Below are 57671 nucleotides of genomic sequence, written 5' to 3' on the forward strand. Positions count from 1 at the left end.
TGACTAGAAAAAGAACCTGAACAAAAGTTGGATACACAACTTTTATTCAGGCTCTTTTTCAACGGTGCCTGGGATTCCATTGCATTGCCTTATGGCGGTACGGCATTACAGACTTAAGTTCATATCCTGCACAGCCGCTTGGCTTTCTGTCAATAAAGCTCGCAGCTCATACAGGTGCTTGGAGGACATGGCAGCATCCTGCTGTAAAATAAGCTTCAGCTCGGGATCTGTCACCAAAGCCTGCATCGTCTTGGATTTGGTTAATCCAACCGTTTTAAAGGCGACAATTTCATGAACCTCCAGCATTTCATGCAGGGCGTTTGACTTGTTCACTATCGATTCCCCCGTTTGGCCTCTTGGCTTCCTGATCGGTATGACATGAGAGGTCATGCCACCTCCGTTTTATTTTGCCGGCCTTGGAGCAAATCATACCTGCAATGAAGCAGTTTCCTTACAACTCTGCCAGGACCCGGTGCTACTGCCGTTCGGATGAGTCGCTGCCAAGCTCAAATATTAATTGCTTAAACGTGTCGTAAGCGGGTTTGGGGGTATAATCATCCCGCATAATTCCGAATTGATAGAAGAGATCATCCTTCGAGCTGTCGGCGTCGCGGAGCCCAAAAAGCTCATAATGCGTAATATGAAGCTCCAGGCGAAGCTTGTAAATGGTCCGTATAACCGTCTCCAGCACGGCCGCTTGATGCTCGTAAGTTCTTTCCAGCTGGACAAATGGATTTTTTCCGGTAGGCCAGCCGTTTTCCGTAACCCGTATAGGGATAGATGCAGGGATACCAAGAGCCTTCAAGTTGGTTTCCCTTAAATGACGAAGCGTCCGTTCAACGCTAGCCGGTATTTCCGCAATATCGAGCGGCTCCTCGAATACATCCACATAAAAATTATGGCCGACAAAATCGACCGAATCCACGAACGGCTTCCCTCCGAGCTTCGCAAGGCTTTCCCAAAAATCCGGGAGCGTCATGGGGCCGTCGGGCACGGATCCGAATCCTATCTTTACGTGGGGGCAGACGCGCACTGCTTCTTTCTTGGCGGCGACAACCCCTTCCACCAGCGCCTGCAGCGCATACGGCTTGGAGCCTTCCATAAACGACAGGTTGGCTTCGTTCGTGATTTGAAGCGAAGCCAGGCTAGCGCCATACCGGTGAATTACTTTGCGGACAAAAGCAAGCCAAAGATGCATATCGATGTCCGGCTCTTGCAGGCATCCGATGACCAGGTCACCCAATAACCCGGAATGAAGATACCGGTCCGCCACTTCTATAGTTCTCGATTCGGCTTCAGGTCCCGTGTAAATTAAGTAATTTCTTGGAAGCAGCATTTTGCTTTTCCCGCGCAGCTCCTGAAGGGCCGATTGAATGGCACCATCGTCATCCTGGGGGCCGACAGCCAATCCGACAGGTGTGCCGGCCACACTCATCGGATAAATTCCGAACGTCAATCCTTCACCGTTCATGCTTTCCACGCTCCTTTACCCTATTCAACAGATAGTAAATTATTTTTTACTAAAATGAAGAGAATTCCCAGATACCATGATATAATAATCATATTTCAATCTATTACTACACGTAATAGTAAATAATCATTTACATAATGTCAACCTCACAAAATAAATAATAAAGGATTGTGTACGAAATGAATGCCACGCCCGAACAAATTTCTCAAGACTTCGTCCGGCTCCTGCCTTTGGTCTATAACAAGCTCGCGTCAAGCCCCAAGAAAGCCTCGAGTCTGACTCATCTGCAAATTCATATATTGGAAGAAATGATGCACGCCAGGGAAGGAATTTCCGTTACACAGCTGGCTCAGCGGATCCGCATTTCCAAGCAGCAATTGACTCCTCTCATTCATAAGCTGGAAGAACATGAATTCGTGTCAAAATCGCAAAACCTCGAGGATAAGCGTTCGGTCAAGCTCATGCTTACGGAAAAGGGGACAACCGAGGTCATGAAGCACTGGGAGGGATTCCAGCAATTGCTTTCCAGCCGGATCGGCCAACTGGATGAAGATGATTTGTTGGATCTTGATTTCGCGATCAACAAAATCATCCGGATTTTTGCCAAGCTGGACTGACTTCCATAAGCAGCCCTCATCTTGCAGCAAGCGTCTCCGTACGGAGGCTGGCGGCAAACTTTAAAAGGCCATCCATGACGGATGGCCTTAAAGAGAACGTTCACATTGCATGGGAATTAATTGACGGGATTCAGAATAAACACGATGACGCTTTTATCCAAACAAAAATTCCAATCGGCAAAAACGTCTGCTATTTCGGTCTTTAAAATTTGCTGTATTTTATGGCTGCTGCGCAAATATTTCATTTCGAGATTACGCTCGGCCAGTTTTAAGCTTTCTTCAAACCCCAGCCGCATCAGTTCCTTCCCAATGTTTATAAGGATGCCTTCGCGGATGACGAGGAGCGTTCTTTCATTTAGCATACAGGAGTAGATTGCATCCGGCTTCTTTTGAACCTGCTGGCTGATGTGTCCGATTTCTTGATGCAGCTCTTTTTGCCCCGCATACTCTTCTGGTGCGGCTTCTACATACTCCCCTCCTGATTCGATACCGACAAAAATCCCGGAATGGTTATGCATTCCCCAATCATAATAAAACTCTGCTATATTCATACCTGTCAGCAGCAATAAGTAGGCTTTAATTTCAGGAATCAACGACTTCATCACAAGGTCTCTAGTATTTAGAATCGAGAGGATTTGAGCTTGCTGAAGCAGGATTTGTTCTGTCGGCGCCAAAAATTTCCGCAAATAAATGACAATATATGGGCGGCTGATACTAACAAAAATAGATTGTGGTTACTTTCCCAAAAGCCTCTCTCAGCAATCTTCCTATGTAGCTTGCAATTTCATTTTGGGATTGTTTTTTTGTATTATCCAAAAAATCCATCCTCGGTTTAGGTAAAAATGCAGTATTCTATTTACCCTATTTTTTATCTTAATGCCTTATTTCGATTAAATAGAATCATCTCTTCAAACAATTGCTTGTTTAAGGATATCCATCTGTGCGCTTCCCTCGTTTCGTCAATTAGTTGTAACCTGAGAATGGGAGCAAAAAAAGCCTAAATAAAAAGTTGCTGTTAACAACTCTTATCCAGGCTTATGTCCAGCTCTATCTCTGGTTCATTAATACCGTAATATTGAACACACAGCAAATATTTCGATAACGCTCATCCATGCAATCCGAAAGTTAAGGCAAAAGCGTCGTATCTTTCACCCTAACCATTATTTTAATAATTTTTTTATATTAAAACAACATCAAATTTAAATTGTTTTATGCAGCCTCTGAAGCGCAGCTCATTTCTCCTTGTTTTTGACGCAAATCGTCCGGCATGCGCCATGGCTTTTAATGCTCGTATGTAACAAAAAAGCGGCGCAGTTATTCAATGCTGCCGCCGCTTTAATTAGGTTATATGTGATGATGTAGGAACTTACTAAATAATTGCTCTTTGACTTTGCAGTCTTCCCTGCAGCTGACTTATATTAATTCCCCGCGTGACTTCATTCTGCTCGGCTGCCATTGCAGCCGCAACGCCAGCCGCCTGGCCAATCGCCATGCAGTGGGATTGTACTCGTGTCGAAGCCAGCGCCTCATGCGTAGCAGAAATACAACGCCCTGCTACAAGCAAATTGTCCAGATTGACCGGAAGCAAGCTGCGGTATGGAATATCGTAGGCATCGTCAAGCTCTGTCCAGACGTTGGTATGGTCGTGCGGACTATGAATGTCGACCGGGAAGCAGCCTTTAGCAATGCTGTCTTCGAATTTGGCTCCGTGCAGAACGTCATTCTGGGTTAAGACGTAATCGCCGATAATACGGCGCGTTTCCCTTACACCTACCCGGGAAGCGGCGCTGGATAAGGAAGCCCGCTCGAAGCCCGGCAAGTATTTGCGGGCGAAGGCCACGACGGACATGACTTGCTGTCTGAGATCAATTTCTGCGCGAATCAGCTCTTGATTGTTCGTGCCATCAATGCGGTTGACCCGGGTTGCGTTAAACAGCACATCGCCGTCGCGATAATCGGAGAACAACGTCAGTCTCTCACGGCCGACATTCAGCTCCCCCCTTTCCTTCGCTTCGGCCACGGCGCGGTTGAATCCGCTGAGTGCGACCATACGCTTGGCAAAGTGCGCCGGAAGGTTGTCAGGCAGAATCGGATAGGTTACCCAAACCAGCTCGTCCCGATGGCTTAATGTGTAGTCGATGAACTTGTCCAGATCGACATAGCTCATCTTGAACAGGGATGAAACCGGCTGTGCCAATCCATCTGCACTGCGGCCGTATTCGTAGCTCGCACCGGCCGATACCGCAATATCGCCGTCACCCGTCGCGTCGATATACTGCTTTGCGCGGATGATGTCTTTGGATGATTTGTTACGAATCCCGATTTCCGTCACCTTGCCGTCCTTCGTTCGCACCTCATCCACATACGTATTCAGCAGCAGCTTAACCCCGGCCTCCAGCACAAGCTTGTTTAAAACAAATTTCAATATTTCTGCATCGAACGGAGTAATATATCCGCCTGTTCCCTGTGTGGAGCCGGGCTTATCATAGGGGCACTTGACCGTGCCAGTTGAGCCTTCATATGCAACCAATTCATCGACAACATCTTGAAAGACCCCGCTTATGACTTGACGATCCTGAAAATAATTCGTCATCCAGGGTCCGGACCAAGCTGCCGGTACCGGCTCCTCCCAGAAAAGAGCTCGGTTCAACGAGCACCGTACTGACGCCGGAACGTGCTGAAGCAATTGCTGCTGCAATCCCGGCCGGGCCGCCGCCGATGACGGCAACTTCATAATGATAGATGGTTGTGTCCATAGTTACTCACTCCTTTAATTTTTGGCCAGAAGGTCATCTGCCCGTTTTTTCATACTTTGGACTGCATCCGCCGTAGGTTTATCACCAATTAAGGCACGTTCGCCTTCCTCGTCAACAATCTTCTGGATTTCAGCCAAGTTTTTGAACTGCGTATCGTTCACATACTCCACATCCGCGAAAACGACCCTCTTGAATGATTCGACATCAAACAGTTTTTCCGGGTTATCGCCAAGTACAAGCTTGGCTACCTTTTCTTTGTCTACCTTTTTCCAAGCCGGAACCCGTCCGCTGGAAATAAGCGGCTCATTGCCTTCCGTCACGTACCATTGCAAGAACTTCCAAGCCGCTTCTTTATTCTCTGAATTGGCATTAATGGTGGTAAAGTCAAGATAACCCGTGCCGCCTCCAATAAATTTGCTGTTAGCGGTCATCTTGGGTGTTGGTGCAAACGCCGTGACAAAATCATGCGGGAAGTCCTTCGTATTCTTAATGCTGCGAATGCCTGCCGTTCCGTTCCAAACCATTGCGGTTTTACCTGAGAGGAACAGGCTTGTTCCCTGCAGCTTGGACGTTTTGGCTTCCGAATAAGGAGGCTGTACCTTTAAATTCCGCTCCATATCCACCATCGTATCCAGGTACGATTTGAATACAGGGTTATCCAGATTGCTAGCCTTATCATCCTTGTAGAATGCATTGGGTCCCAGCTCTGTTTTTACCGTTTTATCCATCCATTCATAGATTTTGGGCTCCAGATTGCCGACAAAAGACCCCCAGCGTTTATCATTGCCGTCACCTTTGGTCAATTTCACCGCATACTCTTTATATTGATCCCAAGTCCATTCCGTTGGTACCGGAAGCTTGGCCTCATCCAAATAAGATTTATTAAGGGAAACAAAGTCGTTCAAAATGATTGCAGGAATATAATAGGACTTGCCGTTAAATTTCGTAACCGCTTTATCGCCGAAGTTATCATTCATATCAAACTGGTCTTTGGAAATATAAGCGTCCAGCGGCTCTACCATATTCGCATTGATCCGCTTCACCAGCTTATCCATACGGTAGTTAATGAAAATGTCGACCTCGCCGCCTGCCATAAGTGAGGTTTCCAGCTTCGTATTCCCCGCTTCATCATTGACAAAACGCACGTATTCAACCTGAATATCCGGATGAGCTTTATTCCAGTTATCTACTGCTTCTTTGGTCCGCTTTCTTCCGGAACCGCTCCCCAAAATTTAAGCTTCACGACTTTGCCGGGGGTTGTCCCGCTGCCTGCTGCATTGTCTGCTGTCTGATTCGAACCGCAGCCAACCAATCCCATCGTTACAAGACTTGCGGAAAGAACGAGTCCTATCATTTGTTTATTCTTCATTTTGTAAAGCCTGCCTCTCTGTATATGTTTTTAGCCTTTGACCCCAGACGATGCCACTCCCTGAATAAACCAGCGCTGGCCGAATAAGAATACCGCAATCACTGGTAAAATAGAACTCACTGCGGCAGCCATCATTTGCGGATAATTGGTACCGGAATCATCCACGAAGTTAGTAAGTCCTAACGGGACGGTAAATAATTTCTTGCTTGTAATAAAAACGAGCGGATTTACGAATTCATTCCAATTCCACGTAAAACTAAGAATAATTAACGAAACCAGCGCCGGCTTGGACAATGGAATGAAAATGCGCGTCCATATTTGAAAATGATTGGCGCCTTCCATTTTCGCCGCTTCAGAGAAATCCCCCGGAATCGTTAAATACGTTTGGCGCAGCAAGAAAATGCCTATGGCTGTGAAGATCCCCGGTAGAATGAGCGCCCAGTGTGAATTGTAGATACCTAAATAGTTGAACAATATAAATCGAGGAATCAATGTGACTTGATCGGGAACCATCATAGTCGCCAGAAAAATAAGAAACACAAAATTTTTCCCTTTAAATTCAAACCGCGCAAAACCATAAGCTGTGCATGAACTAATGATAACCGCACCAATGACGGAAAATACCGTTACTTTAATGGAGTTAAAGTAATAAAGACCGAAAGGATGGGAGCCCAACCATATTTCCTTATAGTTATTCCATTGCATCTTAGCAGGTATCCAAATCATCGGATTATGAAAAACATCAATTTGTTTTTTCAACGATGTGGACAGCATCCATAGAAATGGCAGCAGCATTGTCGCCGCTACCGCAGCGAGTAAAACGGTAATGAACAGCTTCAGCCCATTGTTCTTGAGCCACGTCATGCCTGTCTCCTCCTTCTAGTAATTAACCCAACGCTTTTGGCCGATCCATTGAACAATGGTGACCAGGAAAATGATCAATGTCAATATCCAAGCCATCGCTGACGCATAACCCATTTTATAGAAGCTGAAGCCGGATTGATAAATATAGAAGGTTAATACCGAAGTAGAAGTTCCGGGTTACTCCCTGCGTCATCATGAAGATAGCGGCAAACACCTGGAATGAATGGATAATGCAGGTGATGAGCACGAAGAAAGTTGTCGGCGACAGCAGCGGAATCGTCACACTGAAAAATTGTCTGACTTTCCCTGCCCCGTCAATGCTCGATGCTTCATACAAATCTTTCGGAATCGCCTGAAGCCCTGCCAAATAAATGACCATATTGTAACCAATCGCAGCCCAAACACTCATAATAATGATGGCGGTCAGTGCCCATTTGGGATCGGAAAGCCACCCTGGCGGATGTTCAATACCTATGTCGCGGAGAACTTGGTTAATCGGCCCTTGGCTGGGGGAGTACAAAAGCGCCCAAACAAGGGAAACGGCCACAACACTCGACACATAAGGCATAAAGATGATCATTCGCAATGGCGTTTTGAAGAATACGCCCTGATTCAGACCTACAGCAGTCAGCAGAGAAAAAATCATAATGAGCGGCACGGTCGTAACTGCGAAGACCAGATTGTTTTTTAGACTGTCAGTAAACCAATGATCTGACCACATCTCTGTGTAATTGTGAAAGCCGGAGAAACGAATCCCTTTTAACCCCTCCATAAAGTTCCAATCCGTAAAGGAAATGACTAAAGAAAATAAAATGGGAATTACCGTCAATAGCCCGAATCCTATTAATGCCGGAAGAATAAACAGCCAACCTGTAAATGCTTCCTTTCTGTATGCGTTCATAACTCGCTCCTTTCCGCTGTTTCTTGTTGTTGTCCACGTCTAATATCGTAATTCATTGACTTTACAAGTTAAACCAACAATTGCGGGGAAAATGGACACAAAAACCCGAAAATAACCGTTTTCAGCTTATAGTAAACATACGGAAGATACGATTCTTTTGGAAGAAGACACGATTCTACAAAATGAAAAAATCACATAGACCCTTGCTTGAGGCCCATGCGATTTCTTTAAGTCATTGATCATGCTATTTCATTTATTTTGATTCATATATTGAATGGGAGTACAGCCCGTATACTTCTTGAACATTTTAGAAAAATACTTCGGATTCTCCATCCCGACTAACTCTCCGACTTCAAACCATTCCAGTCGTCTGCCGCGAAGCAATTCTTTTGCCTTCTCAATTCGTATCTCCTGTATATATTGAGAAAACGTTTTTCCCGCTTCTTTCGTAAAAAGGTTGCTGAAGTAGTTTTCACTCAGATTGACAACCTGCGCAACATCCTGAACCCGGATTTGTTCAGCATAATGCTCTTTGATGTAATCCATTGCCCGCTGCACTTCCGGTCGATTATGAGCAGCTTTTTTGAGATCGACCACCATCTCTCTTGCAAGCAGGTGCAGCTGGTAGCACCAAACGCGAAGCTCGTGATAGGTGCCTCTGCTGCGCAGCTGTTCGAAGACCGATTCTTGATGCATACTGATTGGAACCTGTCCGCCCCAATCCTTGAGTACGAGAATCACCGACGATACCCAGGAGTGGACTGCATCCAGAACTTCCGTTATCTTGACTTCTTCCTTCAGGGTCTCAGGAAAAAGCTCTTGAAACGCTTTGGCTGCCGCATCGTCATCGTACCCTTCCAAGTGAAGTAAATACTGTCTAAAGACCCCCATCTCCATGAAGGCTGCATCGCTAAGTGTGCCGGTGCTAAGCTCCGGCGTATAGGCATACACGCCATTCCCCCGGTAAAATACAAGACTGAGCGCAGACTGCGCCTCTCGATAGGCTTCGGTCCGATCTGCTCCCCGCTTAAACACGCGACTGATTCCACAGCTGAAAATATCCCTGCAGGCATGCCTTAACGCTTCCATCCACTTCAGAGCCGCGCCCGCTGACTCTTCCTCGAACGGAGCCTGGGCTATCATGCGGCAAAGCAGTGTCCAGCCAGAACGATTCTCGTGCATAAACATGCAGATGATGCCGCTGTCATTTAGCGCATATTCATCGAGCATCCCGGCCAGCTCGCTTGATTTTATCCCCAGTCCCGATCGCGCTTTGTAACATTCAAGTTCGGCAACAACATAGTGACCTCCGGTTTCGAATTGCCTGTCATAAGTCTCGTTCTCCGTACCCTTCAGCCAATCCAGCCAATCCTCCTGCATAGTCACGGTTTGTGATTTCACCTTCGTCCGTTCATGGGACACGGCGCCGCTCTTGGGAACGAATCTGTCCTTAATTTTAAGCACAGATTGAAGCAATTCATCGGAATCCATCCGGAATTTATTCATATAATCCACCGCGCCAAGCCTGAGCGCTTCGCGCACCGTCGGGAAATCCTCCAGTACGCTAAGAATAATGAACCTGATATCTGGAAATTCCGCCTTAACCTGATTCATCATTTCGAGACCGTTCATATGAGGCATCCTGATATCTGTCAGAACCAGGTCAGGCTGAACGGCGCGAATCAGCTCTAAACCGCTGCGGCCATCCGCTGCTTCACCGGCGACTTCAATGTCGTTGCTTTCCCAGTCCACACTCGATAGGATGCCTCTGCGCACAAGCACTTCATCATCAATAACGACCATCTTCACTTGCATGTCTCCCCCTCTCACGGTAAGGAAGCGTAATCGTGACCCGGGTCACCTGGTCTATCGGGTCCCGCTCAATTTGCAGACCGTACGAATCGTCATACATCAGCTTGATCCGTTTATTCACATTGGCAAGGCCGATGCTCGGTCCGATCTGATCCTGCGCCAATTGAATCTGGAGCTCTTCAAGCCGTTCATCGGTCAGCCCATTGCCCGTATCCTCGACCATAAGAAGGAGCTCCCCATCCCTTCTGTGCGCCCGGATATGCAGGATACCGCTCTGCTCAATAAAAAGGCCATGCTGATAAACATTTTCCACAAGAGGCTGCAGCGATAATTTGGGAACGAGCGCATCAAGGCTGCTTTCATCAATATCGTAAAGAATCCGGATCGTGTCCCCAAACCGGTATTTTTGAATCGTCAGGAAATACTGGACATTCTCCATTTCGTCGCGCAGAGGAATAACCTCTTGCCCCCGATGTATGCTGGTATTCAGCAAATGCCCCAGCGCCATCAGCATCTCTGTAATTTCTTTATTGCCCGACATGACGGACATCCACTTGATGGTATTCATCGTGTTATAAAGAAAATGCGGAGTAATCTGCGCTTGCAGCGCCTCCAGCCGGGCCTGTTCTTTCTTTTTCTCCAAAAGGATCTCATTTTGTATTTTGCTGCGCAAATCAGTCAGCATACTATTAAAGCTTTGTCCTAAAAAACCGATTTCATCCCGTGTGGTGACGGGGTAAATCACATCCAGGTTGCCGTTTTCAACTTTTTTCATGACCGTTCTCAGCTTAATTAACGGTTTTGTCAGCATAGAAGTCATAACGATGATGAGTCCCGCAAAAAGAGTCAGGCACACAATAAGAATAACAATCGCGATATTCCGGTTTCTAAGAACCGTTTTAAGCATGTCCGAATAGGGAACGGCCTGTACTACACGCCAGCCGGTAATCGGAACGACATAGCTTCCCACGATGTACATGTTTTTTCCGATATGTGTCTGAAATGTATCCCCTCTGCTTTCGAGAAGCGGTTGAATAGCGTGATATATATTCGTTGATTGTACGGGATCTTCGCTTAGAATAGCGCCGTTCCGGTCGACAATAAACCCGAGACTTGACGAAAAGGCAGCATCCGGATTCAAGATATCAAGGTAAGGTGTCACCGGCTCGCTTATGGCTAACATCCCCAAATTATCCTTTAGATTCTCCGCTTTGACAACCATGGATAAGGTCATCAGATCAGAACTCGACGGACTGACAAAGTTGTTCTGCTGCAAGGTGCCGAAACCATAAAACCGTTCTGCTTTACCGTTGCGGCATACCAGGGAGCCTGTCTGATATCGGCTTTGGTCGTGACGTAGCTGTTCCAATTTGTATACAAATTCCCTGAATTGTCAAAAAGAGTTATATAAATGGAGTCGGACGCAATCGAAGTCGTCACTTCCAAATATTTTTTATCCACTAAATGGGAAAACTGCAGCTTTTCTTTCGAGGTTTTAGGCGGAGACTGAAGCATCTCCCGCATGCGCTCGTCCAGAACTATGGATCTGGAAACATTCGACAGCTCCTTTAACCTCCGTTCAATGTTCCGGTTGACCTGCTGCAGCCTGTCTGAGGTCATCTTGGAGATCTGCGAGGTCATTTCATGCTCAAAGCTTTGGTAGACATAAATCCCCACCCCAGTAATCGGTATGAGAATAAACAACGTAAAGGCCACAATAAGCTTCGTCCGCAGACTAACAAAGCCGAAATACGATTCCCATTGCTGTTGTAATGACTTCAACCTGTACCACCTCATTATTTTACAAAACGTGTATTCGCTCCTCACTTTATCATAATTTCCTCCCCAACAGAACTGTCGGGCGGTGAATTCAGCATGCGCAAGACTAGAAATATAAGTTACCAGGCACCCTGATGACCTTAGTTAGCGGGGGGAAATTGCGGTACGCTGTACAAAAAAAGGCCATCCGGACGAACCGGATGACCTTGAATCTCGCCAGCTTATCTCATGGACAGTCTCCTTAATTTTACGGCTGCTGCAGCTCAAAAACGACGACATCGTAATCCTGCAGTACAGCCACCGTGACTTGTGCCACTCCTTGATCTAATGTGAGCTCGAGCGGTTCCCCCGTTGAGAGCAGATAGGCAGCAGCTACGGAGGTCTCCTTGATGCCAACCTTTAGATTATGCAGCGGAACAAGCTCGTTGAACACCCTTCTTCCTCCGGTCAAGTTCACAAGGTGCACCATCCGTTTGTTGCCCTTCCGCCTGAACGAAATATCGCAGGTAACCGGCGCTTCGGTGGTAAGAGGTATATCGCCTTGGGTAGTCCACTGCACCGCATTCACGATCAGCTGCTTCAGATCGGGGAAGCCGGTCTGCCAGAACAGCCGATCGATGCGGCTCGGGAAATAGATCGTTCTGCCGCCCGCGCCGTGCTCGTTCGCAACTGCCATCGGCGCTCCGTTCTCCGGTTCGTCCGTATAGGCGAGACCTTCCGGGAAGACACGGAAAGGCGCGGACAAGGTCAATGGCACCGAAGCTGCACCTAGAAGCAACTCCAGTGCGCAATAATCCCCGCCGGCCGGCAGAACGCCGGTGAGCTCCAGACCTTGCAGGAGCGGATGATCCGGCTCCCGGACGTTCATATACGCCTGGGCGACTTCCTTCGTCAGATGCCCGTTCACCGGCAGCGTAACCCCGTTATAAACCGCCTGGAATACATCCTGCAGTAAAAACTCGCTCCGCTTGTTTCCATCCAAATCGTACAGGGAGGTTTCCCCCGTAGCGATAACCCCGCCGCCTGCCGCCGAATAACGCCGGACCGCATCGGCCGCCTCCTCGCTCATGCAGGCCAATGAGGGCAGAATCACCGTCCGGTACCGGCTCAGCACATCATCCGACAGCGTCTGGGTCGATATAATATCGAAAGGAATGTGCGCCTCCAGCAGCGCCTGCTCTACACCGCGGATACATTCCACATACTGTTCATGGCTGTGCGGGTTGCCCGGCTCGTAAAACAGCAGCGTATCTTGAGAATAGACGATAGCTACGTTCGCTGCCGATGCATCCCCTTCATAAAAGTCGTTATGCTTCTCATGGAAAGCGAACAGCTCCTTCATCGCAGCGAAGCTTCTCGGGTCCTCGTGCACCGCCGGCGGCCCCCCTGACAAATTGACCATCGGCATAGCGCCGTTAGCGGCAATCTGTGCCAGGTATACCTTCTGCTCCACCGGCGTCATCGCGCTTCTTCTCCATGGCCAAGCCAGGAAATAGGATACGACGACCCAGATCGGCTTATCGGTAACGGACGACATGTACCTGGCCTCTTCGCCAGTCCAGCGCAGCCACTGCCATCTGGCTTCGCCCGCCGCATCCAGCTTGAAGCGAGTCTGCGCTTCCACCTGAACAGCATCCTGATAACGCGACATTTGCTCTACGTCCAGCGAAGATCCGACCGTCCATTCCGGATCTCCGAAGCATACGCTGTTACCGAAGACGGGCATGTCGGGATCGACGCTTTTTACAACGTCCATCAAATATTTGACGCAGGCGACGGACTTTTGCATTTTCCAGCGGGTGAATTCGCGCCAGGCCGGCTTCTCCCAATTCATGGCTGTCGGCAAATCCAGGCCTGTCGTTTCTTTGAAATCCGTCCGGCAGTTCCGGCAGTAGCAGATACCCGACGACTTGAAGCCGTAGCTCGCTCCGCCAAACTTAATGCCGTCCACCTCATAGTTTTCAATAATCTCGCGCACGATGCGGACTGCATAGTCCTTCTGATACCCGCCAAGCGGGCAGGTAACATAGAAGCCATCCGTTGACTCATACAATCTGCCGTTACGATCGACCGAGCACCAATGCGGATTTTGCATGGCCGCTTTCTTGGGCAATATGCCCAGATCCATCATGGCGACAGCTTTGATACCGTAACGATGGGCAGCCTTGACAATCGCTCCGGTCAAATCCTGCCCTTGCAAATACGGGCTTTCCCGCTGTACATCCAGCTTCGTAGGATAGGTAGTCACGTAACCGCCTGCAAAAAAGCTGAAATAAGATACATGCATCTCATGAAAATCCTTCGCCATCTGCTCCGCGTCGAAATTCGCGCAGTCAATATCGCGGATGGTTAGATGGATGCCTCTGCCCCTTCGGCTGACCCAAGCTGATTTACTCATATACACTCACCTCTTATTTAGAATATCGTACAGTACCGATGTCAAGTAATCGTTAAACGTCCGTTCCTGTCCCTCCATTTCCGATTGCATATAACCGTCCAGCAGCATGAAGTATAAGTCTCCCGGAAGCTCCAGCGCTGTATTCTGAATCAAAGGAACCGTACGGTTCCGAACCATGCTGAACTGCTCCTCCAGCCATTCCGGGATGGCGGCATGCGTCCCCGGAGGAACCGTCTGTTTATTGAACAGCAGCCGCTTGGCATTACCGGCATGAAAAGCCTGAAGCTGCGCTGGGGACGTCTCCGGAAGCAGCCGGGCAAGCCAGGACAAGCATTGGGCGTAGGTCTCGTTGCGCCATAGAAACACCGGGAATTCGCTCCCCCATAGGATGCGCTCCCATCCACAATGAAGAAGGACGAACTCAACCCATGTCACATAGTCGGCATGCGGATAAGGCTGATTCGTACCGTTGCCCCCTTGTCTGGACAAGATTGCATAAAAGCGCGGATGCCGCATGAGCGCAATGCAGCTGCTGTCGAGCTGCTGCCGCTGCTCCCATCCGAAGCCGTGCTTCAAGAAATGCGGCGCCGCAATAAACGAATCCGGGTAGCGGGACAGCCACTCCAGATAGCTTTCGGCTGAGCGGGCACTGCCGACCGGATTCAAGGCATAGATGCATCGTCCGTTGTCGCCAAGCAATTCCAGCATGCCGGGCGTCTCCAGACCTTCCTCATAAGACAGCCGCATGCCGAGGACGCCGGCCTTCACCTCCATCCGTGCCAGCTCCAGACGCTGGGCGGCATCGGCTCCGAACGGGATGCCGATGCCGCGGACCCGGCCCGGATACCGGCGCATTGCCTCGAACAAGCTGGGCAAATCCGGCACTAACGGGCCGAGGACGACGACTGCCTGCGAAATGCGGTAAGTGTCCAGCGCCCGGAGCAGATGGTCGGGCGAGCCGAAGCGCGGCACCCCGATATGCATATAAGCGTCGGTTACATGCAGCCCCGAATCAGCCGAGCCGGAAGCGTTACTGGAGGTAGTAGGTAAACAATTCACGCAGATTCACCCTCCCCGCCGTATCATCGCAGATTGCAGCATTTTCCCGCACCTCGCCGGCTGTCCGCATACCGATTAACGCGACGTCCACATGCGGATTGGACAGCACGAATTGAATGAGGGCACGCGTATAATCGAACCGGTTATTCGGGTCCACCAGGTTCATCCAGCGCTTGAACAAGCCTGAACTGGTCGTGCGCATGGCCGCTATGCCCATGCCTGCCTTCTCGGCCTCCAGCATGCTGCCGAACGGGCGATTCGGGTCGTAAGGATGCTGCATGCATACGTTATAGCAAATCTGCATCATGTCGAATTGCCCGCTCCGTATAAATTCATATACGGCCGCGTTGTTATCCTCGCTGGTGAAGCCGATAAACCGCACCAGCCCTTCCTCCTTCAGCCGCAGCATCTGCTCCAACATGCCTCCGCGCTGCAGGACGGAACGGACAGCGTCATCCGTATAACTGGTGCCGTGAATCTGCAGGAAATCGAGCCGGTCCGTCTGCAGCCGCTGCAGGCTGTTCTCCACGCTTCGGCGCAATTCGTCCGGCCCGCACAGGCCGGCCTTGCTGGCGAGAAACACCTGGCCCCGGTGCCCTCTCAGTGCATAACCGAGCATTTCCTCGCTTCTCCCGCTCCCATAGCCGGGAGCCGTATCGAAGTAGTTGATACCCGACTCAAGCGCGGCGTCAATCGCATCCAATATGTGCTGACGGTCGTCGGGGGCATCCGGTTCGAACGGCTGCAAATAATTTCTCAGTCCGGCCGGCGCGCCGCCGAAGCCGATACGGCTGACCTCCACTCCCGTATTGCCGAATTGTACGTATTCCATCGAGAAATCACTCCTTTCCTCTAGCACGTCTTGCGCTTATTGCAGCAGACGGCGCACTTGCTCCATCAGTCGGATGGTCTTTACGGTATCCCCCATATGAACGGCAGGCTCTCTGCGCTTAGCAGCGGATTGAACGAATTCGAGCAGCTCCAGGTCATAGCCCAAATAAGTGAAACTCGTGTGCAGGCCATTGTTGACATTCCAGCTCTGGGCGTCGCCCTGCTCCCGGAACGCCGCCCGCATCCCGCCGCCGTTCCACTGGCCGGGACGGTTATGCACGATGCTCTTCAGGTTATCGACAATGACATTCTGCCCGCTGCCGATCAGCTCGACCCGCTCAACGGGAAACGTCATATCCTGCACGGATGCCGACTGAATGTTGCCGATCGCTCCGCTCTCAGCCATCAGCGTGATGTTGTAGCCGAACCGCCGATCGTCCAGCTCGAAGGCTTCTGCATGAGTTACCGCCAGTTCCCCCAGCAAAAACCGGGCCAGATCCATATGGTTGACGATATGGTTGAATATAAACGCATGCTTCGAGCCGTAAGCTCCCGCATGGTATTTGGCCTGATACATATGTATCCCGCCGAATTTGGCACGCTGAGCCACTTCCTTGGCCATAAGATACGCTGTCGCAAACCGCCGGTTAAAGCCAACCATCGCGTAGCGCCCTGTACTCTGCTGAAGCGCTGCCAGCTCCTCCGCCTGCTCTACCGTCCGGCAGGGCGTCTTCTCCACGAATACAGGCAGGTCCGCGAGCATACTGGATTTCGCTACCTCGTAATGAATTTGCGGAGTGGCCGAGCAGATGACGGCATCCAGCGATTCACGCTCTAGCATCCGCTTATAATCAGTATACGCAGCACCTGTACGGTATTTTCTCTCCACAAACGAAATCCGTTCCGGCAAAATGTCGCATACGGCGGCAATCTCCACCGGCAGCGTCATCAGCCGATGCAGCAGATTATCGACCATATGGGCGCCCAACCCCACAAGCCCCAACCGAATCGGGTTGTCAGCCATGGTTTCTCCCCCTTCCTATTTCACTCCAGATGTGGCGATACCTTCGACCAAATATTTTTGAAAAAACACGAAGATGGTAAACAGCGGAATCAAGGACAGCATCGACATAGCAAACAACTGGCCATACTCCGATTTTCCTTCGCCTGACGAGATGAACAGGCTTAATCCAAGCGTAGCCGTAAAATCCTTCACTTGACTGATGTAAATAAGCGGACCGAAAAAATCGTTCCATACATAGATAAATGTAAAAATAGTCGTCGTTACGAGCGCAGGAAGCGCCAGGGGCAGGATCAGCCGCCAGTAGATCTGGAACTTCCCGCAGCCGTCCACTGTCGCCGCATGATCCAGCTCTTTGGGCAGCCCGCGCATGAATTGAACCATTAAAAAGATATAGAACGGTTCCACTGCAAAAAAGCGCGGAACGAGCAGCGGATAGTACGTATTGATCCAATCAAACTGCTTGAATAAAATGTACTGCGGTATAATAACCACATGATGCGGCAGCATGATGGTCATCATCATGACGGCGAACCAAAACTTGCGCAGCGGAAATTCCATACGGGCAAATGGGTATGCCGCCAAGGAGCAACTGATCAGATTTCCGATAATGGATACGGTCACAATAAACAAAGAATTCAAGAAAAATCGGCCGAAGGATGTGCCCGAGAAGCCGATCCAGCCCTCCACATAGTTCTTCAACGTAACTTGCTTAGGCCATAAGCTGAGATCTTGGAAAATGAGCCCCTGCGGCTTGAACGAGCTGCTGAGCATCCATAGCACCGGATAGAGCATCGCCAGCGAGCAGATCAAGATGGCACCGTGATAGGTGAACCGGCTGATTTTGTCTGAGAAGCTGATAACAATCCCTCCTATTCCATGTAGTGCACCCACCGCCGGGAAGTCCAGAAAGCGGCACCCGAGAACGTTGCGATCAGCAGCAGCAAGATCCATGCCATGGCCGAGGCTACACCCATCTGATAGTTTTGAAAGCCTTGCTGATACAGGTACAGCGTATAAAACAAAGTGGAATTGACGGGGCCGCCGCTGCCGCCGCTAATAATGTACGCCGGAGTGAACGCCTGGAACGAGCCGATCAGCTGCATAATCAAGTTGAATAAAATCACCGGCGAAAGCAGCGGCAATGTTACCCTAAAGAAGCTTTGCCGCCTGCCTGCTCCGTCGATCGCCGCCGCCTCGTACATCTCCTTGGGGATCTGCTTCAGACCGGCAAGGAAAATGACCATAGGCGATCCGAACTGCCACACCTTCAGAATAATAATTGTGATCAGCGCCGTCTTCGGATTGGCGATCCAGCTCGTTCCGGTCACGCCGAGCAGGGCGAGCATATCATTGATCAAGCCCTCGCTTCCGAAGATTTGCCGCCACAATAATGCAACGGAAACGCTTCCGCCGATAAGCGACGGAATATAGTAAATGCCGCGGTACACATTCACCGCCTTGCTTAGGCTGTGATTCAGTACGATAGCCAGCAGAAGCGCGAATGCCAGTTCGAAGGGAACGCCACACAGCACATAAGTTAAAGTGACCTTTAGCGACTGATAAAACTGCTTATCCGTGAAGATGTCGCGGTAGTTGTCCAGTCCTCCCCATACCGGCGGATTCAGCATATCGTAGGAAGTGAAGGACAAGTAGAGCGATGCGACGATCGGAAATAAACTGAACACGAATAAGCCGACCAACCAGGGCGCCAGAAAGCCGTACGCCACCCAATAGTCCTTATTTTTCATAGCGTACTCCTTATCCTTATTTCTTCAACGTTTTCTGTGCTTCTATGAAAAAATCATCCACTGCTTGCGCGACCGTCTTTTGCTTGAAAGCAACCGCCTCATTGGCCGTGCTGATCAATTTATTGACCGCATTGCTTCCGGTCGGATAAGCCACAGTCGGCGTTGCATTCTTGCTGACCTGCATTTGAAATTCATTCACTTTCTTCATCGTCGGATCAATAAACGGCTCCAATGCCTTCATCACCTTTGTCGATCCAACCGGTCCATACAGCTCACCGAACTGTTTGGCAGCGTCTGCATCATTGACGAACAGATTAATGATTTCGGCGGTTTCCTTCGCCACCTTCGACTTGACATAAATCGCGGAATAGACGCCTGCCAGCAGATCGAACTCGGTGCCGCCCTTTGTCGTCGGAATTCTAACGATTCCAAGCTCATCCTTCATCACGTCCTGGAACAGCTTCATCCGGTTGGAGGAGCTCATCGTCGCCGCAACCTTCCCCGCAGCCAGAATACCCTCGACTTCATTCTTGCCTGCATACTCTGCCGAGACGTCTGCCGGCGGAATACCGCCTTTCTGGCGGAGCTGATCCCAGATCGTCAGCCAATCGGCCATATCCTGCTTCTCAAAGCCGAGCCCTCCGTCTTCCGTGTACAGATCCTTATTCCGCTGCTTCAGGAAAGACTGCAGCAGATTGCTGATTCCGCCTAAATCTTCGCTTCCCCAGACATCGTTGCCCAGCGCATCGTGGATCGCAATCATTGATTTCGAGAAATCGTCCCAGGTCCAGTTGAAATCCGGCTCGCTCACGCCTGCTTTCTGAAACATCGCTTTGTTATAATAGCTCGCCTTGATGGAGTTCCCTTGCGAGACCGAATACAGCTTGCCGTTCACTTTCCCGCTGTCGACTATCGTCGGGTTGAAGTCCTTGATATCGATCACGCCCTGATCGACAAACGGCTGCAAATCGAGCAGCTGCTCCCGCTTTGCGAAATCATTAATGTTGTCAAGGGAAAACACCATTAAATCCGGTGCATTGCCGCCGGCGATCTGAGTATTCAGCTTGGTCCAATAATCGTTAGAAGATGCAAATTCACGAATAATCTTGACATGAGGCAGCTTCTTCTGAATCTCATCGAATGTGCTGTTGTACACTTTATTTCGGTTCGCGTCGCCATACCAGCTTACCCGGACTTCTTTCACAGCAGGTGCTGCCCCTTCCGCACCCTCCTTGACAGGCGCCGCCTCCGGACTGCCGCCGGAGCAGCCTGAGACTGCCGCGGCCAGCGAGACCGCCAGCGCAGCCGCTATCGTTTTTCTCATATCTACCCAGCCCCCGAAATTATTTTTTCAAAATTTTCTGCGCTTCCGTGAAGAAATCGTCCACCGCTTCCTCAACGCTTTTTTGCTTGAAGGCAATGGCGTCGTTCTCCGTGCCGAGCAGCTTATTGATCGCATTGCTGCCCGCAGGATAAGGAACGGTCGGCAGCGTATTTTTGCTTACAGCCACCTGGTAGTCATTGATCTTCTTCATCATCGGATCGATCGTCGCTTCCAGCTCCTTCATCACTTTGCTGGAGCCGACAGGCCCGTACAGCATCCCGAACGCTTTAGCTGCTTCGGAGTCGTTGGCGAAAGCATCGATAATGCGGGCTGTTTCCTTAGGTACTTTGGACTTCGCATAAACGCCCATGTAGACGCCTGCCAGCAGATCGAACGGCGTTCCGTCCTTTGTCGTAGGGACACTGAACTATCCCCAATTCATCCTTCATCACGTTCTGAAACAGCTTTAGCCGGTTAGAGGCACTCATTGTAACGGCTACTTTGCCGGTGGCGAGTATGCCCTCCACTTCATTCTTCCCCTTGTATTCGGCCGAAATATCCGCCGGCGCTACGCCGCCCTGCTGCCTCATGCTGTCCCATAGCGTAAACCACTCGATCATATCCGACTTCTCGAAGCCAAGGCTGCCGTCTTCCTTGTACAAGTCTTTATTCCGCTGTTTCAGAAACGTCTGGAATATGTTGTTGGTTCCCGCCAAATCCTCGCTTCCCCAGACACCGCTGCCCAGTGCCTTATGAATTGCGATCATCGATTGGGCAAAATCCTCCCAGGTCCAGTTCAAATCCGGTTCGCTTAATCCGGCTTTTTTGAAAATCTCCTTATTATAATAGGTACCGAGAATCGAGTTGCCTTGGGATACGGTATACAGCTTGCCGTCTACCTTGCCGCTGTTCACGATCGCCGGATTAAAGTCATTCAGGTGAATAATGCCCTGATCGACATAGGGCTGCAGATCAGCCAGTTGGCCGCGCTTCGCGAAATCGTACAGATTGTCAAGCGTGAACACCATCATATCGGGGGCATTGCCGCCGGCGACCTGTGTATTCAGCTTCGTCCAGTAATCGTTGCCGGCCGCAAATTCTCGAATCAGCTTAATGTCCGGCAGTTTTTTCTGAATAATATCGAACGTATCGTTATATATCTGATTGCGGTTAGCATCCCCATACCAGCTGACGCGGACCTCGGTCGTCTTCTCGCTCCCCGCCGCCGAACCGTTCTCGACCGAAGGCGTGGACGAGCCGGCAGAGCATCCAACGGAAATTGCCGTTACTATGGAAATAATCGATAAGACACTTAATTTTTTCATAGGTTCCTCCTCTATTATGAAAGCTTAATCCGCCGCACATTGCCGCCTTGCTTAGTCCAGCCTGCTGATAGCATAATCGGCTTTGTCCAGCCAGTCTTGGCGGATCTTGACCCCCCAGCCCGGTCCCTCGGGAATCGCCACGCTGCCGTCTCTCACTTCCAGATCCGCATCCTCGAACAAACCTTCCGCCCAAGGATCGTGCTCAAGCGTGTACTCCATATACGGACCTGCATTCCGCAGCGCGCCGAGCAGATGTAAAGTGAAGACGAGCGTCATGGTTTTGTTTGCATTATGAGGAGTGCAAAGCATGGCGGCTTCATTCGCCATGCGGGCCACCCTTAACGCCCGAGAGATTCCGCCCACGTAAGAGACATTAGGCTGAACGATATCCACCGCCCGCATCCGGATCATGCGCTGCCACTGGGATAGATCCGTGTCCTGCTCACCGCCCGATACCGGGATATCCAGCGCCTGGGCGACCTCCGCCGTCCATTCCAGCTCCGGAAACGGGCAAGGCTCCTCGAAGTGGCTGTACCGATGCTGCTCCAGCAGCCGGCCGACTTCAATCGCCCGCTTGGGCGTAAAGGCGCTGTTCCCGTCGGCGAATAGCGTGGTTTGTCCGTCAAGCGCCTGGCGGATGGTCGGGATCAGCTCCTCGGTGCGGCCGGGCCATTGGTCGACATCATTGCCGAACACCTTGCCCACACGGATCTTGAACGCGCGGAAGCCGTGCTCCGCCTGAAGCCGCTTCATTCGTTCGGCTTCGTCCTGCGGTGTAATGTCCCTGCGCATGCTGGACCCGTATGCGTCGATGGACGTTCTGTACTGGCCGAGCAGTTGGCAGACGCTCTTCCCCTCTGCCTTCCCTTTTAAATCCCACAAGGCGGTATCAAGCCCGCCGATCGCACGCGTTGTGAAGGCGCCGGGGAATTTATACTCTTTCAGAAAGCACCTTTCAACCAGCTCCTCAATAGCAAGCGGATCGCTGCCAAGCGCAATCGGAGCGATTTGCTGATGCAGCGCCAGTGCGGAAATATTGGCGTTCCAGGCGGAAAGTTGTCCATAGCCTTCATGGCCGTCATCGGTCCGGACGCGGACAAAACTAACCTCTTTGGCGGAAAATGTTTCAATGCTCGCAATTTTCATCGTTTGGGCTCCTCTTCTTTATGGATTAAGATACCGGCTAGCCAATAACGCTGTAGAGCATCCGTTCGTTCCTTAACGCCGCCAGCAGGTTGCGTGCGGCAATGTCCGCCATTTGCAGTCTCGTCTCGATCGTAGCGCTGCCAATATGAGGCAACGCTATGACGTTAGGGAGCTGCAGCAGCGGATGCTCCTTGCCGATGGGTTCCGTCTCAAATACATCCAGCCCCGCACCCCATATTTTCCCTGTGGTTAAAGCGTCATACAGCGCTTGTTCATCCACGTTGCCGCCTCTGGACGTGTTGATCAGAATCGCATTAGGCTTCATCTGCGCGAACTGGCGGGGGCCGATCATGCTGTGCGTTTCCGGAGTGGACGGCGCAAGCATCACGACATAATCCGATTCGGACAACAGCTGTTCCAGGGAGCGCCATTGTGCGCCAAGTTCCTGCTCTGCCTCCGGCTTGCGCGTTCGATTGTGGTACAGAATATGCATGCCGAAGCCTTTGGCCCGCCGGGCGACTCCTCTTCCGATTCTACCCATCCCGATAATGCCGATGGCAGCGCCGTAAACGTCCTGGCCGGTAAGCAGCATGGGCCCCCACCCCTTCCACTTTCCCGCCCTAGTATACCGGTCGGCTTCGACCACACGCCGCGCCGTGCCCAGGAGCAGCGCAAAGGTCAAATCCGCGACCGCTTCCGACAGTACCTCCGGCGTGTGGCCGACACGTATTCCCCGCTTTTTCGCTTCGGCGATATCGATGTTGTTGTAGCCGACAGCCATAGTGCTGACGACCTTCAATCGGGGCGCCCTTCCAAGCAGTTCTTTGTCTATCCGATCCGAAACGTTTGTAAAAATCGCATCGGCATCCGCCGCGTGCTGCAGCAGCAGCTGGCGCGGCATAACCGTTTCCTCGTCATCCCACATATATACCTCATGTCCATCCTCCATCAAGCTCACAATGCTTGGGGGAATTTTGCGGGTAATCACAATTTTCATATGCATTCACTCCTGAGCAAGCGCTTTCTCAAAAAGCAGAATAAAGTATCCCGGTCAAGCTTTCGATATACGGTTGCCGCGGGTTATTTCTCATCAGCCTGTCGATGGCGATCGCCTTCTCGGCAATTTCCGGAATATCCTCCCGGCGAATACCGATGGAAGACAGCTTATACGGCAGCCCGATATTGCGCAGTAAATCAAACATTTTGTCATTCAGCTGCCCGAGAACGGCTTCCGGATCGCTCCCGGCTGCCCCGAGCTGAAAGGCTTCGGCGATATGCAGCAGCTTCTCCCTGCTTACCATGGCATTGTACTGCATAACGTAAGGCAGCAGCAGTCCGGTAATTTCCCCATGCGGCGATTTCGTCATGCCTCCTATCGGATACGCAAGCGCATGAGCGGCCGCAGTCCCCGCATTGGAGAATGCCATGCCGGCCATCAAGCTGCCGAGCAGCAGGTTCGATCTCGCTTCCAGATTGCTGCCCTGGTTTACGGCCAGAATCAGATTTTGCGAAATGAGCTGGATTGCCCGCAGCGCAAGCGTATCGCTGATCGGCGCCGAACCGACGAACAGAATCTCGCCCTCTGCTTGAATGTATTTGTAGTCCTTGGCGAGATACGCCTCCACCGCGTGAGCCAGTGCATCGATTCCTGCGCAGGCCGTAACATAAGGCGGAAGTGTCAAGGTCAGCTCCGGATCAAGCAGGGCTGCCGCGGGCCGCAAATATTGGTTGGACAAGCCTACCTTCAAGTTATTCTCCGTATCGTTGACCACCGCTACGGAGGTCACCTCCGAGCCTGTACCTGCCGTAGACGGGATCGCAATCAGGGGCAGAATCGGCCCCGGGATCACTTTTTCCCCGAAATAATCACGCGGGTGTCCTCCGTAGGTTAACAGCAGGGCCACGATTTTGGCCATATCAATGCTGCTGCCGCCGCCAAGTCCCACAATCACGTTAGGCGTTTCCTGGGTACGGGCGAATGCATAACATTCCATTACCGCGGAAATCGGCGGCTCAGGCACGGCCCGGTCATAAACGATAACCTGATACGCGGCGGAATTTAATAAAGCTGTAACTTGTTCAAGCAAGCCTGCTTTGACGATGCCCTGATCTGTCACCAGCAGCACGGTCTTCGCCTTGAATGACTGCAGTATACCGTCCAGCTTGGCAATCGAATGAGGGCCGAACAAGATTCTCGGCGTCGAATAATACTCCCATGTCGTTCGCAAGGTACAGCCCCCCTTTACAAGTTAATGACAATGATCCGTTCCTCGGACATTTCACGCACAGCGTAAGCCGGTCCTTCCTTGCCGAAGCCGCTATCCTTGAAGCCGCCGTACGGCATGATATCCGCACGGAAGGAGGATGCGTCGTTGATGATGACGCCGCCGAACTCCAAGGTTCTGGCTGCTTTCATTGCAAGCTGGAGGTTCGAAGTGAATACCCCTGCCTGCAGGCCGTAGCGGGAATCGTTCGCCAGCTTCAACGCCTGGTCGAAATCGTCATAAGCGATAATGCTGATTACTGGGGCGAATATTTCTTCGCATACCGCCTTCATGCCTTCTGTGGCATTCACCAGAATGGTCGGCTGCAGCAGCGCCCCGCTTCGCGTTCCGCCCACCGCCACTTCGGCTCCTTCATTCACAGCTTCCCGAATCCAGCTCTCCGCACGCTCTGCTGCGCCGACCGAAATCATCGGGCCCACATCCGTTTGCATACTTTCCGGGTCTCCTGCCTGAAGAAGCTTCGTCTCCTCAACAGCGTACCGAACGAAGGCATCATAGATTTCCTTGTGGACATACACCCGCTGCACGGAAATACACGCCTGGCCGTTGTTGCCGAAGCCTCTGGCGACACATAATTTGGCGGCTTGAGCCAGATCTGGCGCATCCACATGCACGATATTCGGCGAATTGTTCCCCAGCTCCAGCACCACCTTGCGAATCCCCGTCTGGTTCTTGATCCTGCGCCCAACCTCCGGGCTTCCGGTAAATGTAAACAAGGCAATTCTCTCATCCTTCAGCAAATAGCCGCCTACCTCCGCCCCCGCCCCGTTCACCACATTGAGGAAGCCGTCCGGAAGACCCGCTTCCTGCAAAATGCCCGCCAGCAGCATCGACGTCATCGGGGCCGTTTCAGCCGGCTTCAGGACGACCGAATTACCTGCGGCAATGGCGGGAGCCACTTTATGCGCCACCAGATTCAGCGGGAAATTAAACGGGGTAATCGCGCAGACGACGCCAACAGGCGAATACATTGTAAAAGCGATTTTATGATCGTTACCCGGCTGCCCCCGCAGCGGAATTTCTTTGCCGGCAAGCCGTTTGGCCTCCTCTGCCGAAGCGATAAAGGTTTGAACCGCTCGGTTCACCTCGGCGAGCGCATCCTTCATCACCTTGCCCGACTCTCGAACAATCATCGTGGCGAGCCGCTCCTTGCTCAACCCGATCAGTCGGGCGGCCTGCAGCAAAATTTCGCAGCGCTCAACTACCGGCAGTGGCTTTGCTTGGAACGTGCTTAGAGCCGTCCCGACGGCCGCGCTCACGTCCGCTTCCGATGCAGATGCGACCTGCGCCAGCGCCTCCCCTGTGTATTTATTCGTTACCGGAAAGGTCTGCCCGCTATGGCGCCACGACCCTCCGATGAAATTGCCGTATACTTCGGCATGGTTTACCTTACTCAATCTGACCAACACCTCCATTTCGTTTTTCTAACTATACAATGCGTGAAACCGATTGAAACTATGGAGATGTATCCTTTCCTAGCACAAATTCGGATATATTGCCATTATGCTGTTGCCGGAATGCTTCCTGCTTTTTACAATAAGAGGGAATCGAACAACCCAAACCACCGAAGCCAAGAAAGGGAGCTGCACACTCATGAAAATCAGACAAATAAGGTTAAAGCCGCTGTTGTTTTTGCTGCTGATCCTCACCTGCAGTTTCTTCCTCCTGAGTGTCTCTATTCTGAACTATCAGATTGTCGCCAAAATCATTACGCGTGAAATTGGCGGCGCCAAGCTGGAGCTGCTGTACAACTACCAGTCCCGGATTATGAGTTTAATCGAGAATATCGAGAGCACCGCGTTAAATGTTTCGAGCCACGACAGACTGCGGGAGGCGTTGGAGAACGATTACTCCAGTACGTACCAATATTTCACGATGCGAAACAATTTGGAGGACTGGCTCAACGGCATCATGTTCAGCAACTCCAAAATTAGCAGTATCTATATCTACAGCGACAAATTCAAGCCCCGGCCCCAGGTCGGCAAGCACCTCAAGCCGCTCGATAGTATCCAATGGAAGGATCAGATGCACCGTCTTGATTCCGTCAATGCTTTCTGGATTCAATCGCATCCGGAAGATAGCGCAAGCAGTCAGAATCCGAAACAGGTACTGACCTATATCACTCAAATTTATGGCTTGAAGGGGGAAACGATAGGCTACGTGGAAGTGAATTTGGATGCCGATCTGCTGACAACGGTCATTGCTTCCGACACGAAGCAGAACCGTACGAACCAGGCATTCTTCTTGCTCGACAGTGAAGGCAGACTCATGACGGACCTGAACCCGGGGCAGACCGAATACCGGATGAACAATGAGAAGCAGGACTATATCGTCCATCTCTCCCAACAGCTGGAGCAGGGCATTTATCATCTGACACTGGATGGCAAGTTATCCTTGTTCATCAACTACCCGAATAAATATTCCAACTGGGGGCTTGTGGAGATCATACCGTTTGACAGCATGTTCCAGACGTTGTTTGAATTCCGCCATCATGTCATTTTGATCGGAATTTCCGGATTGGCCATTATATTTCTGGCCGCCACCTTTCTCTCGGGAAGGTTAATCTCGCCTGTCCGTAAAATCCTCGCCGGCTTCAAGAGTATCGAGGCCGGCATCTACGCCGCCAAGCCGGAAAAGCATATCGTCTTCGAGTTTAATCAGCTGCATGTGGGCTTTAATAAAATGGCGGAGAGGCTGCAGGCCCACATCCAAAACCTGCATAAGCAGCATGCATTAATCCGGGAGGCCGAATTACGCGCCCTGCAGAATCAGATCAACCCGCATTTTCTGTACAACACGCTGGATATTATAAACTGCATGGCTGCGGAAAAAGGCATTACGGAGATCAGTCTCGTCGCCAATCGGCTTGCTAATCTGTTCCGTATCGGCTTGAACAAGGGACACTCCTTTGTAACGTTGAAAGAGGAGCTGGAGCACAGCTTGGCCTATATGGACATTCAGCAGATTCGTTTCCCGGATCAATTCAGCTACGAGGAATCCGTGGACGATGATTTGAAGCAGCATCTTGTCCCTAAGGTTATTCTGCAGCCTTTTATCGAGAATGCGATCAAGCATGGATTTATCGGCAGCTTCTCCAGGAAAGACGCTGCGATTCGCATCTATTCGAAGCGGCTCAATCCATCCGCGTACCAGATTATTGTTGAGGATACCGGGAAGGGACTGCCGGAGACGCTCCCAACCGATAGCCTGCAGCCTAATGCCTTATCCAGCGGCTACGGAGTCGCAAATGTGGATGAGCGAATCCGCCTTTATTTCGGTTCGGGGTACGGCATCAAGATGCGCAACGGCCCTGTCCGGGGAACACAGGTCATCCTCACGCTGCCGATAATTCATAACGAAACGGAAAGGAGCTTGATTTATGAAAGCGCTATTAGTTGATGACGAGATACGGAGTATTAACGCATTGAAGAAAACGATCCCTTGGAATGAAATGGGCTTCGATTCCTTGCTGACAGCCGAAGACGGTGCCGAAGGCTGGCAGCAATACAAGCTCCATCAGCCGGATTTTATTATGACAGATATCAGCATGCCAAATTTGAACGGACTCGAGCTGGTCAAAAAAATTCGGAATGAAAACGCCAATGTTCCGATCATCATCCTAAGCGGCTTCGATGAGTTTGACTATGCTCAGGAAGCCGTACATCTGAAAGTCTCCCATTATTTCCTGAAGCCCATCGTTCATTCCGAAATCGTCCCTGTCATCCGACAAGCACTGAAAGATATCGGTATGGTTCGCGAGCAGCAGATGTACATTCGGGAAACTCAAAAGCAGCTGCAAGAGGCGCTTCCGGTGCTTCGAGAGCAATTTCTGTTCGATATCGTTCATGGAAAAGTCAAGGAAGGCGAAGAGCTCCGGCGAAAACTGGATTTCTTCTCGGTAGATGAGCGCATCGTACACGGCGGATTGATTATGAGCTTGGAGCTCCACCGCTTGAACAATGAGAAGACCTTCTCCGAGAGCGATTGGTATTTATATCAATACGCCGTATCCAACATCGCCCAGGAGGTCATCGATCAATGGGGCGGCGGTTATGTCGTCAGGTATGCGGATAACCGGCTGCCGATGCTTATCATCGGAGAGGATGCGGATGAAGTGCAGGAGCGGGCAGCCGCCATCGCTGCCAACATCGTTGAAACCACCGCAAAATTGCTTGAAATCCCCTGCAATATCGGAATAGGGCGCTATTTCAGCAGCGTGAACCGATACGCGCAGTCGCATAAAGATTCCAAGCATGCTCTGCAAACAAGCGCAATGAACGGCTTTGAGCATATTTCGCGCTACGAAGGATTAGAGATGGTCCAGCACAGACCTTGAAATGTTTATCGTGGAGGAAACCGATGTCATTGTACGAGCCCTGCTGAAGGGCAGCAAGACAGAACTGCTTGACTCATGGAGTGCGATCGAGAAACGGTTAATCCATACTCCGGACCATTTGCTCGCCTATACGGTCATGGTCTGCTCCTGGTTTCTGATCGGCATTATTATGCAGATTGTGGAGGAAACCGAGCAGGCGTCCGAGCTGCAGACGGCGATCCATCTCCAGGACTTTTACAGTATCCAATCCAAGAATATGCTTATTGCCACTATGAAAGAAAAGCTGATAATGATCTGCGGCTATTTGGACGCCAACCAAAGCGAGCATAAATATATCGAGATGATTAAGCAGTATATTGAAACCCATTACCGGAACGAGCTGACCATTCATGAAATCGCCAAACACCTTCATTTATCGCGTACCTACATAAGCAAGCTGTTCAAGCGGGAAACCGGGGACAGCATCATGGGGTATATCATTAAATTCAGGATCCGGATTGCAAAAAAAATAATGGAGAAGCACCCCGATCTCATGATTTATGAAATCAGCTCCCAGGTCGGGTACTCCGACCAAAATTATTTTTGCCGTGTGTTTAAAAGCGCAACCGGCTTAAGACCCTCCGAATATATGGCCAAAGCAAAAAGGACGCAGCATACTTAATGGAGGGCGCCGGTCCAATCAACAAAGAGGGTGTCCCTAGCCATTTCATGGCTTTTGGGACACCCTCCCCCACAGATTTACTGCCTATATTCGTTCTCGTATACCTTGCGCTGTCCGCTGGCCTTCGGAGGCGCCGGTTCAATGACAGGCGCCGCTTCCCCGGCCTCTGTCATTCTCCGCACCAGCCGCTCCTTCAGCTGATCCGCCACCAGCCGGTGCGATTCCATCCCGATCAGGTTGGTTAACTCGTAGGGGTCTGCGTACAGATCGTACAAGAACTGCTCTTCATACCGCTCCGAGCCGGAATCCTTGATCGGGTGTTTGTTCGGCGCATGCACGCTGTACTTCCAGCGCTGCGTCCGGATGGCCCGTCCGACCTGGGCTTCGCTGATTTGTACGAAAACCTCCTCCGGCCAGTCCTCCTTCTTGCCGTTCAGCAAAGGCACAACCGACCTTCCCTGCATATGCTCAGGGATGTCGATGCCTGCGCTGTCAAGCAGCGTCGGCACTAGATCGACCAGGCTGACCAGCTCCCTGACGGTGCCGCCGCCTGTAAAGGACCGCCGTACAAGGCCGTCGGCACCCGGATGGAGCTCTCGTGGCAGGAGCGTTTGTATTCTCCATTGCGGGTCTTGAAGTGAGAGCCGTGATCCGAAGTAAATAATATGACCGTATTCTCCATCAAATCCAGGCTGTGAAGGGCATCCATGATGCGTCCCAGCGCTTCATCCAGCCGCTTGACCATCCCGTAATAGCCCCCTAGATGCTGATGGGCGGTGCCTCCAAGTGCGGCAAGATCGGGAGGGATGTACCGGGCCGCATACGTATCCCTGTAAATGAGCGGAGCCGGGTAATCATCTCTATGATTCTGATGATGCGGCTCCAGATACGACAAGAACAGGAAGAAGGGCTGCTCCTTCTGCCGGTCTATATACCGGATGGCGGCATCCGTCATCGCATCCACGCGGTACCCCGGCAGCTTGACCGTCCGGTTCTCGTTATCGTACAGAACCGTATTGTAAGCGTCTGACGTATGCTCGAGCGAATCGGCGGCCAGCCAATATTTGTAGCCGCCGCGCAGCTTCTCCGGTACCGGTACTGTTCGCGTTGCAGCCAGATGCCATTTCCCGATATAACCGGTTTCATAGCCCTGCTCGTTAAAATAATGCGCAAGCGTCGGCAAATCTTCCCGCAGCGGAATCCCGTTCGTGTAGCAGCCCGTGGAGGTCGCATACATGCCGGTCTGCAGGCAGGACCTGGCCGGACCGCAGACCGGCTGGCATGTAAACGCATGCTCCAGATGCGTCCCGTACTTGGCCATCCGGTCGAAATGGGGGGTCAGCCCCAGCGGATTCCCATGAACGCCTGTAGTATCCCAGCGCTGCTGGTCGGTAAAAAATACGATGACATTCGGTTTCATTGACATCACCCTCCAAATCCAAGCTCGCTCCGCCGGCGGTGGAAATACTCCAGCGCTCCGGCATATCGCAGGTCGTCGATAACATTGCGCAGCTCGCCGGGATCGCTGTCTAAGTCGAAGAGTACCTCCGGCATGCTTTCTCCGTAATACTGATATTTCAAGTGATTCTTCTTGATCATCAGATTCGTCCCGCCGAACTGCGACACCGTTTCATTGTCCCAATCCGTCCCCCCGGCGTTTTTCAACAATGGAACCAGGCTGCGGCTGTCGAGACCTTCCGGCGTTTCGATGCCTGTCAGCTCGCATAGCGTAGCGAACAGATCGCACAGATTCACATTCTCCTCCACCGTCCTGCCTCCGCCAAAGCCCTCAGGATAACGGATAATAAGCGGAACGCGCGCGCTGCCTTCATAAAACTTTTGCTTCTCCCAGATGCCATGCTCTCCGAGCATTTCCCCATGATCCGTGGTGTAAATAATGATCCAGTCATCGAGATTTTGCCCGGCATGCTCCAGCGCACGGATGACTCTGCCGTACTGCTCGTCAATCGTCTCGACCATGCCATAGTACACGGCCGTGGCGCGCCGCAGCTCCCGCTCCGATACATCCACCTCAGGCCGGGCACTGCCGCTGCCCAAGGAAAGGATGACCGGAGGCCTCCTGATTGAGGTATGGCGTAACCCGGTTCAGGTAGTAAGTAAATTTGTCTTCCGAAGTGAAGTACGGGTAATGCGGCTGCAGCAGGCTCACCTTCAACAGCAGCGGGTGCGTCTGCTCCCTGTCGTAATAGGGGCTGCTGAAGTAATTTTCAATGAAATGGAGCGCCCCTTCGACCGCATATTCATCGTGCACGACGCAGGGCCCCCGGCCTACCCCGGCGCGGGCGATTTCCTTGGCGTCCGTCCACTTCACTCCTGCGAGCGGTCTCCGGCTTGCAGCCGCTTCTTTGCCGATATAACGGGGAGATACCTGCATATCCCCGCTGATTCGAGTCGTCCAGCCCTGCATCTGGTCCAGTTCCGGTCAGATGCAGCTTGCCGCTGACGGCCGTCTCGTAACCGAACTCGGCCAGTCTTCGGGGGTACGTCATGTAGCCCGGCGCCAAATCCTCGCCGAACCGTTCGCAGCCGCAGCTTCTCGGGAATTGTCCCGACAGGATCGCCTGCCGGCCCGGAACGCAGATCGGGGACGGCGTATATGCGTTGCGAAAAACGACGCCGGTACGCGCCAGCTCGTCAAGCACCGGCGTGCGAATGACGGTATTCCCCTCGTAACCGGTCACATCGGCCCTGTGTTCATCGCTCATCAGAAATAAAATGTTCGGCTGCTTACGTTGATTCATCCTCTTCACCGTATCCCTTTCCCGTATCCATTTTACTTGGCAGTCTTCTTGTAGGCTTCATTCGTCTCTGTAATTATTTTCTGATAATCGGCGTTCGTTTTCAAGCCCGCAATAAAATCATCCCAAGCCGTTATCGGTTCACGGCCCATAATCACCTTGGTTTTCATATCTTGAATCTTCTTGTCAAATTCCTTGCCGACTTTAATAGCCGTTTCGGAGATCACGCCGACCGCCGGGTTCGGTACGGCATATTTGGTACGCTCATCGATTATTTTACGGTTGCGGTTCATGAAATCGGCGGGAATTCCGCTTTGATAGCCTCTTTGGTATTTATCGAGATTGGCGAACAGCCCTCCGTAAGCGGCGACCTTGTCTTTAATCGCCTGTTCGTTCGTCGTCTTCAAGCCGTCCTTCTCGGTGTAATGAACTTCCTTCAAGCCGTAATTGGCCAATACGGAGCCTTCCTCTGTTGCGCCGTAATCCATAAATTTAAGAATCTTCTTTACCTTGTCCTCCGGTACGGATTTCGGAATGACATACATCCCGTAGGCTCCGGAATCCTTGGGAACATATTTCCCCTCGGGCCCTTCCAAATAAGTAAGCGGCAGCAGATCCGCCTTCGGCGTCGTTTTGCGCAGCTGCCCGGTCAAAAGCCACGATGGATTCATCGCATCGGAGAACGAGCCGGCTTTATTCGTCGTAATCATCTCGCGAACCTGGGAATTTTTGAGCGTCGGGAAGTCCGGGCTGATAATCCCCTCGGTAAAAGCTTTATTCAGCCACAGCAGCGCGTCCCGTGTTCCTTTATCGAAAGTGACGTCAATCAGTTGCCCATCCTTAAGCTTCCATTTCCCCTGCGTATTGTTAAATACATTCTCCACCCACGCGTATTGTCCGGGATTATCCGCCCCTGCGTAGCCGGCGAAGCCGATGGTATCCTTCTTCCCGTTCCCGTCCGGGTCACTGCTCGGTGAACGCCTTGAATACCTGATAAATGTCGTCCATCGTCTCCGGCTGCTTCAGCCCCAGCTGGTCCAGCCAGTCTTTGCGGATCAACGGGAAATTGCCGCCGCCGATTAACGCTCTCAAGCGGGGCACGCCGTAGCTTTTGCCGTCAATGCTCGTGTTCTTCCAGGAATCCGCCTGCAGCGCCTGCAGGTTCGGGTAATCCTTGACAAACGGCGTAATATCCCAGAACGCTCCCTGCCGGGCCAGCATCATCACCTGGGGGTCGTACGCGTCGTTCACCATCATTAATTCCGGAATATCCCCGGAAGCCAGGGTCACGTTCTGTTTCTCAACGAAATTGTTCGAGGAGACCCAGGAAATGTTGAGCTTGGTGTTCGTCCGTTTCTCGATCTCCTGCTTCACCGGATTATCGTCGGCAGGCGGCTCCGTCAAGGTAAGCTCCATCATGATATTAATAGGCGTCGGCCCCGTATCTTTGGCGGCTGCCTCCTCTTTCCCCGGCTGCGCGCAGCCGGCAATAGCTCCAGCTGTCAGCAGGACGGGCAAGAGTTTGGCAAAAGTAGTCGTTTTCATCGTTTTCTTCCTCTCTCTTCGCGGTTATTCTTTGACGGAGCCGATCATGGCCCCTTTGGCAAAATGCTTTTGCAAAAATGGATAAACTAAAATAATCGGCACGGTCGCGACGACCACCGCAGCCATTTTGATCGTTTCCGGCGGAATATGCATCTCCGCGCTCACCTCTGCGGGCCCTGCGCCGGTGGACGTGGTGGATTCAATCAGCATATTTTGCAGAATGACCTGCATCGGCCATTTATTGTGGTCATTAATGTACAGGATGGCATGGAAAAAGGTGTTCCAATAAGCCACGGCAAAAAACAGTCCGAACGCCGCCATCGCCGGCAGGGACAGCGGAATAATGACCCGCAGCCAGACGCCCATATCGTTGCAGCCGTCGATCGCAGCCGCTTCTTCCAGCTCCGATGGAATGCTGTCGAAAAAGCCTTTCATCAGAAGCACGTACCACCCGCTGGACAAGACCGGGATAATCAGCGACCAGACGCTGTTGATCATCCCCAGCTCGCGAACGAGCAAATAATGCGGAATAATGCCGGGCTGAAACAAAGTCGTCAGCAGTACCAGCAGAAGCAGCCATTTGCGCCCCATGAACCTTCTGCGGGACAGCGTATAGGAGAAGCTGGAGGTAATGATCAGGGAAAGAAAGGTACCCATCGTGGCCAGAAAGCCGCTGATGCCGATGCCTTTGACGAAGGTATCTGTCGCAAGAATATACTTATAGGAAAGCAGGCTCCAATGCTCGGGAAACAAGACGAACCCCTTGGACAGGTACTCATCCGGATGGGTGAAGGAAACGGCAAATACGTAATAAAGCGGAAACAGCGTAATCAAGGATACAAGCGTCAGCACTCCTACGTTTACAATGGAAAACATCCGGTCAGACCATGTTGTCATCATCAATAGACTCCTTCATCCCCGAATCGTTTGGCGAGCTTATTGGCCGCTATGACCAGCAGGAGACCCACAACCGACTTGAACAATCCGACAGCCGTGCTGTAGCTGAATTGGCCCTGCTTGACGCCCACCCGAAACACATACGTGTCGAACACATCGGCCACCTCCGAAACGGCGCCATTCATCATCAGATAGACCTGCTCGAAGCCGATATCCATAATGTGACCGACGCGCAGGATGAGCAGAATGATAATGACATTCCGAATGCCCGGCAGTGTAATATGCCACATCTGCCGCATCCGGCTCGCCCCGTCGATCCTGGCCGCTTCGTACTGCTGCGGACTGATTCCGGCTATGGCGGCAAGAAACATGATCGTTCCCCAGCCGGCGTCCTTCCAAATATTTTGCAGCGTAAGCAGCACCCAGAACTTCTTCGGATCCGTCAGAAAATCAATCTTGGCATAGCCCAGCGCAGCCAGCAGCTTATTGATAACCCCTTCGGACTGCGACAAGAGCAGGAAGCTGATCCCGACAATAATGACCCAGGACAAGAAGTGGGGTAAGTATACGATGGACTGGACGATTCTTTTGTACGCTTCGCCTTTCAGCTCGTTCATCAGAAGTGCCAGCAGGATCGGCAGCGGGAAGAAAAAAATGAGGCTCAGCACATTCATCGCCATCGTGTTGCGGAACAGCTTCCAAAAATCCGGATTGGCGAAAAAACGGTCAAAATGCTCGAACCCCACCCAACTGCTATGCATGACCCCTTGATAAGGAGAGTAGTTTTGAAATGAAATGATGACTCCCCACATCGGCACATATTTAAACAGAAGGAAATACAAGATGCCGGGCAGCGCCAGCAGGTACAAATATTTATCTTTACGCAGCATGCGAATCATGTTGGACTTACACTCCCTTGCATCGAATTAGGCCTCCTTGCATTTATCCCTGTACTGGCTTGGCGTCAATCCCTCATGGCGTTTGAAGATCCGGTTGAAATAAGTCGGCTGGTAACCGACCAGATGGGCGATATCGTTAATTTTGTAACTCGTGTTCGCCAGCAGCCGCTTCGATTCGTCCAGCCGAATCGCCGTCAAATAGTCAACGAAGGTCGTGCCTGTCGCCTTCTTGAACCATTTGCTCAGCGTCAGCGCATGGATGCCAAGCAATTCGGCGCACATCTCCAGCGAAATTTCCGTGTCATACTTCTCATGGATGAGCGCAATAATTTGCTCTACGGCCACCTTCAGCTTCTTGCTTTGCAATTGGGACGCCTCATTAATTTCACGGATATAGGGCCGGATGACGCGCTCTTTGAACCAGTCCATGACCTCATGCGGCTCCTTCATTCGCATCAGCTCGCCGTACAGCTCTGCAGTGGATTCCTGGAACGGCGGGGAGAAGCCCGCTTTCAGAAACGCGAATTGAAGGTTCCCGAACAGCTGCAGCATCCCCTGCTGGAACAAAAACTGCTTCCCCGCATGCCGTGCAAGCTCCTCGCAAAAGCTTTCCAGCAGCCCGCTGGCCTTGGACTCATTCGCAGCGCGAACCGCATCGATCAGCTCCGATTCCAGCGTAAACGGATAACGGATCGGAACGCTTTCCTGGCGCGTATAATGATCGGCATCCAAGATTTGATTCATTTCGTGTATGTCCCGGAACTTCAGCACGCCTGCGGCTTCCTCCAGCACCTGCGGCAGCTGCGCAACGCTCGGTGTCACCCGCCCTAAGGATACCGTCACTTCCAGATGAAAGCCGGAGCTGAGCGAAAGGCTTACTTCATCTGCCAGCCGGTACAGCTGCTCCTTGATCTGCTTAACGGTGTCCGTATCCGGGAACATAAGCAGCACGCCCGCGGTTCCTCCCTGCAGCTTCATCATTTCCGAACGGTCATGCCGCTCCTTCACAAGCTGCGTAACCGTATGGAACACGGCGGAAGCCATAATTTCATGGCTGTCCTGGGATGGCAGCGCCTTGGCTTTGTCGAAGCCGAGCCATTGAATCACAAGAACCGTAAACAACGTATTCCGCACCGTCCAGCCCAGCTGCTCCATTCGGTTCAACAGCGCTTCTTCATCCGATGTGTGAAGCCGGTTATGCATCAATTGAAGAAGATAGCCCTCCCTCAAGTAAGGAAGCTGCTCCCGAAGCTGATCGTCCAGCAGGCTGCTTTGCTCTGTGAGAAGCCTCCACTGATTCGTAATAAACTCAATCTCATCCACCGATTCCATAGGGGTATCGGGATGTCTTGGACTGCGGAACGTATGCGTCAATGTGCGGATGGGCCTGTACAGCCGGTTGGAAGCGATCATCGAGACGCCGATGCCGGTGACGAGGACAATCAAGCTGAAGCCGTAAATAATGCGCGAGGCCAGCGTAACCGGCTCCGATAAGCGCGACAGCGACGTCCCCGTGACATAAACCCATGAGCTGCCCAGCCTGCTCATTCGGCTGTAGGATACGGAATACATCTCATGTCCCCAGGCATGAACGAACGTATCCGTGACCGGTCCGCTGGCGGGCACAGACTGGCGCCATTCCTCCTCCAGCACGGAAGGCACCGTTCGGCCTTCGGCTGTAACGATCCACTCCCCTTGATTTTGTATAAGAAAAGAACCGTTCTGGCCGTCCGCCTCTGACTCGCCTATCATTTGGGCCATGCGCGCTTTGTTCAAATAGACGATGAGCGCGGCAAAGGGGTGGCCGGAGCCCACGGGCAGCTTATATACGAGCGCAGGCATGCCTTCTTCTCCTTCTTTGGCCCCTATCGTACGGAAGGAGGGCAGCCAATAGGCTGTGCGCGGCTGCTCCAGCAGAGCATGGAACCGTTCGTTGGCCTCTTGCAAGCGGACCGCATTCACTCCGCTCTCCCCCGAATAGATCGTTTGCGATTCATTAAGGTACAAATCTACCTGATCGATGAGCGGATTGGAGTCCTTCAGAGCAAGCAGAGAATTGAATATATCGCGAATATATTCGTAGTCGTAGGATGCCTCGAGCGTCCGCAGCTTGATGCCATACTCGGGATTGGACGCATATTGGATGACGGACTTCTCCAAATGGGATAAATAATCGTCGATGCGCTTCGCCGATAATTCGACTTCATTTTGCCGTGACGCGACCACCGTTCTTTCAATTTGACGAGTTCCAATTAAATCTGCACCAAAACCTATAGTAATAGTCGGAATACAAGCAATAAAAAGAACCCAGACGAGACTTGTACGGTAGAATCGCCCGTTTGGCCATAACGACTTTATTTTATTTATTCGAGCAAACCATTTCATGTACGGATAGGCCTTCCTTCCATTAAACCAATTCAGCTGAATATCTAAACCATACATGATATCCGGCATTCTAGCAATAACACTTTTCTCCGAGCTGTTTACTCAGGTATAATACTTTTCTCCACCTTATCTTTTTCCTAATTTCTTCGTTTCGCCCAAAAAAAGAGTGACTTTATCACCGCTTCTTGCGGCATAAAGTCACTCTCCGAAGCAGATTCCTGCTTCAATTCAATACAGTTTAGTACACATCGCGCTGGTAGCGCCCTTGCTCCTGCATTGCGCTCAAATACGCTTCGGCCGCTTCGCGGGTCATCGCGCCTTCGGTTTCGATAATGCTGATCAGCGTATTGTGAACGTCTTTGGCCATATACTGCTTATCTCCGCAAATGTAGAAGTAAGCTCCGCCTTCAAGCCATCCGAACAATTCCTTGCTGTTTTCAAGCATTTTATGCTGAACATACACCTTTTGTACCGTATCGCGGGAAAAGGCAGCATCTAATCGAGTCAATGCCCCATCCTGCCTATATTGTTCCAGTTCGCTTTGATACAGGAAATCCGTTGCGGAGCGCTGGTCTCCGAAGAATAACCATGCTCTGCCGGGCGCTTTGCTCACCGCGCGCTCCTGAATAAAGGAACGGAAAGGCGCAATGCCTGTGCCCGGGCCGACCATAATAATATCTTTGTCCGGGGACTCCGGCAAATTAAAATGTTTATTCGGCTGGAAGAAGATCGGAAGCGTATCGCCTACTTGAAGACGCTCAGCGCACAGCACGGAGCAGACCCCTTTGCGTTCGCGTCCATGAGCCGTGTAGCGCACAGCGCCGATCGTTAAATGCACTTCCTCCGGATTCGCGGCCAGGCTGCTCGCAATGGAGTAGAGCCGAGGAGGCATTTTTCTCAATAAGGACACGATCTCTTGAGCGGAAGCTTTCCAAGGGCCGAAGTCGCGCAGCAGGTCCAGCAAATCGCGCCCCTCGATATATTCTTTCAATTGAGTCGCATTTTCAGCGGAAACGAGGCTTTTCAACGCTTCGTTGTCCGTCAATTCCGCTGCTTGCTGCAAAATTTTCTTCGTCAACAGCGTAATTTCAAAATGTACAGCCAAGGCTTCCTTCAACGGAAGTGTCTCCCCTTGCTTATTTATCGCAACAGCCAGCTCCGGGTTCCACTTCATTTCCTCAAGAAGGGAAGCCACCAGCTCCGGGTCATTTTCAGGAATGATGCCAAGGAAGTCACCAGGGACATAGGAGAGGTTCGAACCCTCCAGAGAAAACTCGATATGCCGCGTTTCTTTACTCGACCCCGCCCCGTTTAAATTTACATTTTTGAGAACCTTCGCATGAAATGGATTGGTTCTCGAATACGTTGTCGGCACTACAGCAGATTGCATAAATTTCACCTCAAAAAGTTGTTTGTAATAGGATACCACAGGAATAGAAAATCAGGTATATATTTTCATATTCATTTTTTTTATTGAATGCTCCCAAAATGTAATAAGGCTGCCGGTCAATTTCTCGGTAGCCTCGTTTTATTCCTATTCAGAATAATTCCACATTCGTTATTAGCGGGCTGGTAAGCAGAGCTCCATCCCCTATGGTTATTTTTCCCATAAATGTTAGGACGTATTCACGTTCATATCCGTTATCCAAAGAAAAAGCCGTATCCATCCCAGCGGGCTGATACGGCGTAAAAGCTTATTCGGCTATCCGGTTTAGGAGCGATCCCAGCCTGTCCAAATTTTGCTCATTGGCTTCTTCGCACATCGGTTTGAGCTGTTCGTATAACTCTCTGGTTTCGAACGCTTGGCGGAACGTCAGCTCCGTCCCTCCGTCAACCTCCTCGAAAGTCGCGGTCAGCATAAAATGAGGATTGGATTCGTGCCTCAGCACAATGCGATCAGGACCGATTTCATGAAAGACATTCCGATTCGGATAGTCCGTCCCGTCCGGCCCATGCATTGTAAATTCCCAAGTTCCTCCGGGCCTTAGTTCGAAGGCGTGGAACGTATTCGTAAAGCCGTCAGGTCCCCACCACTGGGCAAGCAGCTCCGGCTCTGTCCATGCCCGGTAGACCGTATGGCGAGGGAAGTTGAACCGCCGGCGGGACACCAGCTCGAAGGCATCCGCGTTGGCTTCCCCAAGGGATTTGCCGAGAAGGTTCAGCAGCTCCTTCGTTCCGTGCTCGCGCTGCTCCGGCGTATCGAGGCCGTCGAAGAAAGCTCCCTGCTCCGTGAAAACGAGCTTGGTGCCCTCGCCGTCCGGCGTTAATTCGATCGTTGCGATGGAAACCGACATCCGGGCTTCCCCCATGTCCAGACTGTAGGTGTAAACCAGGCGTTCGTTAGGCACGATTTCCTGGTAGTACGCTTCAAATGTAAAGACCGGCCCGCCTGGAAGAGCCGCCCCGGCCCACCTCCCGCCCGCCGACGCGGAAGTCGAATACCTCGGCAGGCTGGTACCAGCGCGCTTTGGCAGCCTGGTTCGACCAAGCTTTAAATACGCGCTCCGGGGACGTGCGATACATGCGCTCAATTCGAAACGTAGAGTGAGTCGTAAACCGTTGTTTCATTCGTAAAACCCTCCTTAAGAGAAATCATGTCCATTTATCGTTTACCAGATCGCCAAGCAGATCAAAGCGGCGTTCCCAGTTCAACCGGTGTTCCATGATATACTTTTCGTGGCTCTTCTTCATCGTCTCCAGCAGCGAAATAAAGGCGTCAGTGGACAGAGCCTCCTGCTGGTTCATCCGTTCAGCCAGACGCTCGAGCTCCGCCAGAAGCTTCTGCTGGGTCTTTATGTTGCTTCGGACCCGCTCCATCTGAATCGCCACGATGTCAGCGGGGGTATGCGTTCCCCCTTGGAGCACCGTTTGAATTTCTTCAAGCGACAGGCCTAAGTCTTTGAGAGACAAGATCTGCTGCAGCCTTCTGATATCGGATTCGTCATACAGCCGGTGACCGGAATCGGAATGCGCTGAAGGCGAGAATAAACCAATCTGATCGTAGAACCGCAGGGTGCGGACCGTGAGTCCCGTCAGCTTTGCAAGATCCCCCACTTTCCAATGCTGCTGCATAATCCACTCCTTTCTTTGGCGCTAGCTGCTTACCGGTGACTTTAGTATAAAACATGACGTTACGTAAGGTGCAAGCGGGTCTAAAAGAAAATAATGTATGGATTTTACTGAACCCATAGCCCCATTTTCGATTTTATATCTAAAATGACCGCCTTTTGATCGTCAATCGCCTTTTTATAAGTGCTTAGCTGTCTGCAAAACATCTCATACTCTTCCTCCGCTTCTTGTAATGCCGCTTCCGCTTCGATTAATCGGTTCCTTAAAGCTGCTCTTGCCGCTGCTTCCTCATCCATGTCAAATGCTCCTCTGCTATAAACCTCTATTTATTTCCATTGTAGCACTTCCCCAACCGGATTCTAAACAAAAAAAAGACCGGAGACGCGCGGCTCCTGCCGAAGTCGGTCTTCCAGTCTAGTCACATGTAACATTACCGCTCCTTCACGCGAATACCGCACAAATCAAGCACCAGCTCACAAAACATCATGTTCGCCCAGGAAAACCACTTTCTTGTAAATTGGCCCGGGTCATCGCCATCAAAACCTTCATGCATCATGCCCGTACCGGCATTGGTGTTCTCCAGCAAAGTAAGCATATGCTCTTTTTCTTCCGGGTGAACCGCCGTTAACCCCTGCACAGCAAGCGCTATATGCCATATATACCGGTGCGGCGTATGGGGACTCCCTATCCCCTCGGCCGCTTCGCCTTTGAAAAAATACGGATTGTTCTCACTTAATATAAATCGTCTCGTGTTTTGATAGATAGGATCATCCGCAGGGGCATACCCTAAATACGGGATGGAGAGCAGGCTGGGGACATTCGCATCATCCATCAAGTTATACCTTCCGAGCCCATCCGTTTCATAAGCGTATATACGGCCGTATTGGGGGTGCTCCACAATACCGTAGGCTTGGATTCCTTGATCGATGCCGCGGCATAGCTCCTTTGCCTCTTCAGCTAAAGCCTCGTCCTTTAACACCATTTGCGAAATTTCCGCAATGTAACGCAGAACGACCACAGCGAACATATTGGAAGGAATCAAATAACCGTATTGGCATGGATCGTCGCTTGGACGGAACCCGGACCAGGTCATCCCTGTATAAGCCGTCAAGGTACCTTTGCCGTTGCGCGGCAGCTGCTCCCCACCCTTGGCCAACCGTTGAAAGCTGTAAGGGGAGCCGGTCTCATGATGCTGTTCTTGTTTCCACAAGGCGATGATGGCTCGAGCGGCTTGAACAAACGAAGCATTAAATTGAGAGCTCCGTCCGGTGTTCTTCCAGAGCAAATAGCTAAGCTGTATCGGATAGCATAATGAATCGACCTCGTATTTGCGCTCCCAAATCCACGGAGTCATGCTGGTGATATCCGTTTGATGCCCTTTTCCGCTGGGAGAATCGTTAAACGCATTGGCATACGGATCATGGAGAATGAACTGAAACTGCCTTTCTACCAAGCCTTGAATGCAATCGGCAATGTCATTGTCATCCGCTGCGGCGGCCAAATACGGACGCACCTGCGCCGCCGAATCCCGCAGCCACATCGCGGGTATATCTCCGGTTATGACGTAAGTGGTCCCATCCGGCCATCGGCGGATCGTGGTATGAAGCGTATTTTTAATGCAGGTCTCGAACATGCGAACGACATTGGGGCGATGGCCTAGCTTCCGGCCGACCTGATCTATTAAAGCATGAATCGACTGCGGCGTTTCCGTCATTTGAGACATCCCGTGTACCTCCACCTTATATTTCCAGCTTCACCCGACCGATCAGCCGTCCCATTCAGCTGCGGTGCTTAATCATCATTTCTCTCACCCAATTCGCAAATGATACTTTATCCTTCTCCTGCGCCGGGATATGGGACGTCCTCAGCTGCTCGGCAGACTCATACAAGAAAACCGGCGCCGGCGCGTCAAACAGAATCATGTGATAAAGCGCGGCTTTATGGCGGCTGATCTCCTCTTGATACAGTGGGTCGGCGTAAAGATTGTTCCATTCCAGCGGGTCGTTTCTCAAATCGAAAAATAACGATCTCGCTTCTTCCCTGCACATAATCAGCTTGAAATCCTGGGAGCGGGCAGATATATTGATTGCCCCTTGCATTCTCGGCAAAAACATACGGCTGCCCGCCTCCCGAAACGGCAAGATCGCGGCCCGGCATATCCTTCCCCGGGCGTTGGCCGGCCGCTTGAGTTAACGTGACCGCAATGTCGATGCTGCTGCTCAGTTCCGTATGACGTTCTCCCGCCATGCGATTTTCGGGATATTTGACGATAAGCGGAACCTTAACGAGCGGGTCGTACATATAATTCTGCTTTAACAGCAAATGATGAAAGCCTAAATATTCGCCATGGTCGCTGGTGTAAACAATCAGCGTATTGTCATACAGCCCTTTTCTTTGCAGCAGTGAAACGATCTGCCCGATATAATGGTCGATATGTGAAATGGACGCATAATAATAAGCCATACATTGTCTCAGCTGCTGCTCGGTAAGCTGCTCATGCGGGAAGAAGCCCGGATGCATCTGCAGATCGCGCGATATGCACTGCTCCGACCATCCCGGAAGCAGAGAAAGACTGCCTGCATCGTACATTTCACTCCATGGCTTCGGAGGATCGAAAGGATGATGCGGTTTAATGAAGCTCAGAAAGAGCAGGCTGCCTCCCTCTCCCCACGCATCAACAGCCTCAAGTCCCTTTCTGCCGATCCACGCTGTCGAGTGATGCTCCTCCGGGAGATCCGATACCATAGCCCCGCGGCTCTCCCAATAGGGAGCAGGCGCCTGCACCCGATATTCATCCACCTGGTCGAGCAGATCGACGTAATCAATCAGCCCTCTCTCCCGCAGGTAACGGTGATAGTCGTCCTCGTATCTTCCGTCGCCGTTTTGCTCGGCTAATACCATCTGCTCGTATCCAACGTCCTGGTATGTCGGCGTCAGATGCATTTTGCCGATCGCTTGCGTCGAATAACCGACGCGCTGAAGTATTTTTGGGTACGTGTCCAGTCCCGGCTGAACGGTGCAGCGATTGGGCCAGCCCAAGTGCTGATGCGGATATAGTCCGGTCAGGCTGGAATAGCGAGACGGCGTGCAAACCGGCGCATTGCAAAAATGATTGTCGTACGTTACACCGTCCTGCGCCAGCCGGTCGAGGTGCGGCGTTTGAATATCCCGGTTGCCATATGCGCCGAGGCAGTCAAACCGGTGCTGATCCGCCATAATAAACAAAATATTGGGCTGCTTCATTTTCATGGTACACGGCTCCCTCTATCCTTTGATTGAGCCAATTAAGGCCCCTTTAACAAAATACTTTTGCAGGAAAGGATAGATCAGCAGAATCGGAATCGTCGACATCATGACAGTGGCATATTTCAAAGAATCAATCGCCATAATGTAGTCGTCCGATACCGCGCCTTCGCTCCCTGTCAGCTGTCCGGCCAGCACAATCTCACGCAGCATCACTTGCAGCGGGAACAATCCGGCATCCCGTAAATAAATTAAGGGCCCCATGTAGTTGTTCCAAATTTGGACGGAATAAAATAACCCAATAGTGGCAAACACCGGCTTCGATAAGGGAATGACGATTTGAGCAAAAATCCCGATATCGCTGAGACCGTCAAGCTTGCCCGATTCCTCCAGTTCCTTGGGAATATTCGCGAAAAAGGTCCGCATAATGATTAAATTCCACGTGGCGACGGCTCCGGGCAGTACCATGGACACATATCGTGTTAACCAAGCCAAGTTGTTTTACGACCAGAAAGGTAGGTATCATTCCGCCCTGGAAAAATATCGTAATTACGATCAGAATCATGAACGTTTTGGATAGCACCATCGTTTTTTTCGACAGTGCATAAGCCCCCATCGAGGTCAGCAGAAGTGAAATCGCGGTTCCAAGCGTAACGAATATCAGCGTGTTTTTGTAGCCGGTGAAAATACGCCCGTCTTTGACGACATACTCATACATTCCCAGATTAAAACCTTTGGGCCAAAGGAATACATCCCCTCTCAACACGAAAGCCTGGCCGCTAAGCGAAATCACAAGCATGTAATAAAAGGGATACAAGGTCACCAGCACGACGAACAGCATCAGCAAAGCATGCACCAGAGCAAAGTAATTCAGCTTTCTCAAGCGGTTCCTCCCCTTTCCTACCATAGGCTATTGTCGCTGACTCTGCGGCTTATATAATTGGCGGAGACGACGAATAAGAAACTGATTACCCCGGTGAACAAATCAATAGCCGTGGCGTAGCTGTAATTTCCCTGCACCAAACCGACCCTGTACACATAAGTGCTTATAATATCCGCCGTTTCGTAGGTAATGGGAGTGTACAGTAAGTACACCTTTTCAAAGCCGATTTCCAGGACTCTTCCAATATCCAGCAAGAGCAGGACGACAATGGCCGATGAAATCCCCGGAATCGTGACATGCAGCGTCTGCTTCCAGCGATTCGCGCCATCAATTTTGGCGGCTTCATATAAGCCCGGATCTATGGAGGTTAGGGCAGCCAAATAAATGATCGTTCCCCAGCCTGCATGCTGCCAGATCTCGGAGATAACATAGATCGGACGGAAAAATCCCGGCTCCATCATGAAATTGACCGGCTGAAGCCCGATCAGCTTCAAGACCTGATTGACTACGCCCCCGGTAGGCGACAAGAACATAACGACCATCCCTGCAACAACCACATTGGAAATAAAATGAGGCAGGTAACTAACGGTCTGGACGAACCGCTTAAGCAGCTCTTTTCTCATTTCATTGATTAATAAAGCAAGTAGGATCGGCACCGGAAATCCGAAGAACAGCTTGTAAAAGCCCAACAAGAACGTATTTCGCAAAATTTTATAGAAATCGGGACTTTCTACAAACATGCGAAAATATTTGAGCCCTACCCATTCACTCGACAAAATCCCCTTAAATTGATTATAGTTTTGAAAAGAAATCACAATGCCGAACAAAGGCAAATATTTAAAGATAAGGTAATAGAGCATGCAGGGAAGCACGAGCAGCAACAAATATTTATCGCGCCGAACCTTTTGAAGAAAGGAACTGCCTGACGGCAATTCCTTGGTCGCAGGCAGATTTCGTTTCTTCAGCGGTGCAGTAGGCACTCGTTCCAATGGCGTAAGTACCTCCTTTAGTTGTTTCCGATATTTTTCAGCGTTCTTTCGTAGGCTGTTTTATACACGTCCAGCACTTTCTGAACACCCAGCTTTTTGGCTTCTTCGACGTATTGATCCCATTCGCTTAAATTTCTTTGTCCGATAATAAATTTGGCGATATTTTCATCCCTATGCTTCGTTACCGCCTCTCCGACCGTCGATAAGATTTCAATCTCGCTTTCATTTAGAGCTGGGCGGGGCTGAGGCTTGGTCTCATAGCTTTCGACTGTTTGAAATGCGCTTTTGAGCGGAGCGGAGGACAGATCGACATAAGCATCGAAATCCATCGCCGCATACGAGCCTGGCGTGATAATTCCGGTCTTGATTCTCAAATCCGCAAAGCTGGTAAATTCGGGCTTAAATTTATTTTTGCCGTTCTCCACCGTGTAAGTCTCGCCTTCTTTCCCCCAGCTGGCGGTGCGGATCCCCTCATCCGAATACATGAAATCGAAATACCTCAGAACGGCATCCATGTTTTTCGTTGTAGAAGCAACGGCGAAACCGCGGGTTTCCAGGCCTTCATAAGGCATTTTTTGAACACCGTTCGGCCCTCCGGCCGGCGGCGGCATATAGGAAAGCTGAAAACCGGGAACAGCCTTGCTGAGCGGTTCCGTATATTCGTCAATGAGACCGATCGCATCGGCTGTAATGAACGATTTGTTCTGTGCAAACAAGTCCTGATGCTGCTTACGCTGGTGCGCCATAAAATCCGGCGGGATATAGCCCGCTTTATAAAACTTGTTCATATACTCGACCAAGGTTTTATAATTGTCTTCAATCGGGCCGTATCTCCATTCCTTCTTGTTATAGTCGTAGTATTGGGCAGCGGAAGTATTGAAATTGGCAGCGATCCGGCCGATCGCATCCAGTTTATTGAAGAAGGTAAGCGGATAGCTGTCCGGATACAGCTCCTTCAGCTTCTTGAGCACGCCGCCCAATTCCTCATAGTTCTTCGGGACCGCCAACCCGTGCTTTTTAAAAATATCCTCGCGGTACAGCCAGGACTGCCTTAACTGCTTCTCCAGACCGGAATTCGGAAAGAAGTAATATTTGCCGTCGGCGGAAACGATAGCCGCTTGCAGCTCGGGCCGGGCTTGCAGGTACTTTTTAAAGTTCGGCAGCTTATCGAAGTATTTCGAAATATCCTCGAAGGCTCCCTTCTGTCCATAACGGTTCGCCGCCGCCACGTTCGGTACCAGCATAAAGTCAGGCATTTCCCCCGACGATACAATCAAATTAACGGCTGCTTCATAATCATTGCCGGGAGGCGTCTGCACATCCAGATGGATCTTGGTCTGATCCTCCACATACTTATACCCTGCCCAGTTTTTGTTATACGGCCAGATCGGGTGGTTCTGTGTAGCCATCTTTAACGTTACCGGCTTGGATTCACCTGAACCCTGCTTGGCCTGACTCTCGCTGCTTGACGATGAATCGGAGGAGCACCCCCACAAGACCGTACCCAGCAGCGTTACGGAGAGCAGCGCCCCCATCGTTTGTTTACTTTTCAAAATAAGATCATCCCCTTCTGCGTTCAATGTGGTTATATCCGACTGCTGAGGCCATCATAGCCGGAGCGCAGAAATAAAGAAATCGCCAATTCCTCCGTTTATCGACCGTTTCTGCGGCACCGAAAAAAAGGAAGATCATCGTAAAAAGCGCATATTCGTCAATCTGCCGAATCCGTATGCAGCAGCTGCTGCTTGCGGTATTCCTTAGGCGTAGTTCCCGTAAATTTCTTAAACATTCGGATAAACGAGTTCGCGTTATAATAGCCGATATGTTTGCCGATCTCCTGCACATTCAAGTCCGTCTGCACAAGCAGCTCCTTGGCTTTGCCGATCCGATGCGTGTTGATATGCTCCAAGTAATTGATGCCCGTCTTCTCTTTGATGTACGCGGAAAGATAGGACACCGACAGCTTTAATTCAGCCGCCAGCTGTTCCAGCGAAATATCGTCGGTATAATGGTTGTGAATATAGTCCATAACGAACGCAATGATTTCATCTTGACTCTCCTTCTTATCCCTTATCGCGCGAACGACATCGTGAAAAAACGGTTCAAAAAACTGCAGATACTGATCCAGGGAACACAGATCGTTGATTGCCTCCACATTGTAGATATGGATCAGACCGCCCGACTCCACCTTTGATAATTCAACGACACTTAACGATTTATAAAAAATGTCCATGGCGAATTGTCTGAACTCGCCGGAATTGGCGCCCATCGCGTGCAGCTGCACCAGCTTTCTGCGGATCCGCTCCATACACGCATTATCACTTCCTGATTGCAGCAGTTGAAAAAACTCTTCCCCTTGACCCGGTGTGAAATAAATGGTTCCGGAAAACACCTTATGGGGCAGAACTTCATCTTGAATAATAACTGTCTGATCAGATAATTCGCGTTTTTCGAGCCGCCCCAGCGCCTCTTCGTAAGCCATATGATATTCATTCGAGCTTTCGTACAGGGAGCTGACGGCAACGGTCATGATCCAGGACTCTTTATCATGGTCAAACACGGCTTTCATTTGGTGTAGGATCCGCCCGATTCGCTGCCTCTCATTTCCGCCGAATACCATGGAAAGAATTTGATTCCTCTCAATCTGAATCGTTAGCGTGGAGGTGAAATGCTGCGATAAGGTTAATTGAATATATTCCCGGATAAAATACAATACCTTGTCCATCGGCACATCCCCATGAATACGACGGAAGAAATGCAGGTGAAACAGAATAATAAAGAACGGCGCTTCCGCTTCGTCGTCAGGCGACGCTCCGGTATAAATTTTTTTCAGCTTCTTAATATATTCATAGTTTTCCAGCTGGTTGTTTTTGGTCAGCAGATCGTTATGAATTTGCCGGTTTAACTGATTCAGCTCATGTATTTTGGCGGAAATAAAGTCGAATTCCTTAATGTTGCTTTTAAAGCGAAGCAGCGATTTAGGCTGCTCGAAGGCTTGGACCATTTGCATAATAGGACGATTGAATCTTTTTCCGAGAATGACGGATGCAACAATGCCGATCAGGATGGAAACGAAACAGAGCACCAGCAGGATCAGGTTCAATCTCGTAATTTGACTTTGGATTTTGCGTGTGGGAATGATGCTGACATAAGTTAAGCCGGATTGCCCTTTCTCAAAAAAATAATAATTATCATTTTCCTCGACATAGCTCCGGTTGGTCTGATAAGGCGGCAGATGTCCGCTGCCTATATCTCCTCTATGGAAGAGCGGCTGGCTTTGCTCATTTAAAATGATCAGGTTATCGGCCGAGGAAGGATGAAGATCGTAAAGCTTGTTCGTTTGAACCAGGGCGAAGATGGAATACGAATAAAACTGGTTTTTAACGACGACCGGCATCAGCTGCAACGAGTCTCCATTGTATGCTTTAAAAGCGGCTTCCGGAAAAACCTGAAAGTAAAACGATGTCTTGAGCTTCTCCCGCCAAAATGAAGGCGTATACATTTCATTAGCATAAAAGATGGTAAAGGCCCGGTCTCCATCCAGGGTCCCGTCCTTCTCAATGTAGGTCGCACTGGACGGAAAATAAATCAATACGTTCTCCAGGCTTAGGAACCGGTTTAAGGTCACATTGCGAATTTGGTTTTGAATATCCCCTACCAATAAGTAATTAATATCTCTAGGCGATCTTGTGAGAAATTGCCCGTTGATTTGGGAAACCTTCTCATCTGTGTGCAGCCTCAGCAGCTCTTCCTTTAATGCGAAAAAATAATCCTCGTACTCTTTAGCCGTGTTTCGCAGGTTGGACTTATTGTTATTAATAATCTCATCGAGAATATTGCTTTTGAAAAACGTGAACGAATAATAATTAAATGAGGTCAGCAAAAAAATAATGATGAGAAACTGCGAAAATATTTTATAAAACACAGAATGTGAATGACGAAATAATCGTTGCATGCGGCCCCTCCCGAAATACGGTATCTTATACTGTTATTTTACCGTTCCCCCTGCCGCATCCAATAGACTGTATGGACACTTTTTTCAAAAAATGTCGCAATTGTTGACTACTTGCAAATCATGTACAATGAAAAGACGCAGCTCTCTGACGCGCTGTGGATACAGCTTCAGCTTCATCCCATTTCTACTTAGGAGGGGCCGCGTTTGTTTAGCGGAAACATTACCTACAAGGACAACCTTGACCTGAAGTTCCAGTTAGGCCATTTAATTATCAACGTGCTGTATATCACCTACCAGCCTCCCGAGCCCACCTGGAGAGTCAAGAATCATACCCACAGCAGCCACGAGTTTCATTTTATTCCTGCCGGAAGAGGGACTCTGCATGTCGGCCATAAGACGTACGACATCACGCCAGGGTGCTTTTATCTTACGGGGCCGGATGTGTTTCACCAACAGGAAACTAACCCTGCGGAGCCGATGAGCGAGTATTGCATTAATCTCGAGCTAAAGCAGCTGAAGCCGAAAAGCAGGAAATCCGCCTACTTTATTCAAAGTGAAGTCGATCAGCTGATTCATATTTTCACCTGCCGTCCCTTCTGGTTCGGGGACGATGCCTACCACATCGCAGACCTGTGCAAACAGATTTTACTGGAGCTGGAGCATCCGCGTTTGGGGTGCTATACGGTGGTCCAGAATCTGATCTCGCAAATGCTTGTCAAAGCAGCCCGCTGCATAACGGGTGACACCGATCCGGACTATGCGCTTCCCGGCAAAATTGTTAACGACCGGCGCAGGGACATCGTTGACGATTTTTTCAGACTTGAGCTTGCGGCGCCCAAATCGCCTGTTCAGCTGGCCGCCCGTATAGGCGTCAGCGTGCGTCAATTAAACCGCATCCTTATGCAGTATTACTCGATGACGTTCACCGAAAAGCTGCGGTATCACCGCGTCGAGAACGCTAAGATGTTACTTAAATCCAAGCCTTGGACCGTTAAAAAGATAGCCGAAGAAGTCGGCTATGCCGATGCAGGCTACTTTCATGAAAGCTTCCGCGAGGTGGTCGGAAGGACACCTAATGAGTACAGGAGAAGTACGGAGCATTAACCGTCTTAAAGAGGTCGCTGTTTCGCAGCGGAAATAAGCGGTATGTGGAGATATAAAAAAACAGCCACCCTCCCCGCTTCTAGGGACGATAGCCGTTTAAATTCTTTGTGTAAAATGACGCCTAGCTTGAACAGCGGTCTTCTCCTTACCAATCCCGCACCGAGCCGTCGATCCCGTTTAGCTTCGGCAGCACCCTGGTCGGCTTCTGCGGATAGGATGCGGCGATCTCTTCATTAAATTCGATGCCGAGCCCCGGGCCGACCGGCGGGTAAGCGTAGCCGTCCACGATTTGCGGCCAAGGAGAGACGATATCCGTCGGCTTGGCCGAATCGGCCCAGAAGCCTTCCATCAGCGTAATATTCGGAATCGCGAGCGAAATATGGACGCTGGCCGAGGTGCCGAGCGGCCCCCAGTTGTTGTGCGGCACGACATTGATATTGTACACCTCGGCGAACGCGGCGATCTTCTTGATCTCCGTGATGCCGCCGCACCAGCAGACATCGGGGCGCAAGTAATCGACGTGGCCGTCTATGACCAGCTCGCGGAAATCGTATTTATTGTGGCCGCGTTCGCCGGTAGCCAGCGGGATGTTCGTATGCTGCCGGTACCGGTTTAACGCCTGCGGGTTCTCGTGGCGGATCGGGTCCTCGATATAGAGCGGCTTGAATTTGGCGACGCCTTCCGCCAGCATGACCGCGAAATCGGGATCGTAGCGGCCGTGGCATTCGAGAATAAGGTCGACGTCGTCGCCGACCGCCGCGCGGATCGCTTCCGTATATTCGATCTGCTGCCGGACCGCCCGCTTATGGTCGTGCAGGTCGATATCGTCCATATCGTGAAAGCCGCGGTAGCGGATCGCGGTGACGCCTTTGGCCGCCAGCTTCTTGGCGTTTGCGGCAATCTCCTCCGCGGAATGGCCGGTCACATGCCCGTACAGCCTGACCTTCTCGCGGGCCAGTCCTCCCAGCAGCTGATAGACCGGCGCGTTGAGCGCTTTGCCCTTAATATCCCACAGCGCCATGTCGATCGCGGCAATCGCCGAGCCGGTCACCGGGCCGCCCCGCGCAAACAGCCGGCGGAAGCAGGCCTGCCACAAATATTCGATCCGCTGCGGGTCCGTCGCCGAGAATATACGGCTTCAGCTCCTCCACCATGCCGATCACGGCCAGCGGTGTAAAGCTGGAGCCTTCACCGTAGCCGGTAATGCCTTCATCCGTTTCGATTTTGACAAATACGCCATTAGCCCGAAAACAAGTCACATTGGTAATTTTCATACGATTGCGCCTCCTGAACACGAATGATGGGCAAGGACCGCTTCACTTAGCCCTTAATGGAACCTAGCATGACACCCTTGGCGAAATATTTTTGCAAAAACGGGTAGACGACGAGAATCGGCAGCATCGCTACAACGACGGCCGCCATCCGGATCGTTTCCTGCGGGATCATCTTATCCTCCGCCGACCCGGCCGCCGCAATGCCGGACGATTCCGAATCGATGACAAGCGTTTTGACCAGCACCTGGAGCGTCCATTTCTTGGCATCCGTCAAATAAATGAGCGCATTGAAATACGTATTCCAATGGGTTACGGCAAAAAACAGCGTGAACGTGGCAATAGCCGGCATCGACAAGGGCAGCACGACACGAAGAAAGACGGTCAAATCGTTACACCCGTCGATTCGGGCCGCATCCTCCAGCTCCTCGGGAAGGGCGTCCATAAAGCTTTTGACCACGATCAGCGTCCACGCATTGGTCAGACTGGTCAAGATCAGCGACCAATACGAATTGAGCAGCCCCATTTCCTTCACCAGCAAATAGTTGGGCACAATCCCCGCGTTGAACAATAACGTAAAGATAACGCAGCCGAGCATGAAGTTGCGGCCGACCACATGCTTCTTGGTCAACGCGTACGCCAGCGTAAAGGTAAACACAAGATTGAGCGCCGTGCCGATAACAGTGACGAAGACCGTGCTTTTCAGCGAATTCAGGAAGCTGTTGGTCGATAAAATGTACTTGTAGGAAGCCAGCGAGAAATCCTGCGGAAACAAATAAAATTTGAACGGGATATACGTGTCCGGGTCCGTCAGAGATACGCTGAACACATAAATAAAAGGGAAAATACTCAGAATCGATATCAAGCCGAGAAGCGAATAGTTGACATAATCAAACAGGGTCAGACCTTTCTTATGCACGAAGCTCATGTTTTTTCCCCTCTTTGCTTAGTAAATGCCTTCATAGCCCAATTTCTTGACGATGTAATTGGCCGTTACGACAAACACCAGACCGACCACGCCCTTAAATAAACCGACGGTGACGCCGATGCTGAACTGTCCGCGCAGAATCCCCTGCGTATAGGCATACGTATCGAACACCTCGCCCACTTCCCGGACCAGCGGATTCATCATCAGCAGTACCTGCTCAAAGCCGACATCGGCCATATGACCGAGCCGCAGAATCAGCAGAACGACGATCGTCGGACGAATCGCAGGCAGTGTAATATGCCAAATCTGGCGGAACCGTGATGCGCCGTCTACTACGGCGGCCTCGTAACGCTGCGGATCGACGCCGGCTATCGCCGCAAGAAAAATAATCGTCCCCCAGCCCGCTTCCTTCCAGATCGTCTGCGCCGTAATCAACCCCCAGAAATAGCTGGACTGCGTCAGGAACGGAATCGGCGTCAGACCGAATGTGTTCAGCAGCTTGTTGACGATCCCGATATCGGTCGACAGGATGAAGAAGGTCATACTGGCAATGATAACCCACGACAAAAAGTGCGGCATATACACCAGCGACTGATTGATCTTTTTAAACAGCTCATGCCGTACCTCATTGACCATCAAGGCAAGGAAGACCGGAAGCGGAAAATAAAACACGAGCCCGAACAAGTTAATCAGCAGCGTATTGCGCAGCATGCGGTAAAAATTCGCATCGCCCATTAAATCCGCAAAATGCTTTAAGCCGACCCACTGGCTGCCCAGGATCCCCTTAAACGGACTGTAATTCTGAAAAGCGAGCAGCAGCCCCCACATGGGCACGAATTTAAAGAGGAGCAGGAACAGAAATCCCGGCATCGCCAATAAATAAATATATTTGCCTTTCACAATCCGCTTCCACAGCCGGCCTGAAGCCGTATGGCTGACGCGACCGGATAAAGCCGAAGCGGACGAAGCTTCAGTCGGGTATTTCATGTACGGGTGATCTCCTTTCCGAAAAAGAAGCTTGGAATGAATATACAAGTGCAGAGAAACGGTTCAGCGGTGTTTGGCCCGGAACTGGCCGGGCGTCAGATGAATGTAGCGTTGAAAAATTCGGCTTAGATTGCGTTCCGTATACCCGATATACGCTGCAATTTCCTGAAGCGTAAGATCCGTTTCCAGAAGCATTCTTTTGGCTTCCTCGATTTTGCAGGTCACGACGTATTCGACAAACGAGAAGCCCATGATTTTTTTAAATAACCGGCTGACATACGGCGGAGTCATGGACAGCATCTCGGAGCATTGCGTCAATGAAATGTCGGACTGGACGTTTTCCCGGATATACTGGCAGACGCGCATAATATCCGATTTGCCTTTGACCAGCTGGCCCGGATCGTTCTCGGCGATCATGCGTTCCAGCAGCGGGAAGCATACCTCCGTAAACCAATCGCATATTTCCGAGGACGTTTTCCTTTCTCTCAGCTGGCCGAACAGGTTGTTCTCCAGCACGTGAAGGATGCTGCCGCCCCGGCTTTCTACCGCATGAATGACGGAGGCGAGGAGCAGGTGATAGGACTGAAAGGTGATCAGCCGGGACCGGGATAGGCGCGCAGCCTGCGAAAAGGAACGCAATGCCGATTTCGCCGCTTCCGCATCATGGCTGACAAGCGCTGCGACAATAGCCTCTACCTCTTGATGCGGGTAAAAGGACGGCATTTTCCTCTCCTCCTTTTCCAGCTCCTCGATAGACAGCACCGGCCGCGTATCGTCGATCAGCCGGTATTCCAGCGCCGCCAGCGCTTCCCGGTAAGATACCGCCACATCGGAAATATGGGCGCACACGCTCCCCATGCCGATGGACACCTTGAATTTCAAATAACGGTTCAAGGCATGGCATACGGCTGCCGCATATTTCTTGGCCTCTCCGGCGAGCGACGACATATCCCTGCAGCTGACAACGGCAACGCCGCTGCACCCGTTGAAATTCAGCGTGTATCCGCTTAGGGCGGGATGCTCTTCCAGCAGCTCCGCCATCACATTCGTCATCGCAAAGCCGATAATGGCGTTGTCCTTGGGCAGAAACCGTTTTTCCTTATGGATGTTCTCCAGCTCTACGGCCAGCACGATATAAGGCCCGGTCACCGAAATGGCCAGCGCGGAGCATTCCTTCAGCAGGCGGTCTCGGCCGCATCTCCTTTTTCCAGCAGCTTGTGAAAAAAACGCTCCCGTAAATCGGGTTCCATTTTCCTTAAGTAAGTGGACAGCGACTTCGTCTCCCGGTTTAAATAATTCAAGCATTCCTTGATATAGCTGATTTCGTTCCGATGATGCTGGACCCAACCGAGGCTTAAATCTCTGCCGTGCTTCAATAATTGCTGAATCGGGCTGTATACCCTCATGGAATTGAAGATCGTTAACAATACGGCAACCAGAAGGAGCAGCAGCACCGCGCAGACCGTCATCCAGCGAATCCAGCCCAGCTGCCTGTACAGCTCCTCTTTGGGTATAAGAGAGATGTAAATTCGTCCCGAGCTTGTTTTCTGATAGGAGTAGAGCTTCTCCAGCCCGTTCCCGTCCTGGGACATGAACACATTCGCCGGCTTCCGTTCCTCCACAATCCGCTTTAAGTTGGCGTCGTCCAGTTCACCGGCTCCGGGGCTGCTCTGCCCTTGGGAATGGAACAGCGCCCGGCCGGCAGCGTCCGTTACCAGGAGCGACTTGCCGGGAAAGTAGAAGTAGCTGTCGCTCATTTGACTCTTCAGCAGGTCGACGCGAATGTGAAAGATCAAGCGGTCCTTGCTTTTATCCTGGCTCATGAGCGGCAGCCTGCGGATCAGGCTCAGGTAACCGCTATGTTCAGCCTGCGGCAAATACAGCCACTGCGCCTCTGCATTCAAGGCGGAGTCGATATCCTTCATGAAAGGATAGTTGGCGAGCGGGATTTGTCCGTAATATACCGAATTCAGCAAGGAATCGCCGTCCCGGTACAAGAGAATCTCTCCGATGAAATCGTTGGCGTTTTTTTTCCGCTCCAGGGCCGCGAGCATCTGCTTGCTGCTCAGAAACTCGTGCCTGTCCGGCTGCTCGCTCAGAAATTGGACGATACCAGGCTCCATAGCCAGGTGGAAAGAATCCAATTCGATGCCTGCCAATAAGGACTCCATTCGATCCTGGACAAATTTTAACGAGACGCGGCTTTCTTCCTCGGTCTTCTGATAAGCTTCCTTGACCGCAAGCTGATAGTATACCGTCCCCGCCAGAATGATCGGAATGCATGCCGAAAATAACCCCAGCCAAATAAGACGGTAGAAAAAACGCCCCCGCAGATCGGACCATCCTGAGATCATCCCTGACCATCTCTCTCGCAACCATATTGCCATTCGGAGCCCTCCAAACTCGGTGAAGCTTGGGTTTTTATCCTGCTTCCTGACACATCAGCCCCCTTAAAGGGAGCTGACCCTGTATTCGGCTTTCTCCAGCCACTCGGGACGGATCGCTACTCCCCAGCCAGGCTCGTCCGGGATCGTCACTTGTCCGTCCGTCACTTGAAAAGGATTGTTCACATACAATCCGTCCAGCCATTTGTTCTCCTCAATGCTGTATTCCATGAAGGGGCCTCCGTTAGGGAGCGCGCCCAGCAGATGCATCGTAAACAGAGTGACAAGCGAATGGTTCGCCGCATGCGGCGTGCAGGGAAGTCCGGCCTCTTCAGCCATCTTGGCTGCGGCCAAGGCTCTGCTGATCCCGCCGATATAGCAGATGTCCGGCTGGACGATATCGACCGCCTGCATCCGGATCATCCGGCGGAACTGGGCAAGATCGCAGTCCTGCTCGCCGCCGGATACCGGAATCGTCAGCGCCGCGGCCACCTCCGCCGTCCATTCCAGCTCAGGGTACGGGCACGGCTCTTCGAAGTGCCCGACATTGTACTGCTCCAGCATGCGGCCGACTTCGATGGCCCGCTTCGGCGTATAGCCGCTGTTGGCGTCCGCCAGCAGCACGGCGTCATCGCCGATCGCCCGCCGGACGGCCGGCACGATCGCT

The 57671-nt window shown here is 51.2% G+C and carries 59 protein-coding genes and 1 pseudogene (1 of these 60 cut by a window edge); 5 read left to right on the plus strand and 55 right to left on the minus strand.

Features of this window, described 5'->3' with window-relative positions; all coding sequences use genetic code 11:
- Positions 1-105 precede the first annotated feature (105 nt).
- Entirely contained in the window at positions 106-306 is a 201-nt protein-coding gene (locus ACHHV8_RS22520) for a hypothetical protein (protein WP_395163593.1), read from the minus strand.
- Positions 307-475: 169 nt separating this feature from the next.
- Positions 476-1471, minus strand: coding sequence for a hypothetical protein (locus tag ACHHV8_RS22525; protein ID WP_395161698.1), 996 nt, complete (start codon positions 1469-1471; stop codon positions 476-478).
- A 179-nt stretch (positions 1472-1650) separates the two neighbouring features.
- Between ACHHV8_RS22525 and ACHHV8_RS22530 the strand changes: the two genes are divergently transcribed.
- A complete protein-coding gene (locus ACHHV8_RS22530) occupies positions 1651-2088 on the plus strand; it encodes a MarR family winged helix-turn-helix transcriptional regulator (protein WP_395161699.1) in 438 nt (145 codons plus the stop codon).
- Between the two features lie 116 nt (positions 2089-2204).
- On the opposite strand, the gene ACHHV8_RS22535 is transcribed toward ACHHV8_RS22530, so the two are convergent.
- The 23 genes from ACHHV8_RS22535 to ACHHV8_RS22645 form a co-directional block, all read right to left on the minus strand.
- Positions 2205-2774, minus strand: a complete 570-nt coding sequence (locus ACHHV8_RS22535) for a Na-translocating system protein MpsC family protein (RefSeq protein ID WP_395161700.1) — start codon at positions 2772-2774, stop codon at positions 2205-2207.
- Between the two features lie 683 nt (positions 2775-3457).
- Positions 3458-4681 (minus strand): FAD-dependent oxidoreductase, encoded by a 1224-nt coding sequence (locus ACHHV8_RS22540; RefSeq protein WP_395161701.1) that lies wholly within the window; start codon positions 4679-4681, stop codon positions 3458-3460.
- The gene (locus ACHHV8_RS22545; protein ID WP_395161702.1) at positions 4620-4844 is read right to left on the minus strand and encodes an FAD-dependent oxidoreductase; all 225 of its coding nucleotides are present in this window, start codon (positions 4842-4844) and stop codon (positions 4620-4622) included. Before ACHHV8_RS22545 ends, ACHHV8_RS22540 begins: the two co-directional genes overlap by 62 nt.
- Before the next feature lie 14 nt (positions 4845-4858).
- A complete protein-coding gene (locus tag ACHHV8_RS22550) occupies positions 4859-5989 on the minus strand; it encodes an extracellular solute-binding protein (protein ID WP_395161703.1) in 1131 nt (376 codons plus the stop codon).
- A 41-nt stretch (positions 5990-6030) separates the two neighbouring features.
- Positions 6031-6213, minus strand: coding sequence for a hypothetical protein (locus tag ACHHV8_RS22555; protein ID WP_395161704.1), 183 nt, complete (start codon positions 6211-6213; stop codon positions 6031-6033).
- Positions 6214-6243: 30 nt separating this feature from the next.
- A complete protein-coding gene (locus ACHHV8_RS22560) occupies positions 6244-7077 on the minus strand; it encodes a carbohydrate ABC transporter permease (RefSeq protein ID WP_395161705.1) in 834 nt (277 codons plus the stop codon).
- Positions 7078-7192: 115 nt separating this feature from the next.
- Entirely contained in the window at positions 7193-7978 is a 786-nt protein-coding gene (locus ACHHV8_RS22565) for a carbohydrate ABC transporter permease (protein ID WP_395161706.1), read from the minus strand.
- Positions 7979-8227: 249 nt separating this feature from the next.
- Positions 8228-9793, minus strand: a complete 1566-nt coding sequence (locus ACHHV8_RS22570) for a response regulator transcription factor (protein WP_395161707.1) — start codon at positions 9791-9793, stop codon at positions 8228-8230.
- Positions 9768-10973, minus strand: coding sequence for a sensor histidine kinase (locus ACHHV8_RS22575; protein ID WP_395161708.1), 1206 nt, complete (start codon positions 10971-10973; stop codon positions 9768-9770). The genes ACHHV8_RS22570 and ACHHV8_RS22575 overlap by 26 nt, the downstream gene beginning before the upstream one ends.
- Positions 10974-11023: 50 nt before the next feature.
- Positions 11024-11572, minus strand: a complete 549-nt coding sequence (locus tag ACHHV8_RS22580) for a cache domain-containing protein (RefSeq protein WP_395161709.1) — start codon at positions 11570-11572, stop codon at positions 11024-11026.
- Positions 11573-11816: 244 nt separating this feature from the next.
- Positions 11817-13967 (minus strand): family 10 glycosylhydrolase, encoded by a 2151-nt coding sequence (locus tag ACHHV8_RS22585; RefSeq protein ID WP_395161710.1) that lies wholly within the window; start codon positions 13965-13967, stop codon positions 11817-11819.
- Between the two features lie 6 nt (positions 13968-13973).
- The gene (locus ACHHV8_RS22590) at positions 13974-15026 is read right to left on the minus strand and encodes an amidohydrolase family protein (protein ID WP_395161711.1); all 1053 of its coding nucleotides are present in this window, start codon (positions 15024-15026) and stop codon (positions 13974-13976) included.
- Positions 14998-15858 (minus strand): aldo/keto reductase, encoded by an 861-nt coding sequence (locus ACHHV8_RS22595; protein ID WP_395161712.1) that lies wholly within the window; start codon positions 15856-15858, stop codon positions 14998-15000. Before ACHHV8_RS22595 ends, ACHHV8_RS22590 begins: the two co-directional genes overlap by 29 nt.
- Before the next feature lie 36 nt (positions 15859-15894).
- On the minus strand, positions 15895-16881 hold the full coding sequence (locus tag ACHHV8_RS22600) for a Gfo/Idh/MocA family protein (RefSeq protein WP_395161713.1): 987 nt from the start codon (positions 16879-16881) through the stop codon (positions 15895-15897).
- 15 nt (positions 16882-16896) lie between these two features.
- Complete coding sequence (locus ACHHV8_RS22605; protein ID WP_395163594.1) at positions 16897-17739, minus strand: carbohydrate ABC transporter permease; 843 nt, start codon at positions 17737-17739, stop codon at positions 16897-16899.
- Between the two features lie 11 nt (positions 17740-17750).
- Positions 17751-18629: a carbohydrate ABC transporter permease gene (locus tag ACHHV8_RS22610; RefSeq protein WP_395161714.1), complete on the minus strand. Its 879-nt coding sequence runs from the start codon at positions 18627-18629 to the stop codon at positions 17751-17753.
- Positions 18630-18645: 16 nt separating this feature from the next.
- Positions 18646-19953: an ABC transporter substrate-binding protein gene (locus ACHHV8_RS22615; RefSeq protein ID WP_395161715.1), complete on the minus strand. Its 1308-nt coding sequence runs from the start codon at positions 19951-19953 to the stop codon at positions 18646-18648.
- 19 nt (positions 19954-19972) lie between these two features.
- On the minus strand, positions 19973-20323 hold the full coding sequence (locus ACHHV8_RS22620; RefSeq protein WP_395161716.1) for a hypothetical protein: 351 nt from the start codon (positions 20321-20323) through the stop codon (positions 19973-19975).
- A complete protein-coding gene (locus tag ACHHV8_RS22625; protein WP_395161717.1) occupies positions 20292-21278 on the minus strand; it encodes an ABC transporter substrate-binding protein in 987 nt (328 codons plus the stop codon). The genes ACHHV8_RS22620 and ACHHV8_RS22625 overlap by 32 nt, the downstream gene beginning before the upstream one ends.
- A 51-nt stretch (positions 21279-21329) precedes the next feature.
- Positions 21330-22424, minus strand: coding sequence for a mandelate racemase/muconate lactonizing enzyme family protein (locus ACHHV8_RS22630; RefSeq protein ID WP_395161718.1), 1095 nt, complete (start codon positions 22422-22424; stop codon positions 21330-21332).
- Positions 22425-22461: 37 nt separating this feature from the next.
- Positions 22462-23421 carry a 2-hydroxyacid dehydrogenase gene (locus ACHHV8_RS22635; RefSeq protein ID WP_395161719.1) on the minus strand — a complete coding sequence of 320 codons (960 nt, stop codon included), beginning with the start codon at positions 23419-23421 and terminating at the stop codon, positions 22462-22464.
- A 28-nt stretch (positions 23422-23449) separates the two neighbouring features.
- A complete protein-coding gene (locus ACHHV8_RS22640; RefSeq protein ID WP_395161720.1) occupies positions 23450-24652 on the minus strand; it encodes a hydroxyacid-oxoacid transhydrogenase in 1203 nt (400 codons plus the stop codon).
- Positions 24653-24666: 14 nt separating this feature from the next.
- Entirely contained in the window at positions 24667-26106 is a 1440-nt protein-coding gene (locus ACHHV8_RS22645; RefSeq protein WP_395161721.1) for an aldehyde dehydrogenase family protein, read from the minus strand.
- A 196-nt stretch (positions 26107-26302) separates the two neighbouring features.
- Here ACHHV8_RS22645 and ACHHV8_RS22650 point away from each other — a divergent pair, with 196 nt between their 5' ends.
- The 3 genes from ACHHV8_RS22650 to ACHHV8_RS22660 are packed head-to-tail and all read left to right on the plus strand — an operon-like array spanning position 26303 to position 29706.
- Positions 26303-28108, plus strand: coding sequence for a cache domain-containing sensor histidine kinase (locus ACHHV8_RS22650; protein WP_395161722.1), 1806 nt, complete (start codon positions 26303-26305; stop codon positions 28106-28108).
- Positions 28089-29045: a response regulator gene (locus ACHHV8_RS22655; protein WP_395161723.1), complete on the plus strand. Its 957-nt coding sequence runs from the start codon at positions 28089-28091 to the stop codon at positions 29043-29045. Before ACHHV8_RS22650 ends, ACHHV8_RS22655 begins: the two co-directional genes overlap by 20 nt.
- Position 29046: 1 nt before the next feature.
- A complete protein-coding gene (locus tag ACHHV8_RS22660) occupies positions 29047-29706 on the plus strand; it encodes a helix-turn-helix transcriptional regulator (RefSeq protein ID WP_395161724.1) in 660 nt (219 codons plus the stop codon).
- Between the two features lie 77 nt (positions 29707-29783).
- On the opposite strand, the gene ACHHV8_RS22665 is transcribed toward ACHHV8_RS22660, so the two are convergent.
- The 23 genes and pseudogenes from ACHHV8_RS22665 to ACHHV8_RS22775 all read right to left on the minus strand — a co-directional run bounded on the left by ACHHV8_RS22665 (position 29784) and on the right by ACHHV8_RS22775 (position 50330).
- Positions 29784-30215, minus strand: coding sequence for a sulfatase/phosphatase domain-containing protein (locus ACHHV8_RS22665; protein ID WP_395161725.1), 432 nt, complete (start codon positions 30213-30215; stop codon positions 29784-29786).
- Positions 30215-31126 (minus strand): sulfatase-like hydrolase/transferase, encoded by a 912-nt coding sequence (locus tag ACHHV8_RS22670; protein WP_395161726.1) that lies wholly within the window; start codon positions 31124-31126, stop codon positions 30215-30217. Before ACHHV8_RS22670 ends, ACHHV8_RS22665 begins: the two co-directional genes overlap by 1 nt.
- A gap of 5 nt (positions 31127-31131) precedes the next feature.
- Positions 31132-31737, minus strand: a complete 606-nt coding sequence (locus ACHHV8_RS22675; RefSeq protein WP_395161727.1) for a sulfatase/phosphatase domain-containing protein — start codon at positions 31735-31737, stop codon at positions 31132-31134.
- A gap of 1 nt (position 31738) precedes the next feature.
- A complete protein-coding gene (locus ACHHV8_RS22680) occupies positions 31739-31978 on the minus strand; it encodes a hypothetical protein (RefSeq protein WP_395161728.1) in 240 nt (79 codons plus the stop codon).
- The gene (locus tag ACHHV8_RS22685; RefSeq protein WP_395161729.1) at positions 31968-32468 is read right to left on the minus strand and encodes a sulfatase-like hydrolase/transferase; all 501 of its coding nucleotides are present in this window, start codon (positions 32466-32468) and stop codon (positions 31968-31970) included. The genes ACHHV8_RS22680 and ACHHV8_RS22685 overlap by 11 nt, the downstream gene beginning before the upstream one ends.
- A gap of 32 nt (positions 32469-32500) precedes the next feature.
- Positions 32501-33349, minus strand: coding sequence for a type 2 periplasmic-binding domain-containing protein (locus tag ACHHV8_RS22690; protein ID WP_395161730.1), 849 nt, complete (start codon positions 33347-33349; stop codon positions 32501-32503).
- Between the two features lie 79 nt (positions 33350-33428).
- Positions 33429-34010, minus strand: a complete 582-nt coding sequence (locus ACHHV8_RS22695; protein WP_395161731.1) for an extracellular solute-binding protein — start codon at positions 34008-34010, stop codon at positions 33429-33431.
- A 24-nt stretch (positions 34011-34034) separates the two neighbouring features.
- Positions 34035-34910 carry a carbohydrate ABC transporter permease gene (locus ACHHV8_RS22700; protein WP_395161732.1) on the minus strand — a complete coding sequence of 292 codons (876 nt, stop codon included), beginning with the start codon at positions 34908-34910 and terminating at the stop codon, positions 34035-34037.
- Positions 34910-35806 carry an ABC transporter permease gene (locus ACHHV8_RS22705; protein ID WP_395161733.1) on the minus strand — a complete coding sequence of 299 codons (897 nt, stop codon included), beginning with the start codon at positions 35804-35806 and terminating at the stop codon, positions 34910-34912. Before ACHHV8_RS22705 ends, ACHHV8_RS22700 begins: the two co-directional genes overlap by 1 nt.
- 27 nt (positions 35807-35833) lie before the next feature.
- Entirely contained in the window at positions 35834-38191 is a 2358-nt protein-coding gene (locus ACHHV8_RS22710; protein WP_395161734.1) for a helix-turn-helix domain-containing protein, read from the minus strand.
- Between the two features lie 238 nt (positions 38192-38429).
- Entirely contained in the window at positions 38430-39581 is a 1152-nt protein-coding gene (locus ACHHV8_RS22715; protein WP_395161735.1) for a sulfite reductase subunit alpha, read from the minus strand.
- Between the two features lie 304 nt (positions 39582-39885).
- Positions 39886-40299 carry an SRPBCC family protein gene (locus ACHHV8_RS22720; protein WP_395163595.1) on the minus strand — a complete coding sequence of 138 codons (414 nt, stop codon included), beginning with the start codon at positions 40297-40299 and terminating at the stop codon, positions 39886-39888.
- 30 nt (positions 40300-40329) lie between these two features.
- Positions 40330-40759, minus strand: a pseudogene (locus ACHHV8_RS22725) (SRPBCC family protein); the annotation flags it as partial.
- A 24-nt stretch (positions 40760-40783) separates the two neighbouring features.
- The gene (locus ACHHV8_RS22730; protein ID WP_395161736.1) at positions 40784-41263 is read right to left on the minus strand and encodes a MerR family transcriptional regulator; all 480 of its coding nucleotides are present in this window, start codon (positions 41261-41263) and stop codon (positions 40784-40786) included.
- Between the two features lie 104 nt (positions 41264-41367).
- Complete coding sequence (locus ACHHV8_RS22735) at positions 41368-41556, minus strand: hypothetical protein (protein WP_395161737.1); 189 nt, start codon at positions 41554-41556, stop codon at positions 41368-41370.
- A 134-nt stretch (positions 41557-41690) separates the two neighbouring features.
- Complete coding sequence (locus ACHHV8_RS22740; protein WP_395161738.1) at positions 41691-42983, minus strand: glycoside hydrolase family 125 protein; 1293 nt, start codon at positions 42981-42983, stop codon at positions 41691-41693.
- A gap of 55 nt (positions 42984-43038) precedes the next feature.
- On the minus strand, positions 43039-43182 hold the full coding sequence (locus ACHHV8_RS22745) for a hypothetical protein (RefSeq protein ID WP_395161739.1): 144 nt from the start codon (positions 43180-43182) through the stop codon (positions 43039-43041).
- A gap of 16 nt (positions 43183-43198) precedes the next feature.
- Entirely contained in the window at positions 43199-44509 is a 1311-nt protein-coding gene (locus ACHHV8_RS22750) for a sulfatase family protein (RefSeq protein WP_395161740.1), read from the minus strand.
- Positions 44510-44524: 15 nt separating this feature from the next.
- Positions 44525-44929 (minus strand): carbohydrate ABC transporter permease, encoded by a 405-nt coding sequence (locus tag ACHHV8_RS22755; protein WP_395161741.1) that lies wholly within the window; start codon positions 44927-44929, stop codon positions 44525-44527.
- On the minus strand, positions 44874-45386 hold the full coding sequence (locus tag ACHHV8_RS22760) for an ABC transporter permease family protein (RefSeq protein WP_395161742.1): 513 nt from the start codon (positions 45384-45386) through the stop codon (positions 44874-44876). The genes ACHHV8_RS22755 and ACHHV8_RS22760 overlap by 56 nt, the downstream gene beginning before the upstream one ends.
- 17 nt (positions 45387-45403) lie before the next feature.
- Positions 45404-46246, minus strand: coding sequence for an ABC transporter permease (locus ACHHV8_RS22765; protein WP_395163596.1), 843 nt, complete (start codon positions 46244-46246; stop codon positions 45404-45406).
- A 146-nt stretch (positions 46247-46392) separates the two neighbouring features.
- Positions 46393-47928: an extracellular solute-binding protein gene (locus ACHHV8_RS22770; protein WP_395161743.1), complete on the minus strand. Its 1536-nt coding sequence runs from the start codon at positions 47926-47928 to the stop codon at positions 46393-46395.
- A 158-nt stretch (positions 47929-48086) separates the two neighbouring features.
- A complete protein-coding gene (locus tag ACHHV8_RS22775) occupies positions 48087-50330 on the minus strand; it encodes a helix-turn-helix domain-containing protein (RefSeq protein ID WP_395161744.1) in 2244 nt (747 codons plus the stop codon).
- 204 nt (positions 50331-50534) lie between these two features.
- On the opposite strand from ACHHV8_RS22775, the gene ACHHV8_RS22780 reads away from it, so the two are divergent.
- Positions 50535-51434 carry an AraC family transcriptional regulator gene (locus ACHHV8_RS22780; RefSeq protein WP_395161745.1) on the plus strand — a complete coding sequence of 300 codons (900 nt, stop codon included), beginning with the start codon at positions 50535-50537 and terminating at the stop codon, positions 51432-51434.
- Positions 51435-51579: 145 nt separating this feature from the next.
- Here ACHHV8_RS22780 and ACHHV8_RS22785 read toward each other — a convergent pair whose 3' ends face one another.
- The 7 genes from ACHHV8_RS22785 to ACHHV8_RS22815 form a co-directional block, all read right to left on the minus strand.
- Positions 51580-52485 (minus strand): mandelate racemase/muconate lactonizing enzyme family protein, encoded by a 906-nt coding sequence (locus ACHHV8_RS22785; protein ID WP_395161746.1) that lies wholly within the window; start codon positions 52483-52485, stop codon positions 51580-51582.
- Positions 52436-52708 carry a hypothetical protein gene (locus tag ACHHV8_RS22790; RefSeq protein ID WP_395161747.1) on the minus strand — a complete coding sequence of 91 codons (273 nt, stop codon included), beginning with the start codon at positions 52706-52708 and terminating at the stop codon, positions 52436-52438. Before ACHHV8_RS22790 ends, ACHHV8_RS22785 begins: the two co-directional genes overlap by 50 nt.
- Before the next feature lie 46 nt (positions 52709-52754).
- Positions 52755-53633: a carbohydrate ABC transporter permease gene (locus ACHHV8_RS22795; RefSeq protein WP_395161748.1), complete on the minus strand. Its 879-nt coding sequence runs from the start codon at positions 53631-53633 to the stop codon at positions 52755-52757.
- Between the two features lie 18 nt (positions 53634-53651).
- Positions 53652-54620, minus strand: a complete 969-nt coding sequence (locus ACHHV8_RS22800; protein WP_395161749.1) for an ABC transporter permease — start codon at positions 54618-54620, stop codon at positions 53652-53654.
- Positions 54621-54683: 63 nt separating this feature from the next.
- Positions 54684-55769, minus strand: a complete 1086-nt coding sequence (locus tag ACHHV8_RS22805; protein ID WP_395161750.1) for a helix-turn-helix domain-containing protein — start codon at positions 55767-55769, stop codon at positions 54684-54686.
- Positions 55770-55795: 26 nt separating this feature from the next.
- Positions 55796-57007, minus strand: a complete 1212-nt coding sequence (locus ACHHV8_RS22810) for a hypothetical protein (RefSeq protein ID WP_395161751.1) — start codon at positions 57005-57007, stop codon at positions 55796-55798.
- 63 nt (positions 57008-57070) lie between these two features.
- Positions 57071-57671: the 3' portion of a mandelate racemase/muconate lactonizing enzyme family protein gene (locus tag ACHHV8_RS22815; RefSeq protein WP_395161752.1), read on the minus strand. 494 nt of this gene lie beyond the right edge of the window; 601 of the gene's 1095 nt are visible here — the last part of the coding sequence; the start codon falls outside the window, past its right edge; its stop codon occupies positions 57071-57073.

The organism is Paenibacillus sp. TAB_01, assembly GCF_043945595.1.
Taxonomy (GTDB): domain Bacteria; phylum Bacillota; class Bacilli; order Paenibacillales; family NBRC-103111; genus Paenibacillus_S.

Excerpts from the sequence above, each read along its gene's own strand:
- ACHHV8_RS22750 (WP_395161740.1), bottom strand. The coding sequence starts at position 44,509 with ATGAAAATGAAGCAGCCCAATATTTTGTTTATTATGGCGGATCAGCAC.
- ACHHV8_RS22555 (WP_395161704.1), bottom strand. The coding sequence starts at position 6,213 with ATGAAGAATAAACAAATGATAGGACTCGTTCTTTCCGCAAGTCTTGTA.
- ACHHV8_RS22775 (WP_395161744.1), bottom strand. The coding sequence starts at position 50,330 with ATGCAACGATTATTTCGTCATTCACATTCTGTGTTTTATAAAATATTT.
- ACHHV8_RS22545 (WP_395161702.1), bottom strand. The coding sequence starts at position 4,844 with ATGGACACAACCATCTATCATTATGAAGTTGCCGTCATCGGCGGCGGC.
- ACHHV8_RS22670 (WP_395161726.1), bottom strand. The coding sequence starts at position 31,126 with ATGAAACCGAATGTCATCGTATTTTTTACCGACCAGCAGCGCTGGGAT.
- ACHHV8_RS22540 (WP_395161701.1), bottom strand. The coding sequence starts at position 4,681 with ATGACGAATTATTTTCAGGATCGTCAAGTCATAAGCGGGGTCTTTCAA.
- ACHHV8_RS22700 (WP_395161732.1), bottom strand. The coding sequence starts at position 34,910 with ATGATGACAACATGGTCTGACCGGATGTTTTCCATTGTAAACGTAGGA.
- ACHHV8_RS22585 (WP_395161710.1), bottom strand. The coding sequence starts at position 13,967 with ATGAGTAAATCAGCTTGGGTCAGCCGAAGGGGCAGAGGCATCCATCTA.
- ACHHV8_RS22735 (WP_395161737.1), bottom strand. The coding sequence starts at position 41,556 with ATGGATGAGGAAGCAGCGGCAAGAGCAGCTTTAAGGAACCGATTAATC.
- ACHHV8_RS22625 (WP_395161717.1), bottom strand. The coding sequence starts at position 21,278 with ATGAAAAAATTAAGTGTCTTATCGATTATTTCCATAGTAACGGCAATT.
- ACHHV8_RS22565 (WP_395161706.1), bottom strand. The coding sequence starts at position 7,978 with ATGAACGCATACAGAAAGGAAGCATTTACAGGTTGGCTGTTTATTCTT.
- ACHHV8_RS22655 (WP_395161723.1), top strand. The coding sequence starts at position 28,089 with ATGAAAGCGCTATTAGTTGATGACGAGATACGGAGTATTAACGCATTG.
- ACHHV8_RS22765 (WP_395163596.1), bottom strand. The coding sequence starts at position 46,246 with ATGCTCTATTACCTTATCTTTAAATATTTGCCTTTGTTCGGCATTGTG.
- ACHHV8_RS22745 (WP_395161739.1), bottom strand. The coding sequence starts at position 43,182 with ATGATTCTGTTTGACGCGCCGGCGCCGGTTTTCTTGTATGAGTCTGCC.
- ACHHV8_RS22650 (WP_395161722.1), top strand. The coding sequence starts at position 26,303 with ATGAAAATCAGACAAATAAGGTTAAAGCCGCTGTTGTTTTTGCTGCTG.
- ACHHV8_RS22620 (WP_395161716.1), bottom strand. The coding sequence starts at position 20,323 with ATGGGCGTTTATGCGAAGTCCAAAGTACCTAAGGAAACAGCCCGCATT.
- ACHHV8_RS22790 (WP_395161747.1), bottom strand. The coding sequence starts at position 52,708 with ATGAAAATTACCAATGTGACTTGTTTTCGGGCTAATGGCGTATTTGTC.
- ACHHV8_RS22715 (WP_395161735.1), bottom strand. The coding sequence starts at position 39,581 with ATGCAATCTGCTGTAGTGCCGACAACGTATTCGAGAACCAATCCATTT.
- ACHHV8_RS22615 (WP_395161715.1), bottom strand. The coding sequence starts at position 19,953 with ATGAGAAAAACGATAGCGGCTGCGCTGGCGGTCTCGCTGGCCGCGGCA.
- ACHHV8_RS22530 (WP_395161699.1), top strand. The coding sequence starts at position 1,651 with ATGAATGCCACGCCCGAACAAATTTCTCAAGACTTCGTCCGGCTCCTG.
- ACHHV8_RS22740 (WP_395161738.1), bottom strand. The coding sequence starts at position 42,983 with ATGTCTCAAATGACGGAAACGCCGCAGTCGATTCATGCTTTAATAGAT.
- ACHHV8_RS22795 (WP_395161748.1), bottom strand. The coding sequence starts at position 53,633 with ATGAGCTTCGTGCATAAGAAAGGTCTGACCCTGTTTGATTATGTCAAC.
- ACHHV8_RS22695 (WP_395161731.1), bottom strand. The coding sequence starts at position 34,010 with ATGAAAACGACTACTTTTGCCAAACTCTTGCCCGTCCTGCTGACAGCT.
- ACHHV8_RS22595 (WP_395161712.1), bottom strand. The coding sequence starts at position 15,858 with ATGGAATACGTACAATTCGGCAATACGGGAGTGGAGGTCAGCCGTATC.
- ACHHV8_RS22800 (WP_395161749.1), bottom strand. The coding sequence starts at position 54,620 with ATGAAATACCCGACTGAAGCTTCGTCCGCTTCGGCTTTATCCGGTCGC.
- ACHHV8_RS22755 (WP_395161741.1), bottom strand. The coding sequence starts at position 44,929 with ATGCGGACCTTTTTCGCGAATATTCCCAAGGAACTGGAGGAATCGGGC.
- ACHHV8_RS22610 (WP_395161714.1), bottom strand. The coding sequence starts at position 18,629 with ATGAAAAATAAGGACTATTGGGTGGCGTACGGCTTTCTGGCGCCCTGG.
- ACHHV8_RS22525 (WP_395161698.1), bottom strand. The coding sequence starts at position 1,471 with ATGAACGGTGAAGGATTGACGTTCGGAATTTATCCGATGAGTGTGGCC.
- ACHHV8_RS22705 (WP_395161733.1), bottom strand. The coding sequence starts at position 35,806 with ATGATTCGCATGCTGCGTAAAGATAAATATTTGTACCTGCTGGCGCTG.
- ACHHV8_RS22560 (WP_395161705.1), bottom strand. The coding sequence starts at position 7,077 with ATGACGTGGCTCAAGAACAATGGGCTGAAGCTGTTCATTACCGTTTTA.
- ACHHV8_RS22575 (WP_395161708.1), bottom strand. The coding sequence starts at position 10,973 with ATGTTAGCCATAAGCGAGCCGGTGACACCTTACCTTGATATCTTGAAT.
- ACHHV8_RS22660 (WP_395161724.1), top strand. The coding sequence starts at position 29,047 with ATGTTTATCGTGGAGGAAACCGATGTCATTGTACGAGCCCTGCTGAAG.
- ACHHV8_RS22810 (WP_395161751.1), bottom strand. The coding sequence starts at position 57,007 with ATGGCAATATGGTTGCGAGAGAGATGGTCAGGGATGATCTCAGGATGG.
- ACHHV8_RS22710 (WP_395161734.1), bottom strand. The coding sequence starts at position 38,191 with ATGAAATGGTTTGCTCGAATAAATAAAATAAAGTCGTTATGGCCAAAC.
- ACHHV8_RS22600 (WP_395161713.1), bottom strand. The coding sequence starts at position 16,881 with ATGGCTGACAACCCGATTCGGTTGGGGCTTGTGGGGTTGGGCGCCCAT.
- ACHHV8_RS22685 (WP_395161729.1), bottom strand. The coding sequence starts at position 32,468 with ATGAATCAACGTAAGCAGCCGAACATTTTATTTCTGATGAGCGATGAA.
- ACHHV8_RS22730 (WP_395161736.1), bottom strand. The coding sequence starts at position 41,263 with ATGCAGCAGCATTGGAAAGTGGGGGATCTTGCAAAGCTGACGGGACTC.
- ACHHV8_RS22520 (WP_395163593.1), bottom strand. The coding sequence starts at position 306 with ATGCTGGAGGTTCATGAAATTGTCGCCTTTAAAACGGTTGGATTAACC.
- ACHHV8_RS22570 (WP_395161707.1), bottom strand. The coding sequence starts at position 9,793 with ATGCAAGTGAAGATGGTCGTTATTGATGATGAAGTGCTTGTGCGCAGA.
- ACHHV8_RS22635 (WP_395161719.1), bottom strand. The coding sequence starts at position 23,421 with ATGAAAATTGTGATTACCCGCAAAATTCCCCCAAGCATTGTGAGCTTG.
- ACHHV8_RS22630 (WP_395161718.1), bottom strand. The coding sequence starts at position 22,424 with ATGAAAATTGCGAGCATTGAAACATTTTCCGCCAAAGAGGTTAGTTTT.